The 57671-nt window shown below is 37.7% G+C and carries 60 protein-coding genes and 3 pseudogenes (1 of these 63 running past the window's edge); 22 read left to right on the top strand and 41 right to left on the bottom strand.

Features of this window, described 5'->3' with window-relative positions; all coding sequences use genetic code 11:
* Window positions 1–132 precede the first annotated feature (132 nt).
* Window positions 133–1431, top strand: a complete 1299-nt coding sequence (locus AAIB49_RS03925) for a glutamate-1-semialdehyde 2,1-aminomutase (protein ID WP_339216763.1) — start codon at window positions 133–135, stop codon at window positions 1429–1431.
* A gap of 111 nt (window positions 1432–1542) precedes the next feature.
* Window positions 1543–1926 (top strand): hypothetical protein, encoded by a 384-nt coding sequence (locus AAIB49_RS03930; RefSeq protein ID WP_343457282.1) that lies wholly within the window; start codon window positions 1543–1545, stop codon window positions 1924–1926.
* Window positions 1927–2340: 414 nt separating this feature from the next.
* Here the strand turns inward: AAIB49_RS03930 and yidC are convergent, their stop codons facing one another.
* The 6 genes from yidC to mutY form a co-directional block, all read right to left on the bottom strand.
* Window positions 2341–3135: a membrane protein insertase YidC gene (gene yidC, locus AAIB49_RS03935; RefSeq protein ID WP_339216767.1), complete on the bottom strand. Its 795-nt coding sequence runs from the start codon at window positions 3133–3135 to the stop codon at window positions 2341–2343.
* On the bottom strand, window positions 3069–3449 hold the full coding sequence (locus AAIB49_RS03940) for a hypothetical protein (RefSeq protein WP_339216769.1): 381 nt from the start codon (window positions 3447–3449) through the stop codon (window positions 3069–3071). Before AAIB49_RS03940 ends, yidC begins: the two co-directional genes overlap by 67 nt.
* A gap of 91 nt (window positions 3450–3540) precedes the next feature.
* Entirely contained in the window at window positions 3541–5286 is a 1746-nt protein-coding gene (locus AAIB49_RS03945; RefSeq protein WP_339216771.1) for an ABC transporter ATP-binding protein, read from the bottom strand.
* Between the two features lie 176 nt (window positions 5287–5462).
* Entirely contained in the window at window positions 5463–5993 is a 531-nt protein-coding gene (gene ntdP / locus AAIB49_RS03950; RefSeq protein ID WP_339216773.1) for a nucleoside tri-diphosphate phosphatase, read from the bottom strand.
* A 195-nt stretch (window positions 5994–6188) separates the two neighbouring features.
* On the bottom strand, window positions 6189–6359 hold the full coding sequence (locus AAIB49_RS03955; RefSeq protein ID WP_339216775.1) for a gamma-type small acid-soluble spore protein: 171 nt from the start codon (window positions 6357–6359) through the stop codon (window positions 6189–6191).
* Window positions 6360–6457: 98 nt separating this feature from the next.
* Complete coding sequence (gene mutY / locus AAIB49_RS03960; protein WP_343457284.1) at window positions 6458–7531, bottom strand: A/G-specific adenine glycosylase; 1074 nt, start codon at window positions 7529–7531, stop codon at window positions 6458–6460.
* A gap of 81 nt (window positions 7532–7612) precedes the next feature.
* Here mutY and AAIB49_RS03965 point away from each other — a divergent pair, with 81 nt between their 5' ends.
* Entirely contained in the window at window positions 7613–8599 is a 987-nt protein-coding gene (locus AAIB49_RS03965; protein ID WP_343457285.1) for a metal-dependent hydrolase, read from the top strand.
* An 88-nt stretch (window positions 8600–8687) separates the two neighbouring features.
* Here the strand turns inward: AAIB49_RS03965 and AAIB49_RS03970 are convergent, their stop codons facing one another.
* Window positions 8688–9023 carry a YfhH family protein gene (locus tag AAIB49_RS03970; RefSeq protein ID WP_186868850.1) on the bottom strand — a complete coding sequence of 112 codons (336 nt, stop codon included), beginning with the start codon at window positions 9021–9023 and terminating at the stop codon, window positions 8688–8690.
* Between the two features lie 97 nt (window positions 9024–9120).
* On the opposite strand from AAIB49_RS03970, the gene AAIB49_RS03975 reads away from it, so the two are divergent.
* Window positions 9121–9780 carry an SDR family NAD(P)-dependent oxidoreductase gene (locus tag AAIB49_RS03975; protein WP_343457286.1) on the top strand — a complete coding sequence of 220 codons (660 nt, stop codon included), beginning with the start codon at window positions 9121–9123 and terminating at the stop codon, window positions 9778–9780.
* A gap of 151 nt (window positions 9781–9931) precedes the next feature.
* On the opposite strand, the gene AAIB49_RS03980 is transcribed toward AAIB49_RS03975, so the two are convergent.
* Together AAIB49_RS03980 and recX are read right to left on the bottom strand one after the other, a co-directional pair.
* Entirely contained in the window at window positions 9932–10168 is a 237-nt protein-coding gene (locus AAIB49_RS03980) for a hypothetical protein (protein ID WP_339216783.1), read from the bottom strand.
* A gap of 342 nt (window positions 10169–10510) precedes the next feature.
* A complete protein-coding gene (recX, locus tag AAIB49_RS03985; RefSeq protein WP_339216785.1) occupies window positions 10511–11332 on the bottom strand; it encodes a recombination regulator RecX in 822 nt (273 codons plus the stop codon).
* 68 nt (window positions 11333–11400) lie between these two features.
* On the opposite strand from recX, the pseudogene AAIB49_RS03995 reads away from it, so the two are divergent.
* The 3 genes and pseudogenes from AAIB49_RS03995 to AAIB49_RS04005 all read left to right on the top strand — a co-directional run bounded on the left by AAIB49_RS03995 (window position 11401) and on the right by AAIB49_RS04005 (window position 13374).
* Window positions 11401–12302, top strand: a pseudogene (locus tag AAIB49_RS03995) (TIGR01777 family oxidoreductase).
* A gap of 342 nt (window positions 12303–12644) precedes the next feature.
* Complete coding sequence (locus AAIB49_RS04000; RefSeq protein WP_339216789.1) at window positions 12645–13199, top strand: GNAT family N-acetyltransferase; 555 nt, start codon at window positions 12645–12647, stop codon at window positions 13197–13199.
* A gap of 55 nt (window positions 13200–13254) precedes the next feature.
* Window positions 13255–13374, top strand: a complete 120-nt coding sequence (locus AAIB49_RS04005; RefSeq protein WP_339216791.1) for a YfhE family protein — start codon at window positions 13255–13257, stop codon at window positions 13372–13374.
* Between the two features lie 38 nt (window positions 13375–13412).
* On the opposite strand, the gene AAIB49_RS04010 is transcribed toward AAIB49_RS04005, so the two are convergent.
* Window positions 13413–13679, bottom strand: a complete 267-nt coding sequence (locus tag AAIB49_RS04010; RefSeq protein ID WP_339216792.1) for a hypothetical protein — start codon at window positions 13677–13679, stop codon at window positions 13413–13415.
* Between the two features lie 605 nt (window positions 13680–14284).
* Here AAIB49_RS04010 and AAIB49_RS04015 point away from each other — a divergent pair.
* The 5 genes from AAIB49_RS04015 to AAIB49_RS04035 are packed head-to-tail and all read left to right on the top strand — an operon-like array spanning window position 14285 to window position 17687.
* Complete coding sequence (locus AAIB49_RS04015) at window positions 14285–14674, top strand: GntR family transcriptional regulator (protein ID WP_186868857.1); 390 nt, start codon at window positions 14285–14287, stop codon at window positions 14672–14674.
* Window positions 14675–15775 (top strand): DUF1648 domain-containing protein, encoded by a 1101-nt coding sequence (locus AAIB49_RS04020; protein ID WP_343457288.1) that lies wholly within the window; start codon window positions 14675–14677, stop codon window positions 15773–15775.
* Between the two features lie 32 nt (window positions 15776–15807).
* Window positions 15808–15999, top strand: a complete 192-nt coding sequence (locus AAIB49_RS04025; protein ID WP_186868859.1) for a PLDc N-terminal domain-containing protein — start codon at window positions 15808–15810, stop codon at window positions 15997–15999.
* Window positions 16000–16911, top strand: a complete 912-nt coding sequence (locus AAIB49_RS04030) for an ABC transporter ATP-binding protein (protein WP_339216795.1) — start codon at window positions 16000–16002, stop codon at window positions 16909–16911.
* Window positions 16911–17687 (top strand): ABC transporter permease, encoded by a 777-nt coding sequence (locus tag AAIB49_RS04035; protein ID WP_343457289.1) that lies wholly within the window; start codon window positions 16911–16913, stop codon window positions 17685–17687. Before AAIB49_RS04030 ends, AAIB49_RS04035 begins: the two co-directional genes overlap by 1 nt.
* Before the next feature lie 47 nt (window positions 17688–17734).
* On the opposite strand, the gene AAIB49_RS04040 is transcribed toward AAIB49_RS04035, so the two are convergent.
* From AAIB49_RS04040 to AAIB49_RS04055, 4 genes are all read right to left on the bottom strand, one after another.
* Complete coding sequence (locus AAIB49_RS04040; RefSeq protein WP_339216799.1) at window positions 17735–18436, bottom strand: hypothetical protein; 702 nt, start codon at window positions 18434–18436, stop codon at window positions 17735–17737.
* A 2-nt stretch (window positions 18437–18438) separates the two neighbouring features.
* A complete protein-coding gene (locus AAIB49_RS04045) occupies window positions 18439–19293 on the bottom strand; it encodes an ABC transporter ATP-binding protein (RefSeq protein WP_343457290.1) in 855 nt (284 codons plus the stop codon).
* Window positions 19283–19657, bottom strand: a complete 375-nt coding sequence (locus AAIB49_RS04050; protein ID WP_211742057.1) for a GntR family transcriptional regulator — start codon at window positions 19655–19657, stop codon at window positions 19283–19285. Before AAIB49_RS04050 ends, AAIB49_RS04045 begins: the two co-directional genes overlap by 11 nt.
* A 156-nt stretch (window positions 19658–19813) precedes the next feature.
* A complete protein-coding gene (locus AAIB49_RS04055) occupies window positions 19814–20689 on the bottom strand; it encodes a ComEC/Rec2 family competence protein (protein WP_343457291.1) in 876 nt (291 codons plus the stop codon).
* Between the two features lie 249 nt (window positions 20690–20938).
* Between AAIB49_RS04055 and AAIB49_RS04060 the strand changes: the two genes are divergently transcribed.
* Window positions 20939–21271: a hypothetical protein gene (locus AAIB49_RS04060; RefSeq protein WP_186868865.1), complete on the top strand. Its 333-nt coding sequence runs from the start codon at window positions 20939–20941 to the stop codon at window positions 21269–21271.
* A gap of 85 nt (window positions 21272–21356) precedes the next feature.
* On the opposite strand, the gene AAIB49_RS04065 is transcribed toward AAIB49_RS04060, so the two are convergent.
* The 5 genes from AAIB49_RS04065 to AAIB49_RS04085 all read right to left on the bottom strand — a co-directional run bounded on the left by AAIB49_RS04065 (window position 21357) and on the right by AAIB49_RS04085 (window position 29102).
* Entirely contained in the window at window positions 21357–23498 is a 2142-nt protein-coding gene (locus tag AAIB49_RS04065) for an ATP-dependent Clp protease ATP-binding subunit (RefSeq protein WP_343457292.1), read from the bottom strand.
* A 319-nt stretch (window positions 23499–23817) separates the two neighbouring features.
* A complete protein-coding gene (mbcS, locus tag AAIB49_RS04070; RefSeq protein WP_343457293.1) occupies window positions 23818–25404 on the bottom strand; it encodes an acyl-CoA synthetase MbcS in 1587 nt (528 codons plus the stop codon).
* 558 nt (window positions 25405–25962) lie between these two features.
* Complete coding sequence (gene pdaA / locus AAIB49_RS04075) at window positions 25963–26757, bottom strand: delta-lactam-biosynthetic de-N-acetylase (protein WP_186868868.1); 795 nt, start codon at window positions 26755–26757, stop codon at window positions 25963–25965.
* Window positions 26758–26838: 81 nt separating this feature from the next.
* The gene (locus tag AAIB49_RS04080) at window positions 26839–28146 is read right to left on the bottom strand and encodes a Na+/H+ antiporter family protein (RefSeq protein ID WP_186868869.1); all 1308 of its coding nucleotides are present in this window, start codon (window positions 28144–28146) and stop codon (window positions 26839–26841) included.
* Window positions 28147–28304: 158 nt separating this feature from the next.
* On the bottom strand, window positions 28305–29102 hold the full coding sequence (locus tag AAIB49_RS04085; RefSeq protein WP_339217839.1) for a YfkD famly protein: 798 nt from the start codon (window positions 29100–29102) through the stop codon (window positions 28305–28307).
* Between the two features lie 85 nt (window positions 29103–29187).
* Between AAIB49_RS04085 and AAIB49_RS04090 the strand changes: the two genes are divergently transcribed.
* Entirely contained in the window at window positions 29188–30360 is a 1173-nt protein-coding gene (locus AAIB49_RS04090; RefSeq protein WP_339216814.1) for an MFS transporter, read from the top strand.
* A 102-nt stretch (window positions 30361–30462) separates the two neighbouring features.
* Here the strand turns inward: AAIB49_RS04090 and AAIB49_RS04095 are convergent, their stop codons facing one another.
* The 5 genes from AAIB49_RS04095 to AAIB49_RS04115 form a co-directional block, all read right to left on the bottom strand.
* Window positions 30463–31176 carry an amino acid ABC transporter permease gene (locus tag AAIB49_RS04095; RefSeq protein ID WP_339216815.1) on the bottom strand — a complete coding sequence of 238 codons (714 nt, stop codon included), beginning with the start codon at window positions 31174–31176 and terminating at the stop codon, window positions 30463–30465.
* A gap of 11 nt (window positions 31177–31187) precedes the next feature.
* Window positions 31188–32030 carry a transporter substrate-binding domain-containing protein gene (locus tag AAIB49_RS04100; RefSeq protein ID WP_343457294.1) on the bottom strand — a complete coding sequence of 281 codons (843 nt, stop codon included), beginning with the start codon at window positions 32028–32030 and terminating at the stop codon, window positions 31188–31190.
* A gap of 424 nt (window positions 32031–32454) precedes the next feature.
* Window positions 32455–33279 (bottom strand): YihY/virulence factor BrkB family protein, encoded by an 825-nt coding sequence (locus AAIB49_RS04105; protein ID WP_339216819.1) that lies wholly within the window; start codon window positions 33277–33279, stop codon window positions 32455–32457.
* Window positions 33280–33356: 77 nt separating this feature from the next.
* Window positions 33357–33650 carry a YtxH domain-containing protein gene (locus AAIB49_RS04110; RefSeq protein ID WP_339216821.1) on the bottom strand — a complete coding sequence of 98 codons (294 nt, stop codon included), beginning with the start codon at window positions 33648–33650 and terminating at the stop codon, window positions 33357–33359.
* 17 nt (window positions 33651–33667) lie between these two features.
* The gene (locus tag AAIB49_RS04115) at window positions 33668–34138 is read right to left on the bottom strand and encodes a low molecular weight protein-tyrosine-phosphatase (RefSeq protein WP_343457295.1); all 471 of its coding nucleotides are present in this window, start codon (window positions 34136–34138) and stop codon (window positions 33668–33670) included.
* Between the two features lie 136 nt (window positions 34139–34274).
* Between AAIB49_RS04115 and AAIB49_RS04120 the strand changes: the two genes are divergently transcribed.
* The gene (locus tag AAIB49_RS04120; protein ID WP_339216825.1) at window positions 34275–35618 is read left to right on the top strand and encodes an alanine/glycine:cation symporter family protein; all 1344 of its coding nucleotides are present in this window, start codon (window positions 34275–34277) and stop codon (window positions 35616–35618) included.
* A 65-nt stretch (window positions 35619–35683) separates the two neighbouring features.
* On the opposite strand, the gene AAIB49_RS04125 is transcribed toward AAIB49_RS04120, so the two are convergent.
* On the bottom strand, window positions 35684–36226 hold the full coding sequence (locus tag AAIB49_RS04125; protein ID WP_339217840.1) for a transcription repressor NadR: 543 nt from the start codon (window positions 36224–36226) through the stop codon (window positions 35684–35686).
* 207 nt (window positions 36227–36433) lie between these two features.
* Between AAIB49_RS04125 and AAIB49_RS04130 the strand changes: the two genes are divergently transcribed.
* Complete coding sequence (locus AAIB49_RS04130) at window positions 36434–36607, top strand: hypothetical protein (protein WP_339216827.1); 174 nt, start codon at window positions 36434–36436, stop codon at window positions 36605–36607.
* A 2-nt stretch (window positions 36608–36609) separates the two neighbouring features.
* Window positions 36610–38088 (top strand): sodium:solute symporter family protein, encoded by a 1479-nt coding sequence (locus AAIB49_RS04135; protein ID WP_343457296.1) that lies wholly within the window; start codon window positions 36610–36612, stop codon window positions 38086–38088.
* A 58-nt stretch (window positions 38089–38146) separates the two neighbouring features.
* Here the strand turns inward: AAIB49_RS04135 and AAIB49_RS04140 are convergent, their stop codons facing one another.
* The 3 genes from AAIB49_RS04140 to AAIB49_RS04150 form a co-directional block, all read right to left on the bottom strand.
* Window positions 38147–38815, bottom strand: coding sequence for an SOS response-associated peptidase (locus AAIB49_RS04140; RefSeq protein ID WP_343457297.1), 669 nt, complete (start codon window positions 38813–38815; stop codon window positions 38147–38149).
* Window positions 38816–38837: 22 nt separating this feature from the next.
* Window positions 38838–39833, bottom strand: coding sequence for a glutaminase (locus tag AAIB49_RS04145; protein WP_343457298.1), 996 nt, complete (start codon window positions 39831–39833; stop codon window positions 38838–38840).
* 172 nt (window positions 39834–40005) lie between these two features.
* A complete protein-coding gene (locus AAIB49_RS04150) occupies window positions 40006–40770 on the bottom strand; it encodes a lysophospholipid acyltransferase family protein (RefSeq protein WP_343457299.1) in 765 nt (254 codons plus the stop codon).
* Between the two features lie 146 nt (window positions 40771–40916).
* On the opposite strand from AAIB49_RS04150, the gene AAIB49_RS04155 reads away from it, so the two are divergent.
* Window positions 40917–41477 (top strand): maltose acetyltransferase domain-containing protein, encoded by a 561-nt coding sequence (locus AAIB49_RS04155; protein ID WP_339216836.1) that lies wholly within the window; start codon window positions 40917–40919, stop codon window positions 41475–41477.
* Between the two features lie 49 nt (window positions 41478–41526).
* On the opposite strand, the gene AAIB49_RS04160 is transcribed toward AAIB49_RS04155, so the two are convergent.
* The 3 genes and pseudogenes from AAIB49_RS04160 to AAIB49_RS04170 all read right to left on the bottom strand — a co-directional run.
* Window positions 41527–42027, bottom strand: coding sequence for a hypothetical protein (locus AAIB49_RS04160; RefSeq protein WP_339216837.1), 501 nt, complete (start codon window positions 42025–42027; stop codon window positions 41527–41529).
* A 96-nt stretch (window positions 42028–42123) separates the two neighbouring features.
* Window positions 42124–42501 (bottom strand): annotated as a pseudogene (locus AAIB49_RS04165) (CAP domain-containing protein); the annotation flags it as partial.
* Between the two features lie 21 nt (window positions 42502–42522).
* A pseudogene (locus AAIB49_RS04170) lies at window positions 42523–42885 on the bottom strand (CAP domain-containing protein); the annotation flags it as partial.
* 764 nt (window positions 42886–43649) lie between these two features.
* Between AAIB49_RS04170 and mreBH the strand changes: the two are divergent.
* The gene (gene mreBH / locus AAIB49_RS04175) at window positions 43650–44657 is read left to right on the top strand and encodes a rod-share determining protein MreBH (protein ID WP_339216838.1); all 1008 of its coding nucleotides are present in this window, start codon (window positions 43650–43652) and stop codon (window positions 44655–44657) included.
* Between the two features lie 106 nt (window positions 44658–44763).
* On the opposite strand, the gene AAIB49_RS04180 is transcribed toward mreBH, so the two are convergent.
* On the bottom strand, window positions 44764–45282 hold the full coding sequence (locus tag AAIB49_RS04180) for a hypothetical protein (protein ID WP_343457300.1): 519 nt from the start codon (window positions 45280–45282) through the stop codon (window positions 44764–44766).
* 520 nt (window positions 45283–45802) lie between these two features.
* On the opposite strand from AAIB49_RS04180, the gene AAIB49_RS04185 reads away from it, so the two are divergent.
* The 3 genes from AAIB49_RS04185 to AAIB49_RS04195 all read left to right on the top strand — a co-directional run bounded on the left by AAIB49_RS04185 (window position 45803) and on the right by AAIB49_RS04195 (window position 50089).
* Window positions 45803–46963 (top strand): CaiB/BaiF CoA transferase family protein, encoded by a 1161-nt coding sequence (locus AAIB49_RS04185; RefSeq protein ID WP_339216842.1) that lies wholly within the window; start codon window positions 45803–45805, stop codon window positions 46961–46963.
* Between the two features lie 6 nt (window positions 46964–46969).
* Complete coding sequence (locus AAIB49_RS04190; protein ID WP_339216843.1) at window positions 46970–48172, top strand: acyl-CoA dehydrogenase family protein; 1203 nt, start codon at window positions 46970–46972, stop codon at window positions 48170–48172.
* Window positions 48173–48643: 471 nt separating this feature from the next.
* A complete protein-coding gene (locus AAIB49_RS04195) occupies window positions 48644–50089 on the top strand; it encodes an NAD-dependent succinate-semialdehyde dehydrogenase (protein ID WP_339216844.1) in 1446 nt (481 codons plus the stop codon).
* Between the two features lie 130 nt (window positions 50090–50219).
* Here the strand turns inward: AAIB49_RS04195 and AAIB49_RS04200 are convergent, their stop codons facing one another.
* The 9 genes from AAIB49_RS04200 to AAIB49_RS04240 all read right to left on the bottom strand — a co-directional run.
* A complete protein-coding gene (locus tag AAIB49_RS04200; protein WP_339217842.1) occupies window positions 50220–51332 on the bottom strand; it encodes an RNA-guided endonuclease TnpB family protein in 1113 nt (370 codons plus the stop codon).
* 11 nt (window positions 51333–51343) lie between these two features.
* Complete coding sequence (tnpA, locus tag AAIB49_RS04205) at window positions 51344–51742, bottom strand: IS200/IS605 family transposase (protein WP_339216846.1); 399 nt, start codon at window positions 51740–51742, stop codon at window positions 51344–51346.
* A 229-nt stretch (window positions 51743–51971) separates the two neighbouring features.
* Window positions 51972–53084 (bottom strand): protein kinase family protein, encoded by a 1113-nt coding sequence (locus AAIB49_RS04210; protein WP_343457301.1) that lies wholly within the window; start codon window positions 53082–53084, stop codon window positions 51972–51974.
* A gap of 5 nt (window positions 53085–53089) precedes the next feature.
* Complete coding sequence (locus AAIB49_RS04215; RefSeq protein WP_343457302.1) at window positions 53090–53896, bottom strand: aminoglycoside adenylyltransferase domain-containing protein; 807 nt, start codon at window positions 53894–53896, stop codon at window positions 53090–53092.
* 18 nt (window positions 53897–53914) lie between these two features.
* The gene (locus AAIB49_RS04220; RefSeq protein WP_339216849.1) at window positions 53915–54757 is read right to left on the bottom strand and encodes a hypothetical protein; all 843 of its coding nucleotides are present in this window, start codon (window positions 54755–54757) and stop codon (window positions 53915–53917) included.
* A 149-nt stretch (window positions 54758–54906) separates the two neighbouring features.
* On the bottom strand, window positions 54907–55236 hold the full coding sequence (locus tag AAIB49_RS04225; protein WP_339216850.1) for a DUF3870 domain-containing protein: 330 nt from the start codon (window positions 55234–55236) through the stop codon (window positions 54907–54909).
* Window positions 55233–56000, bottom strand: a complete 768-nt coding sequence (locus AAIB49_RS04230) for an IclR family transcriptional regulator (RefSeq protein WP_339216851.1) — start codon at window positions 55998–56000, stop codon at window positions 55233–55235. Before AAIB49_RS04230 ends, AAIB49_RS04225 begins: the two co-directional genes overlap by 4 nt.
* A gap of 66 nt (window positions 56001–56066) precedes the next feature.
* On the bottom strand, window positions 56067–57239 hold the full coding sequence (locus AAIB49_RS04235) for a saccharopine dehydrogenase family protein (protein WP_339216852.1): 1173 nt from the start codon (window positions 57237–57239) through the stop codon (window positions 56067–56069).
* A 182-nt stretch (window positions 57240–57421) separates the two neighbouring features.
* Window positions 57422–57671, bottom strand: the end of a protein-coding gene (locus tag AAIB49_RS04240) for an aldehyde dehydrogenase family protein (protein WP_445254522.1). The gene runs 1241 nt beyond the window's last position; the window shows 250 of its 1491 coding nt (coding positions 1242–1491); its start codon lies beyond the right edge, outside the window — the gene reads right to left on this strand; the stop codon is at window positions 57422–57424.

The following is a 57671-nucleotide window of genomic DNA, read 5'->3' on the forward strand; positions in this document are numbered from 1 at the left end:
AACCTGTAAATAAATTGAATTACTTTCAATTTTTAACTATCTATAAGGTGTGTCAACTAACTAGTGTTTATAAAATATTGAGAATACGCGAGTATTTGGAAGAAAAATTAACTTTATTGAGGGAGGAAAATGATGAACTTTACTAAATCTGAAGCACTTCATGAAGAAGCGCAACAACATATTGTTGGTGGAGTAAATTCACCATCTCGAGCTTATAAAGCGGTTGGAGGTGGATCGCCTGTTTATATGGAACGTGCTAAGGGAGCATATTTCTGGGACGTTGATGGCAATAAGTATATTGACTATTTAGCAGCTTATGGCCCGATTATTACTGGTCATGCACATCCACATATTACAGAAGCTATTAAAAAGGCAGCGGAAAATGGGGTCCTATACGGCACACCTACTCCATTAGAAAATCAGTTTGCCAAAATGTTAAAAGAAGCCATTCCATCATTGGAAAAGGTTCGTTTCACTAATTCTGGTACAGAGGCTGTCATGACAACTATTCGGGTAGCTAGAGCATACACTGGTCGTACGAAAGTGATTAAATTTGCAGGGAGCTATCACGGCCACTTTGATGCTGTACTTGTACAAGCTGGTTCAGGACCATCAACATTAGGTACACCAGACTCTGCTGGTATTCCTGTATCGGTTGCACAAGATGTGATAACCGTTCCGTTTAATGATATTGATGCTTATAAGGATGCGTTGGATAAATGGGGCGATCAGCTGGCTTGTGTTCTAGTGGAACCAATTGTAGGGAACTTCGGTATCGTTGAGCCTAAAGAAGGTTTCTTACAAGCAGTAAATGAGCTAACCCATGAGGCTGGAGCACTTGTCATTTATGATGAGGTAATCACTGCTTTTCGCTTTACCTATGGAAGTGCACAACAAGTCTATGGAATTGAACCTGATATGACAGCAATGGGTAAAATTATCGGTGGTGGACTACCAATTGGAGCTTATGGTGGTCGTAAGGATATTATGGAACAGGTTGCACCACTTGGACCTGCCTATCAAGCTGGTACAATGGCAGGAAACCCAGCTTCCATGTCAGCAGGAATTGCTTGTTTAGAAGTGTTAAAACAAGATGGTGTTTATGAAAGACTGGACAAGCTTGGTGCCCACCTAGAAAAAGGAATACTAGAAAAAGCAAAACAATTTGGAATGACACTTTCCATTAATAGGCTACGTGGTGCTTTAACTGTGTACTTTGGAAGTACGGATACAATTACGGATTATGAGGGTGCGGAAGCGAGTGATGGCGAACAATTCGCTACGTTCTTTAAACTAATGCTGAACCAAGGAATCAATCTTGCTCCATCGAAATATGAAGCTTGGTTTATTACAACAGAGCATACAGAAGCTGATATCGATCAAACAATTGAAGCAGTAGGTAATGCCTTTAAAGAAATGACTTCTAACTAATCCATAAGACACTTGTGAAAAATTAACCACAAGTGTCTTTTTTCATACTCCAATATGGTATATTCTTCTTATCAATATTGTGTTAATTTTCTAAAAATAGAGGTGCTTTCCATGTATTTCCTTCAGAAATCTTTAGCAACCATATTTAGTGCATTAATTATTGGATTCGTTTTATTTGACTACTTCTTCTTTGCTTTTCTTATTTCCCTCCCGATTTTTCTAATAGCTGGATCTATATGCTCCTACATTGTCGATGTATATCTACTTGAGAAATTAAAAATAAGTAGCTTACTACAAGAATATTTACTATCGATTATTGTATATGCATTAGGCGGAATCGTTACCATGTTTATCTTCTCCATTAGCCAAGGTAGTATTTCAAGCAGTACCATTTTACCGACTTTACTAATAGGAATCGTTCCTGCCTTAATCTATTTGCATCTTAGCTTTCTATTTAAGTTAGTGTTATTTCGGAAAAACACACTCATAGGTTAGTACATGTAGTGGAAACAAATGAACTCAAGAAGGCAGTTAATAAGAAGCGGAATTATTCTCCTATTTCTTTTCGTACTCGTTTTTGGAAGTTAGAGACATGCCACTGTACAAAGTTTTCCAATTCCAATCATTGCACAGGTTGAAAAGAAGTACAGTGACCATGAAATTTCTTTTAATTTCATCGGAATCAATACACTTTATGTAGAGCATGTAAAACCGTTTGGCTGGAAGCAAGTAGATCAAATGGGCTCTAGGAGAATTTACGAAAAAGATGGACATACAGTTGCCTTAACCACTTTTAAAGATGGATTTTATATAGAAGCCGACGAGTAACATTGTAGTACTCTGTCACATTTTACAATAAAAACAAAAGCCACCAATAACATCATCCATGATTTATTGGTGGCTTTCTCATTAATCTTCCTGTTGTCGCTTATGAGCTAAATATATTCTTTTTGAAATTAAGGTCTGTATAATCACGATGAATCCTCCAACTGTCCAATACAATGGTAAAGCAGCTAGCGTATTTAGTGAGATAATTCCTATCATAATTGGGGATATCAATCCAATTAATGCCATCTGCTTTTTCATCTTTGGATCAAGTCCAATTTGTGACACCTTATACTGAATGAAATAAACCAATACAGCAATAGCAACCATGATGTAATCCGTTTCTCCTAAGTTAAACCAGAGGAATGAATGGGTTGCTATTTCTGGTGTTTGGCGAATAGCATAGTAGAATCCAATTAGAAATGGAAGCTGAATAAGCATCGGTAAGCAACCACTAAAAGATGAAAGTGGATTGAAATTATGCTTTTGATAGAGCTGCATCATTTCGAGTTGAAGCTTTCTTTGTGATTCAGGGTCTTTTTTATCTTTATATTTAGCCTGAATCTCTTCCATTTCAGGCTTGATAATTTTCATTTTATCTTGCATTTGCATACTATTCTTTGTTTGTTTAATCATAAACGGCATAATGACTATTCGAATTAATACGGTGATGATAATAATAGAAAGACCGTAATTATCATGAAAGAATACTGCAATAGATTTTATTAAGATAGAAAAGCTGTCTACAAAAATGTGATTAAACCATCCTGTTGACTCGGATGAACTATTCCCAGAACATCCAGCTAGAAATATTATGAGTAAAATGCCTCCGAAAAGGCTGATTTTCTTAAAGTTAGTGAATACAGATTGTTTTTCCATTGTGCTCCTCCTCGTTTTTTAACAAATTTATAAAATGAGGAAAGAGCTCCTTCTTCATCGTCATCCGGTACTTCGATTCGTTTCGTAATAATCGCTAACCAATTACGCCTCTCTACAAATTCATTCACTTGATGCAGTACAGGCTCAAAATTACCATATAATCGGTAGTGATTTCTTATATCCACCTGCTTATTGAAAAAGAATTCAAATTCAGGGAACCAACGAATAACATATATAGCGGAAAGTAATACACTTACATATAGATAAAATGGTGAAAAATCACCAAAGAATTCAAATAGAAAATCTAGCATCATCTGTATTCACCCCCTTTACCATTTAACGTACTTCTATTTCATACGTATGATACACATAAAAAGTTTCTCTTTCTAGGAACAATTATTTCCATTAATCATCAAAGTGTTGTACTTGATATAAATCATAATAACTTCCCTTTGATTCCATAAGTTCCGTATGCGATCCTACTTCCGTTATTTCCCCATTTTCGATTACGACAATTCTATCCGCATGAGTAATAGTTGCCAGTCGGTGGGCAACAATAAATGTTGTTCGATCGGAGGCTAATTTTTCCATTGCTTCCTGTATCGTATGCTCACTCTCTAAATCTAGCGCAGAAGTCGCTTCATCAAAGATAAGGATTGGTGGATTCTTCAAGAAAACGCGAGCAATTGCTATACGCTGCTTTTGTCCTCCAGATAGCTTCACACCACGCTCACCTACTAATGTATCATATCCTTGTGGTAGTTCCATAATGAAATCATGGGCATTGGCAGCTTTAGCCGCTTCCATAACCTCTTCATCTGTTGCATGCGGGTTCCCCATGCGAATATTCCTAGCTACCGTATCCCCAAATAATATATTATCCTGAAGTACCATACCGATATTGTTACGAAGTGATCTTGCTTCATAGTCACGGATATCGATTCCATCCACTTTTATCGATCCTCCGGTTACATCATAAAAACGTGGAATCAAACTGATTAATGTTGATTTACCCCCACCACTCATACCGACAAGGGCAATTGTTTCACCTTGGTGAACCTGCAAGTTAATATTCTTCAGCACAGTACCTTCATCGTCATATTGGAAGGATACTTGATCAAACTCAATATCGCCGTGAACACGACCTGCTTTGACTGCATTTGGTTTATCGACAATATCATATTTTTCATTCATAAATTCAAATACACGGTCGATAGAAGCAATCGATTGGATAAGTACAGTAGATGAGTTTATCAATCTACGTAATGGACTATAGACCCTTTCTAAATAAGCAAAGAATGCTACCATGGTACCTAATGTTAAATTACCAACGATTACCTGATAACCCGAATACGTTATTACTAATAATGGCGCTAAATCGGTGATTGTATTGGTTACGGCGAAGGTCTTAGCATTCCAAGTCGTATGCTCTAATGCTTTATTTAAAAACTTACTATTTTCTTTATCGAATTCCTTTTGCTCATATTCCTCTAATGCAAAGCTGCGGGTAACCGGAACACCCTGTACTCTCTCGTGTAAATGTCCTTGTACCTCTGCTAATGCTTGGGAACGTTCCCTTGTTAGGCGACGTAACTTCCCATAAAAATATTTGATGGAAATGCCAAATATCGGGAATAAAATAATCGAAACTATCGTTAAACCAACATCCATCGATAACATAATACCAATGGCAATAAATATTGTTATTAAATCGAGCCATATATTCATTAAACCCGTGATAACGAAATTCTTGGTTTGTTCGACATCATTTATTACCCGGGAAATTATTTCGCCGGTTTTTGTCGTAGAATAGTATCTTAAGCTCAATTTTTGCAAGTGGTCGAATAGCTTATCTCTTATATCATAAAGGATTTTATTCCCTACCCACTGGGCAAAGTATTGACGATAATATTCAATTGGTGGACGAAGAACTAGAAAAATGACGAATGCTCCACCCATAATCCAGAAGAGGTTGGTTAGTTTTTCATTAGTCCCCCATGTCTCATGACCAATAATGTCATCAATGACGTATTTCATGATTAATGGAATTAATAGTGGTATTACAAACTTCACAATCCCAATAACAATCGTAACGATAATTTTCCATTTATACGGTTTAACATACCCCATGAATTGCTTTATACTGCTCATAATACATCAACTTTCTGTTTGTTTTTTTCTAGAATTATTGTTCTCTAACTTCTTTTGTAAAAAACGGAATACAATAGTATTGTTTATGTTGCATGCCACGGTTATTATGCTTTCCCTATAAAAAAAAGCAAAACCCTTGCTACACATGTAACAAGGTTATCATGACCTATTTGCACTTAAAATCTATATGTAAGAAATCGTTCGTACCATTGATCAACAAAACCAGGTGAAAACGGTCCTTTTCGCTGCTGTATCCAATGCTGTAGTTCTGCCATATTATTGTATAAAATTCGGTCTAATACCCCAGGGTAATTCATTTCATCCCTATGAACTTGATATTCATCTTCATCTAATAAATCAAACGTCATATCTGGATAAACCTTTAAATCTAAATCATAATCAATGTACTTTATTGCATTTTCTTCATAAACAAATGGAGAGCTAATATTACAATAATAATGAATACCATCATCACGAAGCATACCGATTATATTAAACCAATGCTTGGAATGGAAGTAACATATAGCAGGCTCTCTTGTAATCCAGGTACGCCCATCACTTTCTAATACATTTGTCTTATCATTAGCCCCGATTACAACCTGTTCCGTTCCTTTCAACACAATCGTGCTTTCCCAAACACGATGCAAGTTGCCATTATGTTTATAGCTTTGAATTTTTAAATCTGTACCAGCCCTCGGAGCTACCATCTAATCCCTTCCCATTCTAATTACTTAACCGTTGGATATAATTTATTTACACATCCTATAAATCGACAATTTGTCTAACTTTTTCTATCTATTATAAGGGGTGTCAAATAAAATATAAAGCATTTAGCAATGTGATAAGCAAAAAGAAGAGCCTCCGGGAGATAGGAAGCTCTTCATTACTTCGAGGGTAAATCGTTATTTTTTATTAGCTTGAGATTGTTGATTTTGCTGTTTAACTTCTTGAGCATTTGTTTCAGAAGCAAATTCTGTACCAAATTGTCCTTGACCTGCTTTAGATTGCGCGTTTTGCTGTTTTACTTCTTGTACGTTAGTACCAGAAACAGTTTTGTTAGGATTTTTAGCCATTATTATCACCTCCAACAATAAATACTATTTCCAGATAGAGGTGTAATTATGAAGGTAATTCAATAGTATATTTTGGAAGTTTTTCTCCAGTATATTTCTTATAAGAACTGCATCATCTTTTGATGAGAAACTGGGAATGGATAATGTCCTAGCTCTTCTTCCTCCACAAATGTAAGACTGGTAACCTGTTCTGCCTGTTCCATTAAGACTGCTGGATATATACCTAGCTCCCATGTTAAATGTGAAAATACATGCTTTAATTCCCCTTGTTTTTTTCCTAATTTAACTCTTACCCCATAATGGGTGAAGAACCAATTTTCTACTAATTCCATTTCAAGCTCTTGCAATGGAACCATCGGGAATTGCCAAAGATTAGCCAACAAGCCTTCTTCCGGTCGTTGCTCGATAGCAACTTTACCTTCTTCATTTCGTAGTAATAACACTGCATATGGCATTTTTTTATTCTTTTTAGCTTTTGTTTTTATCGGTAATTGTTGCTCAACGCCTAGTTTAAATGCTTCACAGTACTCTTGTACGGGACATACTAAACATGCAGGGGATTTTGGGGTACAAATGGTTGCTCCAAGATCCATAATTGCTTGGTTAAAGGATGAGGGATCCTCGTGTGAGATAACTTCTCTTGTAACCGATTCAAATAACTTCTTTGTTTTAGGTAAAGCTATATCATCATCAATATTGAGTACTCGAGAGAACACACGCATCACATTTCCATCAACTGCAGGTTCTGGTTGATTATAGGCAATAGAAAGAATTGCGCCCTTTGTATAAGATCCTATTCCCTTTAATCCTTCTAATTGCTTCGGATCATTAGGAACTGTCCCGCCGTAATTTTCCACTACTTCGCGCACTGCATGTTGTAAATTACGGGCGCGGGAGTAATATCCTAACCCTTCCCAAGCCTTTAATACCGCCTGCTCCTCAGCAGCTGCTAAATCATATACTGTAGGAAATTTTTCAATAAAATTATTAAAATACGGAATCACTGTATCCACTTTTGTTTGTTGCAGCATAATTTCTGATACCCAAACTTTATAGGGGTCTTGATCCTGTCGCCATGGTAAGTCTCGCTTGTTTGTATAATACCAAGCTAAAAGATCATTTTGAAATGCAGAAATATTAAAATTCTGTAACGGATTATCCTGAACTGTCATATAACCACTTCCTTTATGGTACACTAAAAACACACTGAAAAATTTTAAACCTCAAACTAGATTCTATAGGAGGAATTCGATTTGGATACTGGAACCCACATTGTTATGGGGGTTGCCTTAGCAGGCCTAGCAACGCTCGACCCGGCCGTGAGTAATGATCCGGTCTTATTCAACGCAGTCCTAGTCGGTACAATTATTGGTTCACATGCACCAGATTTCGATACTGTATTAAAATTACGTAATAATGCAACCTATATTAGACATCATCGAGGAGTTACCCATTCTGTCCCTGCCGTCATTACTTGGGGTATTTTAATCGCGACGATTATCCACTTGTTTGTTCCTCAAGCTAATTTCTGGCATCTATGGGGTTGGACAGCATTAGCGGTTTTCCTACATGTGTTTGTAGATATTTTCAATGCTTATGGTACACAAGCATTTCGTCCTTTTACAAATAAATGGATTGCCCTTGGTTTCATCAATACCTTTGATCCTTATATTTTCACCCTACATGTGGCAGGGATAGTGGCATGGGTCTTAGGAGCAAATCCTGGCATTACTTTTTTAATCATTTACGCAGTAATTATATTATATTACATCAAGCGTTATATGGAGAAAAAAGAAATTGTTAAAACTATCCATGAATTCATTCCAGATACAACGGAAATAGCAACTTCCCCAACCATAAAGCAAAATTACTGGCGAGTTGCCATTACGACACCAACTAATTTCTACGTCGGAATAGTGGAAGATGGCCATATTGAAATTGTGGATGAGTTTGAAAAAGTTCCATTACCTAATTCCCCGATTATTGATATAGCCATGCAGGATAAAAATATATCTGCATTTTTATCCTTCTCTCCTATATACCGTTGGGAGATTAGTGCATATGATGACTATACTGAGTTACGTTTTATTGATTTAAGATATCGCTCTAAAACATTTTACCCATTTGTTGCAGTGGTGCAAATCAATAACGATCACGAGATAATTAGCTCTTATACAGGCTGGATTTTCTCAGAACATAAGCTTCAAAACAAATTATATGTTGGCGATAGTCCAGTTTAGTAAACAAGGAGAGAAGCGTAGTTCTACCGCTTCTCTCCATTTTTATTAAAATCAAAAGAGCTCCTTTACTAAACAGAGCTCTCGTCTATTAGTTATCTAATTTTTTCCCTAATAAAGAAATTGGAATTGCCTCTTCTTTTTCATATACTTCATCCAATAGATTGATGCGATGCCCCCATGCAAAAACCCCTTCTAAATAGTTAATTTTAAACCGGTGACCTGGGTCATGACGGAACTCGTATGTGCTCCCTGGTTTAAAGTCTTCTGGATTTAATGTATATGCTAAAGCTAATTGCATTTTTCTTTCATATATTTGAACTTCACTAATATTACCTAATTGTTCTGCCTTTTGGGCTTTTTCTTTAAATTCTCCTACTAAAGCAAGTAATTGCTCCACAGATAAATCACTATACCGATAGTTCATTTAGCTAGTCCCCCTTCAACTCACTTTACATTTTATCAACAATTTAAGACAATTAAAATGGTTATACATTAATATTAGACAAAAGGTGGCTAAATATATGCCGACAGTTGGAATTACAGGTGCTGGTACTGGGCTTGGGAAGGCCTTAGCATTCGAATATGCTAAGCACGGGTATACCGTGTATTTATTAGGACGGAGAAATAATCCGTTACAACTTGTTCAACATCAACTAATTCAAAATGGATTTGACGCAGAAGTTGTTCTCTGTGATGTAAGAGAAGATGCTTCTATTCAAATTGCCTTTCAGCGTATCGGTGAGCTAGATGTTTTCATTAATAATGCTGGCACTGGTGTATTTGGACCTATTGAAGACTATACAGTTGACGATATTGATACTACTTTAGATACAAATGTAAAAGGAACTATACTAGCCGTACAAGCTGCTCTTCCACTTATCCGAAAAAGTAAAGGGAGAATCCTAACGATTATTTCTACAGCAGGAATACGTGGAAAAGTTAATGAATCTCTTTATTGCGCCAGTAAATTCGCTATCCGAGGCTTCACAGAATCCCTACAAAAAGAATGGGAAGAGGAAAATTTCTCTATCACCGCCGTTTATATGGGCGGAATGAACACACCATTCTGGTCTAAATCTCAACATGTTGACGATCCCTCACGTCTAAAAAGTCCAGAGATTGTAGCAAAACAAATTTATGCGGAAGATGATGGCCGCTTAGAGATTGTGATTGATAAGTAGAGGAATTTCGTGGGGCTGATGCTGGAGTGGGGGTTGGAGGGGGATGGTTTTCTTGCTTGGGTGTGGTTTATTTGGGCTTATCTAATTCTCACTTGGGCGTATGTTTCAGGTTTTTGGGATTATCCTTTTCTCAATTGGGCGCATGCTTCCGCTATTTGGGCCCATCCTTCTCTCGTTTGGGTGCATCTAATTCTCGTTCGGGCTTATGCTTCCGCTTTTCGGGATTATCTTTCTTTCGCTTGGGCGCATCTACTTCTCTCTCGGGATCATGCTTCCGCTTTTCTGGACTATCCTTCTCTCGTTTGGGCTCATCTAATTCCAATCCGGGACCATCCTTCCGTTTTTCGGGATTATCTTTTTCTTTCGCTTGGGCACATCTACTTCTCACTTGGGATCATGCTTCCGCTTTTTGGGCTCATCCTTCTCTCGTTTGGGTGTATCTTCTTCTCTCTCGGGCTTATGCTTCCACTTTTTGGGCTTATCTTTCTTTCGCTTGGGTACATCTAATTCCCATTCGGGCTCATGCTTTAGCTTCTTGGGCTCATCTTTCTCTCGTTTGGGTGTATCTTCTCCTCTCTCGGGATCATGCTTCCGCTTTTCGGGATTATCTTTCTTTCGCTTGGGCGCATCTACTTCTCACTCAGGCTCATCCTCCTCCCGCATAAGCGCATCTTCCCCTAAACTATCTACAATACCTAAAAAAACAAGAGACTTGCTCCCTGGCAAGTCCCTAAAATTCTGCTTCAATCTCTTCATCGATAAATTTATTGATTAAATCTATTTGAAATCCTTTACGATATAACCCTTCTTTTACTTTCATTTTTAGTTCATATCCTGACTTTTTAGGGGAATGTTTTCGGACAAGCTTTTCGCCTTGGTATACTAGTGATTCCCATTCTGCAGTGTTATCTTTCTCATCTACTACTGATAATAAAACTTCGCCTATCACATCGGATGTAAATCCTTTTTGGACTAGGGTGGTTCGGAGCTGCTCAATTTTTTTGTTAAAGGATTCTTTCTTACTGGAGCCTATTTTTTTGTTTACCCATTTCATTGCTTTCTCAAATTGTGTATCATAGTTATAAAGTGTTACAGCTTCTTCCGCAATTGATGGGGCAACTCCTTTTTCTATTAATTCTCGTTTTACTAATAGAGGACCCTTTGATGTTGTATTTATTCTAGTTAAAGTAAAGGCTTCAGCAAATTGTTTATCATTAATCAATCCTTCCTTCGTGAGACGATCGATAATGATCATAATATGCTCGGGCTCTACTTCCTTTTTCACTAAATAATCATATATTTCCTGTCTGGTTCTCATACGGAAGCTTAAATAATTGATTGCTAACAGATAGGATTTTTGGATTGTATCTTTTCGGATGAGGAGATCAATCGTTGCTTCATCTAGCTCAAGTCCCTTTCGGAGTCCAAATTCCACCAAGATTGCTTCGTCTACACTAAAGGCATACTTATCACCGTCACCTTCAACAAAATAAATATTATAACGTTGTTTACTCTTTTGTTGTGTTGTTATTCGGCTTATTTTTGCTGGCAACTTCATCACCTCTTTTGTCCATCATAACATGATCATAATATAAGATTACCAAAAGTGAGGAGATTTGTATGAATTTTTTAATCACGGGCGGTACTGGTTTTGTTGGTAAAAAGCTTGTTGAAAGGCTAACCTTACTCCATCATAACAGCTATATCTTAACCCGCACCCCAGAGGAATTTACCAATACCGAACATACTACATATATCACATTTGAGGACGCAAAAAAACTTCCTCCTATTTATGGGGTGATTAATCTTGCAGGCGAGAGCTTATTCGGTTACTGGACGAAGAAAAAGAAAAAAAGATTAAATCTAGTAGAATCGAAATCACCCAAAAGATTATTCATCTCATGAAGAATATGGATGTCAAACCTGAAGTCTTTATAAGTGGGTCTGCTGTAGGTTACTATGGCGTGTCTAATGAAATCATGTTTACTGAAGAGACAGAAAAGCCTGGGGATGATTTTTTAGCTGATGTTGTAGTAGCATGGGAGAATACAGCGAAACAGGCGGAAGATATGGCTATTCGAACAGTGTTTGCACGGTTCGGTGTGATTTTAGGGAGAGATGGTGGTGCATTACCGCTGATGTCACTACCTACGAAATTATTTGTCGGCGGTAAGATTGGCAAAGGAGAGCAATGGACCTCTTGGATTCATATAGATGATGTCGTGGATATGTTGATTTTTACTATCGAAAATGAACACATATCTGCTGCTCTTAATGTGACAGCTCCAACTCCATCTCGGAATAAAGAATTTAATCAAATTCTTGCCAAGAGTCTGCGACGTCCTTATTGGTTCCCTACACCCGGGCTTTTAGTCCATACTGTTACCGGGGAGATGAGTCAGCTTGTGTTGAAAGGACAGTATGTGCTACCAAATAAAGCAATCGAAAACGGGTTCCAATTCACATATCCGACGCTGGAATTAGCGTTAAATCAACTATTTGCTGATGTAAAGAAAAATTAACAAATTTTGTCGATATTTTTGATGAAAAAGTTGTTCCATTTTAGTGATAATCATAGTATTATATGTATTGTTACAAATCGAAACGATTAAAAACACATATTCGTTCTTTCTTTTGCGATTATGATAGTTTTTCTAATGCAACTAGGAAAGAAAATTATACTTTCCAAATTGCAAAATATAACGGGGAAGGCAAATGGTGCGCCACCAGTTTTTTAACTGGTTCTAGTGGGTTCGATTCCCACCCCGAATTTTTGTTGATCTTAATAAAAATTCGCGGGTGGGCTACCAACTAGGTTTCCTTTTCTTTGGTTACCCTCCTGCATAAATAAGGAGGGTTTTTTGATGCTAAAAAAGCGTGAATTACATGAGGTGCCAGTATTGTTTGAACTGATGTCACACCCAGATGTATTCCCATATGTAAGACATAAAGCAACAACTACTGATGAGTTTTACTTCATCACCAAGAAGACAATTGAAGCAGAAGAACGCGGTGAGTTAATCTCAAGGACGATCTTAGACGAATATCAGCAGGCAATTGGTACGATTAATCTGTTTGATATCGAACAGAATCACGGTTTTTTGGCAACATGGATTGGCCAGCCTTATTTCGGGAAAGGGTATAATCGACTTGCTAAGGAGCAGTTTTTCGATGAGTTATTCTTTGATTATGAAATCGAGACTATCTTCATGAAGGTACGAAAAACAAATCTCCGCTCTACAAAAGCCGTTTTAAAACTTCCTTATGTAGCCTTAGGAAACACCATTTACCCAGAAATATATCAAAAAGTAAATAAGAACGAAGAAATATACGATATCTTTGCCATTTCTAAAGAGCATTACCTATCCTATCAGCAATTTGCCAGCCTTGAAGCTAGTGCTGATGATGAAGTTGTATAAAATTGCATAAATATTACAGATATGGTTATTCTAAGAATAAAAGTGAGGGATGACCATGTCGGCGAGAGAAAAGCGTGAAGTAAGAGATAAGTTTCTAAACAAGACGCAGGAAGTATTGTATCAAAAGGAGTTTAAGCGTGCAGACCGCGCTAGGCAAAAAGGGGATCGAAGCTAAGCTTCGGTCCTTTTTTTCCCTTTCCTATAAGGAATACTCTATCTATTAGTTCTAACAAATTTTCTATAGGAAATAAGTATTAAAGCACAGACCAGTGCTAATCCGAGGAATGTGAAAAGAAAGTATAGAGGTGAACCCACTATCCCAAAAGCTACTTCATTTTGAAGTGTTTCTACAATATCCCAATTCCCAGCAATGGTAGGTTGATAATTCTTCGTTTGAAAGTACCCTACTAACATGGTTCCGGCGATATAAAATAGATGAATGACAAAAGAAAAAATACATGATTGAACGATAATCTTCAACCCCTACACCCCCTCGTAGTCTTGGTTCCATTTTATACTATGAAATTTATTACATCAAATTGTTTTCTTAGATGCTTAAGCTGTTTATGTGTAGCCTTGCCTCACTATTCTAAACGTTACACACACCAAAGCCATTTTTGCGGATAAATAAAAAGAAAGCGCTGTTTCCCCTTGATTTATACACAGGATCATGTTGATTATCACTCACAAATTAACTGTGAATAATGTGCATAAGTTTAATTTTTCCTAATTAATAGCGTATTTTCATGTGGATAATCCTGTGGCTAACTTTTTTTCCTAAACGTTACTTTTACTGTTTATTTTAAAATGCTATTTCGGACAAATTCAGCAATTAGTCTCTTCTATACTATCCCAGATTAATTAATCAAATGCTCTCCCTATTGTTCATTCCAATTTAAAAATCCAAGTACTTTTATCCATTACCTTCTCTTATATTATCCCCTCCACCATAAACTAATTGTAATGATTTTTTCTATTGACATACATGTTCTAACTGTTATACTATGAATATAACAGTTAGAACTAATGCTATTACAAAATACCTGGGATTTGAACTCTCCCAGTCTAAAGGAGCGTGTTCCAATGTGCTAATAAATCTAGATTTTGAATCGAATGAACCAATTTATCAGCAGTTAGTCCATCAAATCATTGAAGGGATTGCTCGTAAGGAAATTGCACCTGGTGAAGGACTTCCATCTGTTCGGTCACTTGCTTCTGACATAGGAATAAATTTGCATACTGTTAATAAAGCGTATCAACAATTAAAGCAGGATGGATTTATTCTAATCCACCGACAAAAAGGAGTTGTTGTGAATCCGGATGGTGTTCCTAAGGCCGATGCCAATTATAAGAAGCAGCTGGAGAAAAATTTGCGTCCCCTCATTGCTGAATCAATATGTCGGGATGTTAGTGAAGAGGAATTTTTAAGGCTTTGTTCTACGATTTTTGAAACTTATCAAGGGGGTTCTGCGTAAATGAATATGATATATCTATTCCTTATTTTACTTCCGGTTTTCATCATAACCATGTTTATGCCATATTGGACACGAAAAACAGAAAGCTTTGGTGTATCGATTCCAGAAGAGATTTATCATTTAGATAACATCAAGAAGCTACGCAAACAATATGTCCAGTTTTCTGGAATAGCAAGTATTTTAGTAGTCGTACTTTTTTTAGTTCTAAGCTTTATTGATAACTTAGATGAAATTACTTTTGCTCTTTCCTTCTCTCTATTAATATTCCTATATCTAATTGGCACCTTTTTTATCTACTTACATTTTCATCGAGCCATGAAACGGTTGAAGCAGCTCGAAAACTGGGGCCAAGAAAAAGCGCAAGCAATATTCGTCTCAACTGATTTCAGAAGTCATAAATTAATCCATTCCAATGCTTGGTTTATTATTTCATTTCTCATAACGTTTGCGATGATTACTATAACCTTTATGTTCTATGACCGTATACCAGAGCAAATTCCAATTCAATATAACATGAGCGGTGAAGTTACGAACTGGGAGGATAAATCGACACGCATCCTTCTTGCTATGCCAATCATGAGTCTTTATTTAACACTGTTATTTATGTTTTTAAATACTATGATTGCTAAAGCAAAGCAACAGATTAGTGCCGAAAAACCAGAAGAATCCCTACAACAAAATATCATTTTCAGAAGAAGATGGTCAATGTACCTTATTGTTACTGGGATCGGATTAACACTATTATTTGCTTTCATTCAGTTTTCCTTTATTTTCTCAGTTAACCCAGCAATTCTTACCATTTCACCGCTAGTTTTCACAGCTATACTCACCCTTTGGGCAATCATCTTGGCAATCACGACAGGACAGGGTGGTAGCAGAATAAAAGTGTCAACTGGTACTAATGGAGAAGTGATTAATCGGGATGATGATTCCAATTGGAAGCTAGGAATATTTTACTTTAACACGAATGACCCAGCGCTATTTTTAGAGAAGCGATTTGGAATTGGTTGGACTATTAATTGGGCACGACCACTTGCATGGAGCATTATGTTAGGGATAATTTTATTAGCAGTAGTCATTCCACTGTTGTTAGGGATGTAATTATTATTATGTTCAGGGGGAGTTGAGATTTTATGGGAGATATTAATTGGGCGATACTTGCACCGTTCTTCATTATTCAGCTAATTTTATTAATTGTTGCCATTGTAGACTTAGTAAAAGTAAGAGAAACAAATGGCCCGAAATGGTTATGGGTACTGATTATTGTTTTTGTTAGCATGGTCGGACCTATTATCTACTTCATTTTTGGAAGGAGACAACGTTAAATGAGTTTACTTACAGTAAATAATCTAACTAAAAAATATGGTTCCAAAACCGTCGTGGACCATATTAGCTTTGAGTTTGGTCACAACAAATGCATTGCCCTAATTGGTCCTAACGGTGCAGGTAAAACGACAACATTACGGGCACTATCTGGACTGTTAAAACCATCCGACGGAACTATTCAATTTGAGAATCAAGAAAAGAACCATGACATTCGCGATAAAATTGGATACTTGCCGCAATATCCCGCTTTTCACACTTGGATGACAGGTAAGGAATTTTTAGTTTACAGTGGGAAATTAGCAAAGCTCACTAAAGAAGAGGCGAAAAAAAGGGCAGATGAGCTATTAAAGATAGTCGGGATTTCGGATGAAGCTAAGAACGAGCGAATTGGTCGCTACTCTGGAGGGATGAAGCAGCGACTAGGTATCGCACAAGCTATTATTCACCGCCCGAAACTATTAATCTTAGATGAACCGGTCGCATCGCTTGATCCGCTTGGCAGAAGAGAAGTATTAGTTCTAATGGAAAAATTAAAAGAAGAAATGACCATTTTATTTTCTACTCATATCTTAAATGATGCTGAGGAGGTAAGTGATGAACTAATCTTACTTCATCAAGGACAAATCATTGAATCTGGTTCGATAGCAGAATTACGTAAAAAATATCAAACTACGATAATCGAGTTGCAGGTGGAAGGAGATTTAAGCCTTTACCAAGAAAAGCTAAACAATCTAGAAACTATAATGAGTACAAAACAAGAACGGAACACGCTTTTCATTACTGCCTCCGAGGTAAAAAGTGCACGTGATGAAATTCTAGCCACAGCTACTAAAGAGAATTGGCCAATCACAACATTTTCAATCAATCAAGCCTCACTAGAGGATATGTTTATGAGGGTGGTGAAATCGTAATGCAATGGATGACATTATTTCAAAAAGAGCTGCTAGAGAATTGGCGAAATAAGAAGTGGATTTGGGTTCCATTAGTGATGATTTTAATATCCATAATGGATCCATTAACGACATACTACTTGCCGCAAATTATTGATTCTGTCGGTGGGGTTCCTGAGGGTACTACATTTGAACTACCTGAATTTGCACCGCCAGAGGTCATGATGATGAGTCTTTCACAGTTAAGTTTTTTAGGAGTACTAGTAGTAGTCTTAATTGCAATGGGAACAATAGCTGGAGAACGGAAAAGTGGTATTTCCGAGCTTATCTTAGTTAAGCCTGTACATTATATGAACTATATTACAGCTAAATGGGCTTCCTATTTACTATTAGTATGGGTATCGCTGTTGTTAGCCTTATTAGTTAGCTGGTACTATATTAATCTTTTATTTGGGACAATATCCTTCAGCGATTTTCTTATCACATATATTTTCTATGGCTTATGGTTAACCCTTGTGGTTTCACTGACCATTTTTTATAACACAGTAATTAAATCTTCAGGTTTAGTTCTGTTCTTTACCATTTTAACGATTATGGTGATGAGTATCGTAACCCAGATCTTCCAGCATATTTTGGATTGGAGCCCGAATAACTTATCTACTTACATTATCGAGTCAATCAGTACTGGCGAATTACATTCCGAATTAATTTTAACCGGGGTGATCACACTAGCGATTTCAATCGTATTAATTCTTGTTTCAGGACAGCTATTTAAACGGAAAGAAATGGCTGGATAAATAGGAAGGGGACATCCTGTCGTTATCGTCAGGATGTCCCCTGTTGTTTATCTTCTCTTCTCTATTGTAATTCTTCTGACAAACACAAAGGAAAGTAAAAAGAACAATAAACCGATCCCGAACATTTGATAGAAAAATACTATATTTACTTGATTTACGAACTCGACAATAATATCATAAACCCAGCCTTTAGCAATTCCAAATAGTAGCAATATGACCAGAACCCCAGCAACGAGTCCTCCACCAGCAAGACCATATTTATAGAATAGTAGGCCCATGACGAACATAAAGGATAGCAGGAAAAACATGACACTAATGTCAATCAATAACCGATTTAGCCAATTGTCTTCTATTATCATTGCTGGATGTAGAAACATAAAAGATGTGATATTTGCATTCTTTGTAAGAAGTAGCACGACTTCTTGAATCGTATTTGCAACGAGAGATTGTACCGTGGCAATGATTAAGAAATAAATACCCATACTAATTAAGATGTTCTTACGAGTTGCTCCCATTTTAATGGAAAAAGGAATGCTCTCCTTTACCCTTGTAAATCCTATGACCAAGCAATAAAAGTAAATTGCAAACGGAAAGCCAAATGCTAACATGCCATCTTCTACACCTAATAGGTACACTCCAAAAGCAAGAGAGACTAATAGCATAAATAATAAAATCGACCAAAATATGAGAATGTTATGGCGGATGTCACTAATATAGAAATATAGTAAACCTTTAATCTGTTTATTCATGATTACGCTCCTTTTCTTTCCGTAAGATAGATCATTAATTCTTGAATCGGTACACCTTCAACTGATAATCCAGCTGCTATTGCATCCTCTGAATGCCCTACTACATATGCTGTCATCATACCTGCAAGCTTTTTCGTCATGATCACTTCTTTATCTTGAATGAAATTATCTACTAATTCTTCCGTCCCAGAAACTGCACATGCACTGTTTCGTAGCACGTCTGCATCTTCCTGTAATGCAAGTTTTCCATCTTGAATAATGAGGACTTCTTCAAACATTAAACTAACCTCATCGATTAAATGGGTGGAAAAAATAATCGTTCTTGGCTCTTTTTCATATTCTTCTAGAAGAATTTCGTAGAACTTCTTTCGTGCCGCTGCATCAAGTCCAATATACGGTTCATCAAACACCGTTACCTGTGCTTTACTAGCTAAACCAACAATAATCCCAAGAGCAGACTCCATCCCTTTTGATAAGGCTTTTACCTTAGCTTTTAAATCCAAGTTATATTCCTTCACCAACTCTAATGCTAATGATTGATCCCAATTAGGGTAAAAGTATGAGCTAATCTTTAGGACATGCTTTATAGTCAAATCCTTTTTAAAATTGTGACCTTCTTTAATTAAGCAAATGGATTCTGTTAGTTTCTGATTATCAAACGGTTTTTCACCATCAATCAGAATCTCTCCACTTGTTGATAAAATTTGACCAGCTAATATTTCCATAAAGGTAGTTTTTCCAGCACCATTCCGACCAAGTAAGCCATATATCTTCGGCTCATTAAGCATAAAAGATATAGAATCTAATGCTCGTTTATTCCCGTATTGCTTCGTTAAATTCTTAACCTCAATTTTCATAATCGTGTTCCCCCTCCATCATTCTCATTAAATCCTTTTCACTTATTCGTAGCTTTTTTGCCTCTTCCCTTAATGGGAGAATAAAGTTCTCATAAAATGTCTGCTTTCGTTTTTCAATCAAAATCTCCTTCGCATTGTCTGTCACAAACATCCCTACACCCCTTCGTTTGAATAAAATCCCTTCCGCTACGAGTTCATTAATCCCCTTTGCTGCAGTAGCTGGATTTATCTTATAAAATGCTGCAAACTCATTCGTAGATGGCACCCGTTCCCCTGCCTTAATGGAGTCATTTATGATGGAATCTTCTAGTTGTTCTTTTATTTGAAGGAATATGGGTCTATTATCATCCAAATGATTCTTCATGTTTAAGCTCCTTCGTTAAATGGTTCATTACTTATGTAACTAACCATATAGCATTGAAGGTTTATTGTCAACATTATTTTGAAAAAATTAAACTTAATTAATAAAAGAGCCCATAAAAAAGAGACAGTCTCACACCTTTTCAGTGGGACTGTCTCTTTAGCTACGCTCTAATATGCCTTGTATGGGTGCTTTTTGCGGAAATATTATATAGTCTTCTCCTTCTGTATGGATAACCAAATCTCCATAAACTGCAGTGGAGTATATATTCGTTTCCATTTCCACTAGTTTCTTAATCACTCGGTTAACAGGATGACCATAGTCATTATATTTACTATAGGTTATCACCGCAATATCAGGTTCTACTAACTCTAGAAAATTTTCAGAGCTACTTGTTTTTGAACCATGATGCGCAATTTTAATTATTTCAGCACGTACATCATACTTAGCAGCTATTTTTTTCTCTTGGGCATCTTCTATATCTCCCAGCAATAAAAAGTCGATGTCATTATAGCTGAGCTTTAAAGCAATCGAGGATTGATTATTATTTTTATGCTTGCCGTGCGCATTAAGGATTCGAATATCCAAGAGTGTATCAATTGGCAATTCCTTGCCTGCTTTCGCAACCTTTAACGGAATTTCCTGCTTACGAACTTCATTTATATAATTCGCATATGCCCGGGTAATATGAAGCTTTCCAGAATCTAATATTTCTTTTACCTTAAATTCCTTCATTACTGCTGGAAGCCCACCAATATGATCACGATCTGGATGGGTAGCTATCATTAAATCAATTTTATCAATCCCTAGTCCTTTCAAATAACGGACTACTTTTTTGCCTGCCATTGGTGGACCACCATCAATTAATATATGCTTTTTATTTGGGGTCTTTATATAGATACTATCCCCTTGTCCAACATTTATAAAATGCACTTCCATTTTCGGTGCATGATGACTATGAACTGGTACACCGTCTGTCGCAAAAATAAGGAAGAATATTAAGAAGTAGGAGAGAATTCTAGTTGGTCGCAGCATGAATGATACATCCTTTGTAAAAGAGTTCATTACTATCCTTTCACGTTTCTAAGCGAAATATTTATGTATCCTTTGTCGCCTATGCTATAAATTCTCATTGACTGTGCTTCGTCGCAAAAATATTACTTAAAATGAAGGATTTTGAAAATTCTTGTCGAATACTAGTATATCGGATAAAAGGGGGAATTGATGATGAGTAACACACTACATTCTTTTGAGGTATATACAGATTAACAACTAAAGGTGGAGATGACTATAAATATTGCAATGGTTGATGTTACGGTGTCTAAACCGGACCATGACTTTAATGAACGTGAGCAAAAGATAATTGAAGTATTACTGCTCAACTTAGCAGCACATGGTAATAGTTATGCAACAAAGGAAAATATGGCATTTACTCCAAATGAAAAGAAGAAAGATACCCTGTTCTCTTTTCAATTTGCTTGGCAACAATCTATTCCTAAAGAACAATATGATGAACTTGTATCTTCTATTCAAAGGAAATACGAAACAGCATTTAATATGTGTGACATAGAAAATGTTGAAATACAGTTTCTTGAGAATGCATATTTGAAAAAATAAATTAAGTCATAAAACGAAGAACGAAAATTCATCCGATATATAAATAATAAGACGCATTGGACTTTGACCAATGCATCTTATCTGTTTACGCTTTATTCACTACTACCTCACCATTTTTCACAGAAACATGAACTTTATTCACGTTTTCCTCTTCCAAAAGTAAGTCTGTTAATGGATCTTCAATTTTATCCTGGATAACACGGCGTAATGGGCGTGCACCAAATTTAGGATCATAACCAATCTTAACTAGGGCTTTTTTCGCTTCATTAGTGATGGTAATTTCCATGTTATTTTCTTTAATTACTTCCGTTAACTCAGCTAACATTAAATCGATAATGCTCATTAGATTTTCTTCTGTTAACTCATTGAAGTTAATGATTGCATCAAATCGGTTTAAGAACTCTGGCTTAAAGTATGAGCTTAAGTTTTCCAATGTGGATACTGATTCGTGCTTATCTTTATTGAAACCAACTGTAATTGATTTCATACCTGTTCCAGCGTTACTTGTCATTATAATAACGGTATCTTTAAAGCTTACTTTCCTACCTTGTGAGTCTGTTAGATGACCATCCTCCATAATTTGTAGGAACATGTTTTGCACATCTGGGTGTGCTTTTTCAATTTCATCCAATAAGATGATGGAATATGGGCTACGACGAACTTGTTCTGTTAATTGTCCTGCTTCATCATGACCTACATATCCTGGAGGTGCACCGATAATTTTAGAAACAGAGTGTTTCTCCATATACTCACTCATATCTAAACGAATCATTGCATCTCTTGTACCAAATAATTCTTCTGCTAGTGCTTTTGTAAGTTCTGTTTTACCGACACCGGTTGGACCTACAAATAAGAATGATCCAATTGGACGGTATTTAGATTTAAGTCCGGCACGACTTCTGCGAATTGCTTTTGCCACATTATCCACTGCTTCATCTTGACCAATTACTTTCTTACGAAGGTTATCACCGATATTTTTCATTTTCGCTTGCTCATCTGCTTGTAGTTTTGTTACAGGAATACCTGTTTTCTCTTCTACAATTAGTTGGATATCGGAAATATCTACATCGATGACTTGCTCTTTACCTTTAGCCTTTTCAAGCTGCTTTTGTAACTGGATTTCTTGGTAGCGTAAGTTTGCTGCACGTTCATAATCTTCTTGTTCAGCTGCAGCTTCCTTCTCCTTCACGATTTCGTCGATTCGTCGTTGAATAGAGCTAGAATCTTTTTGTGAATTAGCTAGGTTTAAACGGGAACCAACTTCATCCATTAAGTCAATCGCTTTGTCTGGTAAGAAACGGTCTTGAATATAACGTGCAGACAATGTGACAAATGCATGAATAGCTTCTTCTGAGTAACGAACTTCATGGAATCTTTCATAACGATCTTTAATCCCATTTAGAATTTGAATTGATTCTTCAACAGATGGCTCCTTCACGATAATAGGTTGGAAGCGACGTTCCAGAGCGGCATCCTTCTCAATTTTTCGATATTCTTTCAACGTAGTTGCTCCGATGATTTGTAATTCCCCGCGAGCTAAAGCTGGTTTTAGAATATTACCTGCATCCATTTGAGATCCTTCTGCCGTTCCAGCACCTACTACTTGATGAATTTCGTCGATGAAAAGAATCGTTTCTTTGCGTTCTTGTAATTCCTTAATTAACTGTTTCATGCGTTCCTCAAACTGACCACGGACGCCTGTGTTTGCGACTAGCGATGCAACGTCTAAAATATAGACTTCTTTATGAATTAATTTCGCAGGTACTTGACCTTCTGCTATTTTTAGAGCTAGTCCCTCAGCGATAGCTGTTTTACCAACACCTGGTTCACCAATAAGAACCGGGTTATTTTTATTTCTTCTATTTAATGTTTCAATAACACGTTTAACTTCCTGATCACGACCAATTACTGGGTCAATTTCACCAGCGCGAGCAGCGTCGGTTAAGTTTCTTCCTAGTTGATCAAGCAAGCCATTTCGCTTCGTTCTTTTTTGCTTTGTTTTGGTTGATGTATTAGAATATGCTGAACCATTATTTTGGAAAAAGTTATCTGCAAATGCATCATTTTCTCCATCAAAAGGATTAGAGAAAAATCCATTTGCATTCATCATATTTTCTTGGATTTCACGGAAACATGAATTGCAAAGGTGCATCTGCATCTTTTCATGATTCATTTGCATTGCCATATTAATGTTCGCTTCATTTACACCACATTTTTGACATTTCATTTTCCATTCCTCCCGATAATTAAATATCAATAAGATCAAATTTGACTTTGACTATCTTTGACCTTGTGATTTTATTATACTCTGACCTTTTTTGACTTTCAAGTATTTTGTTCCATTTTTTTGAGAGGCAATAGTGAACCTATATCATACCGGTTTGTAGGTCCTCTCTAAAACCATCGTTCATACTGTGTCACTCACTTTCTATCGCTATATCCCCTTATTTAATAATAGAACCCTCCTCACTGCCAATGCGCTAATCTAATTCATCCATTCAGTAATTCTATCCCTTTTTCCATAAAAAATAGCAGCCAATCGGCTGCTATTGTGATACCTTCCGTTCTATTTCTTTCTTCCTTAATTCTACCCGTCTAATCTTCCCAGAGATAGTTTTGGGCAATTCTTTTATAAACTCTATTTCCCTAGGGTATTTATAAGGTGCGGTTAATGATTTAACATGCTCTTGTAATTCCTTCGTTAATTGACCTGGTTCTTCTTGAACATTTGGTTTTAGAACAACGAAGGCTTTTACAATACTTCCTCGTACCGCATCCGGACTTGCTACAACAGCACACTCCTGGACATGTGGGTGTTTCACTAGAGCATCTTCGACCTCGAATGGTCCGATCGTGTAACCTGAGCTAATGATGATATCGTCACTACGACCTTCAAACCAGAAATATCCGTCCTCGTCTTTTCGAGCTTGATCTCCTGTTATATAAAAATCCCCTCGCCGTGAAGCATTAGTACGTTCTGCATCTTTATAGTACGCTTTAAACAAAGCAGGACTGTTTAAACGAACAGCGATATCACCAACTACATTGACTCCTACTGGTTCACCAAATTCATCTATAATTTCTACATCATTCCCAGGTGTTGGTTTACCCATGGAACCTGGTTTAACCTCCATGTTTTTCATGACACCTAGTAATAATGTGTTTTCTGTTTGTCCGTAGCCATCCCTAACGGTCACATTGAAGTAGGTACGGAATGTATTAATCACTTCCACATTTAATGGTTCACCAGCAGAAACAGCACTATGAAGATGTGTTAGCTGATATCTACTTAAATCATCAACCTTAGCCATTAGGCGATACTCTGTTGGTGTGCAACAGAGGACATTAATCTTATTTTCTTCTAATAAACTTAAATATTTTTCTGCGTTAAATCTTCCATTATAAATAAAGCCTGTAGCCCCCATACCTAGAACCGATAAGAATGGACTCCATATCCACTTTTGCCAGCCAGGTCCTGCTGTAGCCCAGACCTTATCTCCAGCTTTTACACATAGCCAATTTTCTGGAGCTGTTTTAAGGTGAGCAAATCCCCAGCCATGGGTATGCACAACGCCTTTAGGGTTGCCAGTAGTACCAGATGTATAAGAGATAAAAGCCGTGTCATCTCTTGTTGTAGCTGCCTCTTCTAACCAAGGCGATGAATCCTCCATCAGCCCATCGAGAAAATACCAATTATCGACTGGTCTGCCGACTGCAAACTTTATAAGAGAGTCATATTCATGAAGATCTTTATATTGCTCGGTAAAAGTATGATAACTTACCACACCATTTACTTCTCCGTGGCTTATCCGGTATTGTAAATCATTCGTTGTTAGCATTTCGGAACTAGGAACAACTATAATGCCAGCCTTTAAGGCCGCTAAATAAACCTCATAAGCTTCAATTCTACGTGGAATCATGACGAGAAGCTTATCACCTTTTTTTAATTCACTTTCCAGGAAAACGTTTCCAATTTTATTCACGTTTTTCATGAGTTGACCATATGTAATTTCCCGTTTTCTAACTTCTTCGTCTTCCCAAATTAACGCTTTTCTGTTTTCGTGCTGCACATGCTTCTCCATTTCCATCACTATGTTATAGTCCATAGGAGCAATTAGATCCTCTCGCTTCACCTCATCAACTCCCTTAGCTTATTTCCAATTATTATAACAAAAATTTTGAAATGTTAAAATATAATTTAAGTGAAAAAAAGCTGGGACAATACTATTACACATAGGATATACCGAACATTAAAGTTAGCGCATCAAACCCGCCCCGGAAATATACTTGCGGTTGCTTCCAGTACAGGGGCGACACCTGCTCGAGAAAACCTCGCAGTGTCTTCTTTACACTTCATCACAGCATAAGTGCGACATCTGCTCGAAAAGACCTCGCAGTGTCTTCTTTACACTTCATCACAGCATAAGTGCGACATCTGCTCGAAAAGACCTCGCAGTGTCTTCTTTACCGTCGGGCGGCTGGTGAGCCTCCTAAGAGCTAACGCTCCCCTGGGGTCTCACCGATGCCTTTCCTCCCACAGGAGTCTCCGTATATTTCCGGGGCTAATGTGGTGATGGTTCGTTTGTTATTACCTTTGTTTTAGTTTTGTCCCAGCCTTACTATACCTCTAAAAAGAAAAATAGTGGGAAAAGTCACCCGTCGATGACCTTACCCACTAATCTTAGTATGTTTCAATAACCGTAAATCGGCTCTGATACTTTATCTTTCATTACCAATTCGTCTAGACTTTTAAACGTGTATCCATCTTTCTTTAAGTCTTGGATAATTTTCTCTAACGCTTGTGCATTATCCTCTGATACGGCATGAAGGAGAATAATAGCTCCTGGATGAACTTGCTCCATCACTTGATCATAAGCATATTGCCAACCTTTTTGGGCTTTTGTATCCCAATCGATTATTGCTAGCGACCAGAATACATGAATATAACCCAAGTCGTTTGCCCATTCCAATGTCTGTTGATTAAACATCCCTTTAGGTGGACGGACATATTTTATGTCATCTTGTTTAGATATTTTTGCAACCGCCTCTTCCAAGGTTTCCAGTTCCCGCTTCATAACTTCCTTCGTTAATATCGTAAAATCTGGATGATGATAGGAGTGATTTCCTACTATATGTCCTTCATCTACCATTCGCTTAATTAAATCAGGGGCACTACTAACATAATGTCCCGTCACAAAAAACGTAGCAGGTACCTTTTCTTTTTTTAATACATCTAATATTTCATCGGTAAATCCCTGCTCATAGCCGTTATCAAAGGTTAAGTAAAGTGTTTTATCACCAGAATCATCAACATAATAACTACCATAGTCTTTTAATATTTGATGATACTTTCCTATATCTGGCCTCTCATGATTCTTGTTTTTCTTATAACCCCAACCATAAGCTTCTGCCTCATCTACATTCATATAAAAAAAGGCAAGAAAAAATATGATGGTAGATGCTAATACGAAATGCCCTTTATGCATGATACCCCACCTATTTTTTTCTTACCTTTTGCTAAATCAGTTCTTTTTATTCACTTATAATCTATTTACCTACATCTTCGTTTATAAGAACAATGATGCTGCCCACCCAAAGATGAATAGTGGAATATTAAAGTGAATAAATGTAGGAACACATGTATCCCAAATGTGATTGTGCTTTCCGTCTGCATTTAATCCTGATGTTGGCCCAAGTGTACTATCAGATGCAGGAGAGCCAGCATCACCAAGTGCACCAGCTGTTCCTATTAGTGCTGCTGTTGCCAGTGGCGAAAAACCAGCCGCTAAACATATTGGAACAAATAATGCAGCTACAATTGGAATCGTTCCGAACGATGATCCAATACCCATCGTAATCACTAATCCGACTACTAATAAGACAAACGAAATGATTGCCTTATTATCTCCTAGAAATCCAGAGGATGCTTCAACTAGGGCATCCACTGCACCCGTCTCTTTTATAACATTGGCAAACCCGGATGCTACAAGCATTACGAATGCGATGGAGCTCATCATACTGACACCATCTGCCACGATTTTATCACTTTTAGAAAATGGAACAACAAAGAATAATACCATTAATAGTAGACCTGTTAATGCACCTAGAATTAGATTTCCAGTAATGATTTGGACTACTAGAGCACCAAGGATTGCTATAATCGTTAGTACATGCTTTATATTAAAGCTAACTTCTTCTAAATCTTGGTTGACAAAAGCAGCTGTCCCTGCGACATCCGATTTAGGCTCTTTATCTTTACGATATGTGATGAAAATAGCAATGAATAAACCAACTACCATTCCTAAAGCGGGGATAATCATTGATTTTGCAACTTCTCCCATTGTAATAGTTGCACCACTTTGTACCATGCCATCATAGATTGTACGGTGGAAAATAAGGCCAAATCCTGCGGGAATCAGAATATAAGGAGCCTTTAAACCAAATGTTAATGCTACTGCCACCCCACGACGATCAACCCGCATCTTATCAAATAGTTTCAATAGTGGTGGGATTAAAATTGGGATAAACGCGATATGCACCGGTACAGCATTTTGTGATAAAGAAGCAACACCTGCTATAGCTAGTAGGAGCATCGTTTTCTTGCCGGTTAATATCTTGATTAAATAGTTAACTAATATAGTTGTAATACCTGTGTAGCTAATAGCTACTGCAAAAGCTCCTAGTAATATATAACTTAACGCTGTATTTGCTTGCTCACCCATTCCATTTACAAGCATCTCAATTGCTTCTATAACATTCAATCCTGCCATTAATCCTGCAGCAACAGCTGCAATGATAACAGAGATTATTACGTTAACCCTTAATAAGCTTAATAATGTCATTACTAATACGGATACAATGACTACCCATTCCATATTGTCTTCCCCCTTAACTCTCTCGCTTCATTACTTTAACATGATAAAGCATTGAAGCGTTTTAGTCAACTTATTATTTTCACCAAAATCTGGAATTCTATACAAATTAACTAAAAAAGCTCTGAAACCATTATAGAATCAGAACTTTTAGAAGGGGATTATTTTAATTCAAATGAAAAAGATACATGATCTTGGATTGGTATCCACGCACCGATACCTTGCTTTGTCACATTTTTAATAACGAGTGATTTCTTCGTTCCTTTTAGTTCAATATAAACTTCTCCAAATGTTACTTTCCCTTTTTCATTTACCGCAGGTGCAAAAGCATGTAAGTAGCCGTATTTATCTGGAGGAACACCATAGGAATTCGTTTTTTTCGTTCCTGCGCCAATGGTAGTAGTATAAGAAAGTGGTAATTTAGTCTTTTGTTTAGATGTCATAATCATCATTTGTTTCACATCATTAGGGTTGTTAATCTTATTTGTTAAAGCACCCTTTACTTCTTTTTGGGCTTGTTGATTAAAACTTAGCTTTTGATTATCTGTTCCACCCATATTATTAAGCTCGTTAACGTTAATCTTTTGATACTCCCAATTTATATTGGTATCATCCGATTCGTAGTGTAGAGGCCATCGTCCAAGAAACACCATTCCTCGATAGCCAATACCAATTGGAGATGGGTTAATGGTGGATTCATTCAACATTTTGATTAAGTTTGGGTTACTAATTTTCACATCGGTACTATCCATTAATTCTTGTGTGAGTTTACTTGGCTCAATAACTTCCTCATCTTCATTGGAATTAGGATAGGTATTTTCTTTTGCAATATCTAAGACATGACTAGGAATTTCATAGTCATTCTTCTCTTTCTCTCCTTTCTCTTTAGCTAGGACGATAATTGGAGAGTATATTGCAAGTAAAAATATGATTAATGCTATAATATAATTGTTTTTCATCATGCCCATTCCTCTCTTTTTGCCTTAGTTTTTTCGTGTGCTTGCAATTTTATACATACATGTCATCTATAGGGGGGAACAAAAAATGATATTAGATCGTTTTCGCTTTTGGATTTTAATTTTGCTTGTGATGATTTCTGGTTTATCACAAGGAATGCTTATGCCACTACTGGCGATAATTTTAGAACAGGGCGCTGTAAGTTCTTCTGTCAATGGCTTACATGCTACAGGATTATACATTGGGGTTTTACTAGCTTCTCCTTTCATGGAAAAACCAATGAAGAAATTTGGATTTAAACCGATTATCTTAATTGGTGGTTTATTGGTTATTGTTTCTTTATTATTATTCCCTTTGTGGGAAGCGCTATGGTTCTGGTTTATCTTGAGAGTAGCAATTGGTATTGGTGATAATATGCTCCACTTTGGGACACAAACATGGATTACCACAACAGCAGACAAACATACCAGGGGAAGAAGCATTTCACTTTATGGAATGTCCTTTGGATTAGGATTTGCGATTGGCCCATTATTTACCAGGCTATTAGAGGTGAATGAAGCACTACCGTTTATTGCATCTGCACTATTAAGTACTATCGTATGGTCCCTAATGTTATTTGTTCGTAATGGACTGCCAAGTAGCGAAGCACCTAGTGTAGAAACAACGAAAGACAGCTCACTTAAGCGATTCATTCAGACAACGAAAATCGCATGGATTGCTTTATTACCGCCGCTTGCTTATGGGTTCTTGGAGGCAACCCTTCACGCTACCTTTCCTATTTACGGCCTTCGGATTGGTCATGATGTGGACATGCTTTCGTTGATTATTCCTTGCTTTGCTGGTGGAAGTCTAATTTCTCAACTACCTCTCGGAATACTAAGTGATCGAATTGGAAGAAGAAAAATCCTGTTAATCATCCTAACACTTGGTCTATTCTGTTTTATCGGTGCGGCTTTATTCGAGGCATCTGTTATGGCATTATTTATTCTATTTACATTGGCGGGAATCTTTGTTGGTTCACTATACTCATTAGGAATATCTTATATGACGGATTTACTCCCACAGTCATTATTACCAGCGGGAAACCTGTTATGTAGTATCGCATTTAGTATTGGAAGCTTAGGTGGACCCTATTTAGGTGGTATATTTATTGATATATTCCCTCATGTATCGTTCTTCTATGTTATTGCAGCTGTTTTAGCACTCATTGTAGGTGCAATGTTAATGAAGCGAAATAGTGCCATTATGGTTAGTAATTAATTTTCATTACGGGTGAATGAATGAACAAAAATACACTCCCCTCAGGCAAAACAGTTTATCTGTCTGCCCGAGGGGAGTGTTTTATTTACATCTAATGTGCTCTTAATTTATCGCTCGATTTGCTTTAATATCCACATACTTGCCATACCTTGCTTCTAATCTATCTTGTAAATAAGATATAGCAATTCCAATCGGCCAATAGACGAAAGCAACCATAATATACATGGTCATCGCATCAAAGGTACGTCCAGCGACTATTTGTGATTTTTGGAATAGCTCTGGCACCGTAATAATAGCGGCCAGTGAAGTTCCTAACATCACACTTAAAAATACATTAGCTAAAGGTGGAATGGCGATACGAATGGCTTGCGGCAAGATAATTAATCGCATTGCCTTCCAATACGGTATGTTTAATGCCTTAGCCGCTTCCCATTGTCCTTTATCCACACTAGATAGTGCTGCTCGATAGATTTCTGCAATATATCCGGCACTATTTAACCCAAACGCAATCGATGCAGCAACAAAGGCGGTTAATTTGATTCCCATGATCGGTAACCCATAATAGATCAAGAATAGAAACACGATAATTGGTGTGCTTCGCATAAACGATATATATATCCTTGATGGCCAACGAAGGATAAAATTTGTTGAACTTCTTGCTAGTGAAATAAAAAATCCTAATATCAGACCAATACCCATTCCGATTAAAGCAAGTGAAATGGTCATTGGTACCCCTTCTAACAAAAACGGCAAGCTATCCCATGCAAGCTTTGGATCAAATAATTTATCTAATTGAACTCTATCAATTTCAAACATTTCATCACCTATTATTCGATTCCTTCGATTTCAATAACTTCCTCTTCCGTCTCTTTCGATACATCTAGCCCACCAAAGAATTCTTCTGAAATCTTCGTTAATGTACCATCCTCTTTCATCTCAGCAATAACTTCATTTACCTTATCTAATAATACCGTTGCTTCCTTTTCCATTACGACATTATTTGTTGTTGGATGGAAACGAAGGTCAGGATGTAAGGTAATATTAAATTCTGGAAATGCTTGAATGGCTAAAGCTTGAAGATAGTAATCGTTAATTACTACGTCTGTACGCCCGTTATGAACGTCACGTAAATACGCATCATTCGTTACGTTTCCATAAGTGATTACTTCTGCACCATATTTTCTAGCGATATCACTATATACTGTAGTTGCTGCTCCGCCAGCTTTTTTACCTTCTAAGTCTTCCAATGTATGAATGCCAGATAGATCATCGGCACGAACAATCATTGTCGAAAATGAATATTTAATCGGTTCTGAGAAAGCGAATTTTTCACGACTTGCTTCTCTTGGTCCTGCTTGAATAATATCTACACGACCACTTTGCAATGCAGATAACATTGCATCAAAAGCCATCGTTTCAAATTTAATATCCACACCTAGACGCTTGGCGATCTCTCGAGAAACCTCTACATCATACCCCGTTAGTTCATCAGATCCTTCAGGATAATACGAAGCCGGATACAATGTTCCCGCAGTTCCAACTACAATCTCGCCAGATTCTTGGATATGCTCCCAGATGGCATCCTCTACTTGATCATTTTCTTTTCCTCCACACGCTGCGAGAAGAAATACTATGCTTAATACAATTAACACAAGGTAAATTTTCTTCACCTTAAAGCCCCCTTTGGTCTGTTATATTTTAATAATCTTTTTGATTATAACAGATATTATTGTAAGCGTTCAAATTATTTAAATTAGGAAATAAACTGTTATGGTCTTTTCAACACATTTAGCAGTAACACATGTTCTGAGGATCTTTATAATAGGAGGGATATGACGGAATGGAGATCCGATATAATGCAACGAACCAACCCACAAATTGGTTAAAAAAGCAGTACCTCATCTTGAGTTTATTGCGGCTTTGTTCAGTGGCTTTATTATCCTTTTCATTTGGTTATTAGAGAGCCAATTATTCTATAATTGGTTCGTCCTATTTATCTCAATGCTTTTGCTATTGGTCGGTATGCAAAGGCAAAAGAGGGAATTACAGAAACCATCCAAAATAAAGAGCTTAATAATGAAGCATGAGGACTAACTAGTAGTCCCCATGCTTCATTTTGCTTATGGTTGCATTCAGTATTCCACCAATAATGACAATAAAGGCAGATAAATAAAACCATATCATTAATGTTATAACTGCTCCCAAACTACCATAAGTCGTGGAGTAATTTCCAAGATTGGAAACATAATAGGAAAATGCGTAGGATGACAGCTGCCAGGCTATCGTAGCAAATAGTGCTCCCCAAAAAGCATCTCGAAAATATACCTTTATATTCGGCGCAAACTTATATAAAAAGAGAAACACAATAAAGAATACGACTGACGTTACAACCCAACGCAGCATTTCCCAAACCGTAAGAAAGTCCTCTGATAATCCAAAGAAAGAAAATAAATAGACTCCAATCATTCGACCAAGAACTGGTAACAGAATAGCAATTACAATAACACCGATCATTGCGATTGTAAGAACAATCGCAATTAATCTTGAGATAAGGAAAAACCGATCTTCTTCCACCTCGTAGGAACGGTTAAATACACGCATAATGGCATTGATTCCGTTCGAAGCAACCCATAATGTACCAATAATCCCAATCGATAATAAGTGTCCATTTTGTTGTGAAACAAGCTGTTCCACATTTGTCTCGATTAATTGCATGGAATCTGGTGGTGCTACAGAGGATAATATCCTAATCAAAACGCTAGTATCGATTGGAAGGTAACCTACTAATGTTATAAGAACAACGAGTAAAGGAAATAAGGATAAAAGAAAAAAATAAGCTAATTGTGCGGCTAGACCAAATGCTTCTACTTCTAGAATTCGTCCAATTAGCTTTTTTATAAAGGTTATCGTTTGATCCAAGCTTTAACCTCCCACATTAGAAAAGAACAGGGGTCAGCTATGTCCCCGATTCATACTTATCTGTATTCAAATAGTATTTAACCTTCTATTTGTTTAGGTTTGGAGGTTACTTTGACTAATGTATTTTCTACTTGTTCTAATGCATTAACTGCGTTTTCAGCCTGATATGCGAAGCTCTCACTAAATTCTTCCATTGCTACTTTCGCATTATGAACCGATAGAGCTGGATTTCTCATGATATCGACAGATTTATCTTTTACATTGGCTAATTTATGCTTTGCATAATTCCTTGTATCCCAATCGAAAAGTGCTACAATGCCACCTATAGCCGCACCAATAGCAATACTTGAAATCAGTCTTTTTTTACCCAATTGATATCTCTCCTTTTTTATATGTTGTGTTTCTTCTGTATATACGAAAGTAAATGGGTACACCCCTCTGAAACCAATTCATATGTGTAATCAAAATTTCCCGTATAATATGGATCTGGAACCTCTCGTTCTTTTGACTCCGTCACGAAATCCATTAACTTAGCAACGACAACATGTTCAGTTTTAGAATTAATTTTTTGCAAATCATTTATATTTTGGTCATCCATCGCAATAATATAATTAAAATCATGCCAATCTTTTTCAGATACTTGTCTCGCTTTCATCCCAGCATAAGAAATATTCTGCTCATCTAGTATTTTTCTAGTCCCAGCATGGGGAGCTTTACCAATATGCCAACTGCCTATACCACCTGAATCAACACTAATCTGTTCTGATAATCCTTTCTTCTCTACTAAATGACGAAACACTGCCTCAGCCATTGGAGAGCGACATATATTACCAAGACATACAAATAAAACTTTAATCATATTGACGTATCCACCTTTCGTATCTATTATAATCAATATCGCCATAAGTTTTAAGTGATATGATAGAGGAAACTCGTAATAATAATTGAATGTTCTAAATATTATATCTATAATAAATAAGAAAAGGAGGGGTCATATGGAAGAAATAATTAGTAGCATTAATGACTTTGTCTGGGGACCACCAACATTAATTCTTATTGTGGGAACTGGTATTTACCTAACATTGCGTCTTGGATTTCTACAGTTTCGCACACTTCCCTATGCCTTACGTCTAGCGTTTAGCCCAAGTAAACAGGATAAAAAATCAAAAGGTGATATTAGCCATTTTCAAGCCTTAACAACAGCTATGGCAGCAACCATTGGTACTGGAAATATCGTTGGCGTAGCAACGGCTGTTGTTTTAGGAGGTCCTGGTGCTGTGTTTTGGATGTGGCTTACAGCATTTTTTGGTATGGCAACAAAATATGCTGAAGCTATACTGGCGGTTAAATATCGAGTCGAAAACAGTAAAGGTGAAATGTCTGGGGGACCGATGTACTACTTAGAAAGAGGTTTAAATGCGAAGTGGCTTGGCGTTCTTTTTGCCATTTTCGGTGCTTGTGCAGCATTTGGTATCGGAAATATGGTTCAGTCTAACTCAGTTTCTGATGCATTAAGCAGTTCTTTTAATGTACCGACTTGGGTTACTGGGCTAACCCTAACCGTATTAGCTGGCCTCGTCATCATTGGTGGAATTAAGAGTATCGGAAAGGTAACGGCTTTCTTTGTTCCTATTATGGCTTTATTCTATGTACTTGGTGGACTTGCTATAATTGTGTTTAACTTTGATTTGGTACCAGCGGCAATTAGCCTAATTTTCACGGATGCATTTACAGCGAGTGCTGTAGGCGGTGGCTTGCTTGGTTCGGTTATTCGCTATGGTGTAGCTCGTGGAGTATTCTCCAATGAAGCCGGTCTAGGTTCTGCACCAATTGCGGCTGCGGCTGCTAGAACAGACTACCCAGGTAGGCAAGCTCTAGTATCCATGACACAAGTATTTATTGACACGATTATCGTATGTTCCATTACTGGAATTACCATTGTAATGGCAGATCTTGCCGGTAGTGGCTTATCTGGAGGCCCTCTAACCCAAGCATCCTTCACAGCGTTCTTAGGTGACTGGGGTGGCTATATTGTCACCATTGGCATTGTATTATTTGCCTTTTCCACAATGGTTGGATGGTCATACTATGGTGAGAAATGTATTGCCTATTTATTCAATGATCGTGCTGTTCCGATTTACCGTATCATATTTGTATTAGCTATTTTCTGGGGTGCAGTTCAATCGTTGGATCTAGTTTGGAATATTTCGGACACGATGAATGCCCTAATGGCAATTCCAAACTTAATTGGGTTATTAGGACTATCTGGTGTGGTCGTTTATGAAACGAAGAGGTTCCTAGAGGTTGCTAGAAAAGAGAAGGAACAAGAACGAGCTTAATGTTTAAAAGGACAATTCCCTTATTAAAGGGTTCATTGTCCTTTTTATTTTCTAAAATATATTTGTTAATCCTCTAATAAATACCCTAACATCCGTAATGCCTCACAGGCTTGATCTAACTGTTCTTCTCTCTCCGCTTCAATCTCGTGTAGATGTACACCTTCTGTAAGCCTAGAAAGTAACGATGCCCCTGTATGCTTTAATTCCTCTAAAAAAGCATCCGCTTCCTTACGATTTTTAATCATTAAGGAGCCTGTTATATCACCGTATATTGGGTGTTCCACCATTACATTTCTTACGGTAACTCCATGATCTACTAATGTGTAAAGCTCCTCAGCTGTTTGTTCTGCTGTATGCTTCACAACGATGACACGAGTTGCTCGTTCGTTCTCATGATTATCACGTAAATAAACATAACCTCTAGCGGTAGCCATAATCGGCTCACCTGTTGCTTTTAAAAGAGATATATCTTGTACAATGACTTGACGGCTTACATTGGAACGCTCTGATAGCTCTTTCCCTGTAATAGGCTCACGCTCGTCCTTTAACCAAGTTAAAATTAAATTTCTTCTTTTTTCCCCTAGAATTTTTTTCGCTTCTCCCGTCATTGGTACAACCTCCGCATACTTTTTCACTTATTATACACACTAACGTTACACGATTTTCTCTTATTATACCTTACCTATTCGTAACAGACTAATATGTCATTTTTAAATTATGATTGATTTTTTACATTACATGTGTAAATATATGTGTAAAGACACATGTAAAGTTTTGATTGAATCTATTAAATTATGAAATGAAGGAGCATACAAATGAAACGTATTTGGGGAATCATCATCATTATAACCATTCTCTCAGCTTATATTATTCCGTACACCGTGCTATCGGATGTTCAATCTTGGACCGGTAGCTTTTTGTTCTGGGGTATAACAGGCGTTGTTATTATTATTGCAAACATCATGCTGACAAGGGATTGGAGTGAATAGAATTGAATACTAGTTTTGTCATTTGGGGAATTATTATCTATATTATCATCGCATCCACGATTGCATTATTATCTAGAAAGGGAAATATCCCTGGAATGTCAGGTTACTTTATTGGGAATCGTAAAATGAATGGTATACTATCCGCACTTAGTTATAGTGCTACGACTTACAGTGCCTTTATGATGGTTGGACTAGCTGGGCTTACTTATCAGGGTGGGGTCGGTGCACTTGGTTTTGAAATAATTTACTTTATAGGTGTTTCGCTAATTTTAATCTTTGGACCGAGATTCTGGTTAGCTGGAAAGAAAAATGGGTATGTGACGCCATCGGAAATGATTGGGGATCGGTATCAAAGTAAGTCTGCTGCAATAGTTATTGCACTCATGAGTTGTCTATTCCTAATTCCATATAGCGCCGTACAATTGGCCGGTGTTGGATATTTATTACAAGGAATGACAGGTGGCTCGATTTCTTTTTCTACCGGGGTTATCATCGCTATCGCGCTCGCTCTGTTCTTCTCTTATGCTGCCGGAATTCGTTCAGTGGTTTGGACCGACTCCCTTCAAGCAATATTTATGATTATTACATCTACTATCGTGGTAATCTTAATCGTCCATTCGCTTGGCGGATTTGGACAGTTTTTCGATAATTTACAAACAACACAACCAGAAATGTTAGCTGTACCAGGAAATGGTTATTTTAGCATTTTAACTTTCTTGGGATTAACCATACCATGGTTTTTCTTTAGTATTTCGAATCCACAGGTAAGCCAACGACTATTCATGCCGAATTCCTTTAAAGGCTTAAGACAAATGTTAATCGGATTTCTTGTATTCGGATTAATCTATACATTTGTATCGGTTATGTGGGGATTTTCAGCTTTACAGCTTTTCCCAGACTTAGAAAAAGCAGACCTAGCAACTCCTAGTCTGTTATCATCTGATGCTGTTCCACCACTATTAGGCGTAATCGTAATGGTTGGAATCTTAGCTGCAGCGGTATCCACCATTGATTCTATCATGCTTACCTTATCCTCTATGTTTGCTCGAGATGTCTATGGGAACATGAAAAGTCGGCCAGACGATCGAAAGCAATTAAAAGTCGGAAAAATTATTATTCCAGTAATCGCTATATTAGCCTATGCTTTTGCAGAACTGGAGTTAGATTTAATCGCTGTCTTGTCTGTTGCTGCTTCATCTGGGTTAATCGTTGGTGTTCCAGCTATTGTCGGGACATTTTTCTGGAAGCGTGGAACTTCCTTAGGAGTTATCGTTAGTGTAATTGTAACAGCGCTTTTAGTACTTTATCTAGAAGCTACTGGTACGAAACCGCTTGGCCTAGGTTCCGGAATATGGGGGCTAATAGTTTCATCTGTACTATTTATTGGTGTCAGCTTAATATCACGACCACCGGAAGCAAAAGCACATGAGTTTGTTAATTTGATGAAGGAATATCGAAAAACAAAGAAAGCCATAGAATAAAAAGTCATTAACAAAAAGAGACTGTGTTATTACGGTCTCTTTTTGTTAATGGCACTAATTAATCCGCAACTGGAGCAATGCAGCTTTCATTATTATTTTTTGCGGTATTAACATAGTTCGACACATTATAAGCTTTAAGTTCTTCGGGTTCTAACTGAAAGATGAACTCTCTAGCTTCTAATGGGACCATCTCTTCTGGTGCAATCCACTCATTTTCTTTGCTCTTTGGTAGAATAATCGGCATACGATCATGTATATCCTTCATAAATGGATTCGCTTCACGGGTTAGGATTGTACAGGTAAATAAACGTTTATCATGTTGGGACCATTTATCCCATAGCCCTGCGAATGCAAATAGCTTACGATTTGCTAACTGAATGCGTTTTGCTTGTTTTCCATTCTCTGTCTTCTTCCACTCATAGAAGCTATCCGCTATAATTATGCACCGTTTGCGGGACAGTAGTTTCTTAAAGCTAGGCTTTTCATGGGCCGACTCACTTCTAGCATTAATCATGTTATACCCTATTTTCTCATCCTTTGCCCAGGACGGCACTAGTCCCCAACGTAGATAACCTGCACGTTTTTGCTTACCATCATGAATAATAGCAAGCACATTTTGCCCTGGTGCAATATTATAACTTGGATGGTAATTTACAATCTCATGCTCTAGCTCGAACTCCTCCAATATCTCCAGTTCATCTGCTAAAAGTGTGTACCTTCCACACATATAAAGCCCCCCTTTGAACAAGTTAAAAAATACTTAAATCCCATTGAGATGCAATATGTTTTAAAAGCTTCATCCCCGCAATACTATTTCCTCTGCTTTCTAGGGCAGGTCCGTAAACACCGATTCCGCATCCTTCAATAAAAGGTAATTCAGAACTTCTTACGCGGGGTGGTGCTAAGGCAACAATCCCTCCTGATACACCACTTTTCGCGGGAATACCAACATAGGTAGCAAATTTTCCAGAGGCATCGTACATCCCACAAGTAAGCATTAATGCTTTCGTAATTCTAGCTATTTGACGTGGGATAACTTCTTCGTCATTGTTAGGATCTTCTCCATCATTTGCTAAAATTAACCCAATTCGCGCTAAATCTTCAACCGTTGCTTCAATGGAACATTGTTGAAAATATGTCTCTAATGTTACTTCTAGGTCCGATTCCAAAAATCCTGTTTCCAACAAATAATATCCTATTGCTCGGTTTCGTGCCGATGTCTCATGTTCCGATTGATAAACCTCCTGATTAACCATAGGACGATAACCAATCATTCGTTCAAGTAATGCAAGTATTGGCTCGAGCTTTTCCTTAGGTGTATCCCCTTTAAGCATCGATGTTACGGTTATTGCACCGGCATTGACGAAAGGATTAAACGGCTTATTCGGACTTTTCATTTCCAAATGCATAATCGAGTTGAACGCCTGTCCTGTCGGTTCGACATCTACCCTGTCTAATACATAGCTAACGCCCTTTTCCATACAAGCCGCTATAAAACTAATGACTTTAGAAATACTTTGTATCGTAAAGGATATATCAACATCACCTGAGCAAATCTTCAGGCCGTTTTTTCCATGGATTGCTATGCCAAGATGGCAAGGATTTGCTTTGGCTAAGACAGGAATATAAGATGCAACTTCCCCTTCTTTCGTAGCTTTACGGTAAAACGTTACCCAATCATCTACATAATTCTGCAACCACTTTTCATCTAACTGTGTATTCCAATTAACAGTACCTTGAACCATTGGTTTCACCTCAAATTAACGAAATAAGTTACTACCTCTAGTATGTAACGTTATCGATTAGATATTGAAGATTTTCTTATCGTATAGAGTCACATTTATCGCAAAAACCCATTTCTAATGGTAAAAAAACAGTGCGGCATTCACAACCACACTGTCAGAATAATTTTCGATACTATTGAGTAGTAATGGCAACTTCTACTTCCTTTTCTCTTTCCGCACTATATGGCAAGGCACTTTCAACGATGTTTTGTAACTGTTTTGCCAGATCCGCATTTTTTAGGGATGCATATTCTTCTGGAAAGATTGAGTCATGAATGGTCATCGTAATCGAAGAGCTTTGAACAAGACCATTTCCTTCCTCAAGCATCTTATAGGTGCCATTAATTGTTACAGGGACAATTGGAACTTTTGCCTTTGTCGCAAGTCGTAAACTCCCTGGTTTAAACTCATTTAGTTTATTCCCTCTACTTCTAGTTCCCTCTGGAAAAATAACGAGTGAGTGACCATTTTTCAAGTTTTCGATTCCTTGATTAATTGCCTTCATGGATTGTCGTCGATCTTCCCGATCAATAAATACACAGTTTAACAATCCCATCCACGTTCTAATAATTGGTAGCTTGTTAATTTCCTTCTTCGCAATAAAGCCAACCGGTTTATCTAAATACCCTAAAAAAGCTAAAATATCAAACAACCCTTGATGATTTGCTACATACAAAACAGGGCCATCAGGGATTTTTTCACTACCAGTTAACAAAACATTCGTGCCTGTAGCCTTAATGACTTTTTGTGAAACTGTTTTAGGCGTATGAAATATTTCTTCTCGAATCTCTTCCGTACTTGTTTTTCGGTATAATTTTTTTGCCTTTTGTAAATTAAAAAGACTGCCTATAACTAAGATAATTGCATAGGTATAGATTCGTATAGAAAATAACATCATATGATTCCTCCTATTTATACATGTTTTATTATACGTTGAAACCGTCTATGTTCAAGTAATATAAATGTAACAGTTACCCTTAGAAGTTATCCAATAAAAGGTGTATGCTATAACTAAGCAATTATTAATAAAAAGGAGTGAATCAAATGAAAACCGAAAAAGAAAAAATGTTACTCGGGGAATTGTATCTTGCTGGAGATCCAGAACTAGTAAAGGAAAGGATACATGCAAGAAGTTTAACAAGATTGTATAACGAAACATTAGAAACAGATAATGAAAAACGTAAAACATTATTAAAGGAATTATTCGGTTCAACAGGTAACAATATTTACATAGAACCAACCTTCAAATGTGACTATGGATATAATATTCATGTTGGTGAGAATTTCTATGCTAATTTTGATTGTGTGTTTTTAGATGTATGTGAGATTCGAATCGGAGATAATTGTTTCGTTGCGCCGGGGGTTCATATTTATACCGCAACCCACCCTTTAAATGCCCAGGAGCGCATCTCAGGAGCAGAATTTGGTAAGCCCGTTAGGATTGGTCATAACGTTTGGATTGGTGGAAGATCTGTAATTAATCCAGGGGTTACAATCGGTAATAATGTCGTCGTTGCATCGGGGTCTGTGGTAACGAAGGATGTACCTGACAATGTTGTCGTAGGTGGCAACCCGGCAAGGATAATTAAAGAGATTGTGCAATAGGTAAAAAGCTAGGTGCGTAGACGATGCGTACCTTCCTTTTTATTTCGTCCTATTCTTCGGTCAGACGCTGTTCTATTTTTTCGTTGAGTTCATGGTTACTCTCTGTAAACAGCTCATAAGAAGGAAAATCCGGGTGATTTTGAAGATCAATTATGATTAAAGTAACCATTTCCAACTGTTTTTCAAATTCTTCTACTTCTTTAGCTGATACAGAATCTTCCGCCGCTTCATGTAATAATTGTCCGATGTCATAGAGCATTTCGCCAATTATATATAATTCATTTTGCAGGTTCATAAATCGAAATGAACTATTTAATATTTGCTCACGGTAATTATTTAGTAGCTTTTTTCCGTCTTCTGTTTTAGTAGCTTCTTCCATATTAGTGTTATTAATTCGGCTAACTAGCCTGCGAGTATCTGTTACCAATCTTTCGTAATAAGAAGCGATTTCACTTTTATACACTCTCGTATCTTGATACAATTGTCCAGTAAACTGAAGCAATATTAAACTAAATATGGCTAAAACAACAATAGCAATGTTCTTTTTCATTGTTTGACCTCTCTTTCTTATCCTTCCCTCCTTCATTTTAACATAAAATTCAGAATTTAATAACAAGAAAACGAACAGTTCGTTTTCACTGTCCGCTTATTTTTTCTTGATAAACTGTTGCGTCCAAAGGATAGCTTCTTTTACAAACCCAACGCCGATATGGGTGAAATCGGGATTTAAAATATTCTCTCGATGCCCTTCACTATTCATCCACGCTTCTACGACTTCTTCTGGGGTAAATTGCCCTCTAGCAATGTTCTCACCAGCTATTTGATACGATACGCCATATTGATTCATCATATCAAATGGGGAACCATAGGTAGGACTTGTATGATCAAAGTAATCCTTTTCCGCCATATCCTTCGACTTAGCTCTAGCAACCTCCCCCAGCTTGGTATCTACTGATAACGGTGCTAGACCGTGCTTTTCCCTTTCTTGATTGGTTAGGTCCACGACTTGTTGTTCATAGGTAGACTCGTTAACTGATTGATCTAATTTTTTTATAAATTGCTGTGTCCAATGATAGCCCTCTTGCGTAAAGCCCACTCCAATGTGAGTAAAATCAGGGTGAAGAATATTTTGCCGATGCCCTTCACTATCCATCCAGGCCTGGACTACTTCTTGTGGTGAGGTTTGCCCCTTCGCGATATTTTCTCCTGCTGAATAATACGTGATTCCAAAACTTTCGATCATGTCGAATGGGGAACCATAGGTTGGACTTTCATGAGAAAAATAATTTTCTGTTGCCATATCCACCGATTTTCTTCGTGCTACCTCCGACAACTGATTATCTAGCTGAAGAGGAGCAAGCCCGGCTCTTTCTCGCTCTATATTGGTCAGTCGAATAACCTCTTGTTCAAACTCCCTTTGACTTATCTTAGTAGTTTGGTCCGTTTTTTCTTCTGTCTGTTTCTCTGTCGGTTTTTCTTTCGGTTTTTCCACCTTATCCTTCGTCGCGGGTTTTTGGGTAGGAGGTGCTGCTTGTTGTTCTTTTTGCTGGGAACCTTGCTTTATTTTCGTATGCTTTGCCTCTTGTTTTACCTCTTCCTTTTCCGCTCTCCATGCAAGTGTTAGGTTATTCAATTCTTTCCAGTCTATATTTGCTATTCTTTTTCCTTGTTCGCCTCTATTTAGTTGGAAATATTCATGTAATGAGGAAGCCGTATGCTTATAGAAGGTGCCCTCCTTGAAGTAATAGCGATAGATTTCTGTATCTTCAGCATCGACTAATTTTGGCATAATAAATAATATACATGTCAGGACGAGTAACCCTATATGTACTGTTTTCCCTTTCATAATTAGCTCCCCTTTTCATTATCATTTCCCGTTTCGACACGTTCTGAGTTTATTATCTCACATCCTGTCGTTCTTGAAATTTCCAGTTTTATTACATTCGACAAAAAATGTAAAGGAAATGAAACTTGTATTTACTCCTATTTTGTCTTATTTTTATATAGTGACACTAATATATTGTGGTAATGGATATCGAACTAATTATTCTTGATAATGTAAGAGAGTTTGTAGATACTAAAAACATGTCTATTAACACCCATAATTTATTTGTCGAAATAGAAGATTATATTATATAGTAAGACTAATCGTCATCAATGGAGGAACTAATTATGTTTTCTAATGCAGAAATCGGAATTGATTTAGGTACTGCTAATATACTTATCTATGCTAAAAATAAAGGCATTATCTTAAACGAGCCATCAGTTGTGGCAATTGATATAAATACAAAGCAAGTCGTAGCTGTTGGTACGGAAGCAAAAGAAATGATCGGTAAAACACCAAGAAATATCGTACCAATTCGCCCACTAAAAGACGGCGTTATTGCTGACTACGATGTTACGGCTCAAATGTTAAAGGCTTTCTTAAAGAAAGTAAGCAAGAAGCTAGGCATGTCTATGCGTAAACCAAACGTAGTGGTATGTACACCATCTGGTAGTACAACTGTGGAAAGAAGAGCTATTCATAATGCAGTAACTAGCTATGGTGCGAAGCAAGTTCATTTAATAGAAGAGCCTGTAGCTGCTGCTATTGGATCAGATTTACCAGTTGATGAACCAATTGCAAACGTAATCGTAGATATCGGTGGTGGTACTGCTGAAATCGGAATCATCTCTCTTGGTGGAGTTGTATCCTCTAGCTCTGTGCGTGTTGGTGGAGATAAAATGGATGAAGAGATTATCCAATACATCCGCAAGAAATACAATATTCTAATCGGTGAACGTACCGCTGAAAATGTAAAAATGGAAATCGGTTACGCTCACGAAAATCATAAAGAAGAATTTATAGATGTTCGTGGTCGTGATATGGTAACCGGGTTACCAAAAACAATTTCTATTTCATCTAAAGAAGTTTATGAAGCAATTAGCGAATCACTAGAGCAAATTTTACAAGCTATCCGTGTAACTTTAGAAAACTGTCCACCAGAATTAAGTGGTGACATCGTAGATCACGGTATTGTCATTACTGGTGGAGGATCATTGCTAAAAGGCATGCAAGAATGGCTAGCACATGAGCTATCTGTACCTGTTCATCTTGCACCAAACCCACTAGAATCCGTGGCCATCGGTACCGGAAAAGCAATCAAAATGATCTCTAAGCTTGAAAAAGCTGCGAAGTAATAAAGCGGGGGCACATGCTCCCGTGTTTTATTTTGGAGTTTGGTAGGGATGAGTTAATCTTGGTTTGGTTTGGGAGCATGTTTTCGGGTATTGGGACTATATTAACTTAAGTTGGGCGCATTTTCCGGTTGGATGGGTCTATTTTGGCTTGGGTTGGGCGCATTTTTTCGGGGATTGGGGCTATCTTAGCTTGAGTTGGGCGCATTTTCTCGGGGATTGGGGCTATCTTGGCTTGAGTTGGGCGCATCTTCTCGGGGATTGGGTCTATCTTTACTTGAGTTGGGCGCATCTCTCGGTTGATTGGGACCATCTTAACTTGAGTTGGGCTCATCTTCCGGTTAGTTGGGTCTATCTTAACTTGAATTGGGCTCATCTTCCGGTTAATTGGGTCTATCTTAACTTGAATTGGGCGCATCTTCCGGGTGAATGGGACTATCTTGGCTTGGTTTGGGCTCATCTTCCGGTTAGTTGGGTCTATCTTGGCTTGAATTGGGCTCATCTTCCGGTTAATTGGGACCATCTTAGCTTGGTTTGGGCGCATCTTCCGGTTAATTGGGTCTATCTTAGCTTGAGTTGGGCGCATCTTCCGGTTAATTGGGACCATCTTAACTTGAATTGGGCGCATCTACCCGGTGATCGGGTCTATCTTAACTTGAATTGGGCGCATCTCCACATCAAACGGGTCTATCTTAACTTGAATTGGGCGCATCTCCACATCAAACGGGCCCATCTTAACTTAAGTTGGGCGCATCTCCCTGTCAAACGGGACTATCACTTCACATATTGGATCTGCTGCCCTATCATTCCTTCTCCCCCTAAAAGCTAAAGCCTTCAAATTAACGTACAAAATTAACGATTACCTGTTTACAAATATTTCAGAATAAATTAAACTAAAGAAAAGAGTTATGTTAAAGCGCTTACACCGTTATCCCGCATGACCTTTTTTAACAGATTAATACACTTTACCTTACTGCCTAGCTTGTTCACAGTTCACGACCTGACCTGTTCCAACAAGCGATAAGCCAGTTCAACTTGAGTTACAGCACCAGCTGTGTTCATTTTGAATTGGCTTTTTTTATTATATTTTTCGCAAGTTAATTTCACCTATGGAAAAACAAAATGAGTACGAAGAAAGGAGTGTAGCTGTGTCAGGAGCTTTAGAGCATATACGAGTTCTTGATTTAACACGAGTTCTTGCTGGGCCATATTGTACGATGATACTAGGTGATTTAGGTGCTGAGGTTGTTAAAGTAGAGGCACCTGGTGGAAGTGATGAAACACGGAAATGGGGACCTCCTTTTCAAAAGGATGTGAGTGCCTATTACCTTTGTGCCAATCGGAACAAGAAAAGCATCACGGTAAACCTCAAAACTGATGAAGGCATTCAAACTATTAAAGAGTTAGTTAAAGAGTCTGATGTTGTCATTCATAATTTCAAGACTGGTACGATGGAGCGATTCGGGATTGATTATGATACCCTAGCCCACATTAATCCAAGGTTAATCTACTGTTCTATTACTGGATTCGGTGAAACTGGTCCCTATAAAGACTTACCAGGCTATGACTTTATTATTCAGGGCATGAGTGGATTAATGAGTATAACAGGAGATGAAGCATCTGGCCCACAAAAGGTGGGAGTGGCCATAACCGATATTTTAACAGGCCTGTATGCAGCGATCGGGATCCAGGCAGCGATTATTGAACGAAATCAATCTGGAAAAGGTCAAAAGCTAGACCTCTCTCTTTATGATTCGGCAGTAAGTGCCTTAATTAATATCGGCAGTAACTACTTAATGTCTGGAAAAATTCCTTCTAGACTCGGTAATCATCACGCCAACATCGTCCCTTACCAAACCTTCAATACAATGGATGGTGAAATGGTCATAGCGATTGGAAATGATAATCAGTTTAAAACATTTTGTACTATTTTAGGAAAAAAACAATATAGTGAAGATGACCGCTTTCGTACCAATCCTGCACGGGTTGCAAATCGAGACATATTAATCCCATTAATCCAGGAAATTCTAGTTACAAAACCGACTAGCTATTGGTTGGATCTATGTCATGAAAACAATATTCCATGTGGACCTATTCAAAACTTGAAGGAAGTTACCGAGGATCCACAGCTATCTGCTCGTGATATGTTCTTAGAAACCGAGCATCCAACTGCTGGCATCATTAAAATGATTGGCAGTCCATTAAAGCTTTCAAGGACACCCGTTACATTGAGATATCATCCTCCAAATGCTGGTGAGCATAACGAGGAAATTTTACAATCTATCAAAACTAATCTGAATCAGGAGTGATCAAGGATGAATTTTAATTTTACTGAAGAGCAAAATATGTTGCGTGAAACGGTTAGAAGCTTCGTAGATAAGGAGATTATGCCCTATATTGCGGATTGGGATCGAGAGGGACAGTTTGACCAAAATATATACAATCGTTTAGCTGAGCTTGGTCTAATGGGGGTTTGTATACCGGAAGAATATGGTGGAAGTGGAATGGACTATAATGCCCTTGCTATTGTATGTGAGGAATTAGAACGTGGAGACACTGCATTCCGTACGGCAGTATCTGTTCATACCGGATTAAACTCTATGACGCTATTACAATGGGGTACAGAAGAACAAAAGCAAAAGTATCTTACACCACAGGCTAAGGGGGAAAAAATCGGTGCTTTCGGTTTAACTGAGCCAGGTGCAGGATCTGACGTTGCTTCCCTGCAGTCCACTGCCATTAAAGATGGCGATTACTATATTTTAAATGGGCAAAAAACTTGGATTTCCTTATGTGACGTTGCTGACCATTTCCTAGTATTTGCCTATACCGATAAATCGAAGAAACACCACGGAATTTCTGCCTTTATCGTGGAAAGAACATGGGAGGGCTTTTCTTCAAAAGCAATCAAAGGAAAACATGGTATCCGCTCTGGTAATACGGGAGAACTTTTCTTCGATAATGTAAAGGTTCCTGCTGAAAATTTACTTGGTGAAGAAGGTGAAGGATTCAAAATTGCCATGTCTGCATTAGATAATGGGCGCTTCACGGTTGCCGCTGGTGCTGTTGGACAAATAATGGCGTGTCTTGAAGCAAGTGTGAAATATTGCCATGAGCGGGAAACATTTGGCAAGCCGATTGGCCGTCATCAATTAGTACAACAAATGATTGCCAAAATGGAAGCCGGACTTCAAATGAGCCGATTACTTGTATATCGTGCTGGAGAGCTTAAAAATGAAGGGAAACGTAATACAAGAGAAACATCTCTAGCAAAATGGCAAGCTTGTGATTTCGCCAATCGAGCTGCCGATGATGCCATGCAGATTCACGGTGCATATGGATATTCTGATGAATATCCAGTTGAACGCTACCTACGAAACTCTAAAGCTCCAGTTATTTATGAAGGAACTCGCGAAATTCATACTATTATGCAAGCAGAATATGTACTTGGATATCGAAAAGATAAACCATTAAATAAAATGCTCCCTGCCTGGAACCCAGATAAAGAACTAGTATAAAGCGTCCAAGTGCGCACCTACTAATTACTGCATAATTGTAGGTGCGCTCTGCTTATGGTTAGTTAAATGCTTCTTAAGGCAATGAGCATATGGGCCCGTGTTGGTGGGAGATGCGCCTTATTTTGCGGTTTATGTGACCTTGTGGGGCGTGCTTGTGACCTTATTTAGCGCGCATGTGACCTTAAATGGTTTACATGTGACCTGTTCCCGTTTGCTTGTGACCTTAATCGGTTTACTTGTGACCTGTTCCCGTTCACTTGCGACCTTAATCAGTTTACATGTGACCATTTTCAATACGCTTGCGACCTTGAGCAATTTACATGTGTCCATTACCAGTATACTTGTGACCTTGATCAACCAACAGGTGCCCGAATTGGGTGTTCTTACACCCTGCCATGTTATAATAGATTTGAACTGGGCTATATTTGCCCTATTGGTGTCGCGAATTTTTAATAATGGGGGAGGAATAACATGATTTCTACATTAACCAAAAGTATTTACATTAATGGTGAGTGGCGTGAAGTTGATTCATCCAAGACACATACCGTTTACAATCCAGCAACATTAGAACCGATTACAGAGGTAGCTTATGGCGGTATGGAAGAAACAAAAGAGGCAATTGAGGCTGCTTCGAATGCATTTCCAGTTTGGAGTGAAATGACGGGTAGACAGCGTTCTCGTGTATTGTACAAAGCTGCTGAGTTGATGCGAAAAGATGCTAAGCGCCTTGGTGAAATTTTAACAAAAGAGCAAGGTAAACCATTAGCTGAAGCGATTGGAGAAGTAAAAGGTGCTGCAGGATTTTTACTTTGGTATGCTGAAGAGGCGTCACGTGGTTACGGGGAATGGATTCCTTCATCGGTTAAAACGAAGCGTATGCTAGTAGTACCTAAGCCAATTGGTGTTGTTGGAGCGATTACACCGTGGAACTTCCCATCTTCCATGATTACTCGGAAATTAGGTCCAGCACTAGCTGCAGGATGTACAGTTGTGTTAAAGCCCTCACCTGAAACACCACTGTCTGCTATTGAAATTGTAAAGATTTTTGAAGAAGCAGGAATGCCAGCTGGAGTCGTCAATCTAGTTACTGGTGATGCTCAAGCAATTGGAAAAGAAATGCTTACTAATAAAGAGGTTAAACTCATAACGTTTACTGGTTCTACTGCGGTCGGAAAATACTTAATGCGTGAAGCTGCAGATCAAGTGAAAAAAGTGTCGCTAGAGCTTGGAGGACACGCACCAATTATTGCGTTTGAGGATGCGGATTTGGATAAAGCTACTACACTATCCTTAGCAAGTAAATTCCGTAATAATGGGCAAACTTGTATTTGTGCGAATCGTTTATATGTTCATGAGTCTATTGCGGACGAATTTACTGCTTTATTAAAAGAAAAGCTTGAAAAAATGAAGGTTGGAAATGGTTTAGATGAGGGTGTGGACCTAGGTCCATTAATTAGTGAACAAGCACGAGAAAAGGTCGAAAGTCATCTACATGATGCGCTAGAGAAAGGTGCTGAAATTGTTGCAGGAGGCAATAAATGGGATGGAGAGCTAAAAGGTTATTTCTGCCCACCAACCATTGTTAAAAACGCAACCGACGACATGAAGGTCATGCGTGAAGAAACCTTTGGTCCTCTCTTCCCTATTCAAACCTTTACGGATGAAGCAGAAGTTATCCAAAAGGCGAATAATACAGACTATGGTTTAGCTGCTTATATTTTCACTGAGAATACTAGTCGAACATTGCGCGTTGCTGAAAAACTTGAATATGGCATGGTCGGTGTGAACGATGTCTTCCCTTCTGTTCCTGAAGCACCATTTGGTGGAATCAAGCAATCTGGTAACGGTAAAGAAGGCGGCCATCATGGTATGAGTGAATTTTTAGAAGAAAAATTAATCTCGATTGCGATTGATTAACGTGAACTACTCCCACCACTTACCCCCCTTACGGGTTGCTTGAAGTGGGGGCTTCTTGGGTAATCGCCACTTTTGATAGCTGACGAAATGGACCAAGCTAACCCTCTTGTTCCAAGAGTTTATATTTTCATTAGGCACTTGCTAATAAGCGAATGCCTTCTTTTTTGATATTGAGTGCTGAATTATAATCTCTATCAAGGTTTAGTCCACAATCACATCGATAAGTGCGCTCTGATAATTTGATTTCTTTTACAGAACCACAGTTAGAGCAAGTTTTTGTAGAGGGAAACCATTTATCTATTTTGATAAGTTGTTTCCCTTGTTCATTTAGTTTGTACTGCAAGAAAGAAGTGAACATTCCCCAACCATTATCAGCTACGCTTTTCCCAAATTTAAGCGCTTGTGACATGCCTTTCATATCCAAATCTTCAATCACAACCGCATCATAATTCGTTACTAATTCTTTTGATTGATGATGAAGGAAATTCTTGCGCTGATTGGCGACTTTCTCTTGAATTTTAGCTACTCGAATACGTTGTTTATGCCAATTGGAAGAACCTTTCTTCTTACGAGACAATTTACGCTGTTCTTTTGCTAATTTCTCAAGCATTTGTCGATAAAACTTAGGGTAATTGGCTTTCTTACCCTCACTATCGACAAATAAACCATTCATCGCAAAATCTAACCCAACTATTTTTTCAATTTCTTTACGTTCCATTTTCTTTTCGTACTCTGTCAAAATGGAAATATAGTATTTTCCTGATGCGGTCATAGATAGGGTGCAAGATTTGATTTTTTGGTCAGAAGGAATTTCTCGATGTTGCTTGATTTTGACCTTTTTCAGTTTAGGTAATTTAATATGACCATCAAGCAATTGAATATTACCGTTTACGACATTCGTTGTGTAGCTTTGTTTGTGTCGTTTACTTTTGAACTTTGGGAACTTGGCATTACCTTTGAAGAAGGCTTTATATGCCTTATCTAAGTTTAGTTGAGCGTTTGCCAACGCTAAAGAATCTACTTCCTTTAGCCATTCAAATTCCTTTTTATATTTAGCAGGAGTAGGATGTTTTATCTTTTTCAAGGCTTCCTTATCATCTTTTAGGCTTTCATACGTTTCTTTACGTTCGGCTAACATTTTATTATAGATAAACCGAACACAACCAAATGTTTTGCGCATCATCAAAGCCTGTTCATCTGTTGGATATATTCTGAACTTGTACGCTTTATTTTGTTTAGTTATATCAAATCACCTCACTTTATCCCTTGATTTTCAATATATTTTTTCACCACTTCTATAGGTGAACCACCTGTGGTCAACAAACAAAAACTTCTTGACCAAAACATTTCTTTCCATAACTTTTTACGAACATGGGGAAAATCCTTCTTGATAAGTCTTGAACTGGCACTTTTATAGGCATTGATGAATTTCGACAATTCACTGTTAGGGTGTGCTTTGAACAGAATATGAACATGGTCCATATCGTGGTTCCATTCAACTAATGTGATATTATATTTTTCACTCAATGACACAAATTTATCTTTGGCATAATCCGAAATCGTATCATCTATTACTTTTCTTCGATACTTCACGACTAACACAAGATGGTAATACATCAAGAATACTGAATGATTGTTTCCGTCTAATTTCATTGTTATATCAATCCTTACACTTAATAAGACTGATTATACCATATGGAGAAAAAAGATAAAATAAAAAAACCTTTGGGCTGTCGCCCAACCGAAATTCATCTCCCCCTTACCGTTGGGCTACGCCCTTCACACGCTTGAAGAGGGAGACTTCTTTCGGAAGTGCGTTAAAAAATCGGCTATAGTCAACTACTATAGCCAGTTTTTTGTATGTATCCCATTGTTGACACCTCTATAATTCCGCTATTATTCTATCCGCTTCTTCCGCTAATCTCATCTGTACTTCTACTATCGTCATATATTTTTCTATAACCTCATCCAAATCATTTGTAGTGCTATTCGCAAGTAGTTTCATTAATTTAGGCATTTCCCAAGCACTTCGGAAGGCGACAGAGAGATAGAATCCAAGTTTCGGTAATAAAGGATTCCCCTTCCATCCCGTCAGCCTTAGTCCTTCTAAATATTCATCAAATAACCGCTCTTGATAATACCAAGCCTCATGGATTGGTATATCATCATTGCTTATAGCAACTCCAAACATTTTTCCTAGATCCTCACCTAGCCCAGAAACACTAAAATACTGCCAATCAATTACGGTTAATTCTCTATTCAAATACATATTTTGTTTACTTAAATCATGATGAGAAACTACTCTTGGCAGCGTCTTTAATATGTGAAAATAATGATTCTGATGTTGTCTTAACGATAGGTAAGAATTCCATTTTTTATCAACCGATTTATAGCGTCCTTTTACTATTGGGTAATAACTACTTGCGTCTGGTGCATATCGGTCACAGCCAGCAACCCACGACGCTAACCATTCCTGGCAAATCCAGTCCTCTTTTGGTAAGGGGATTTCCCCAGTGGCGTACCCTCCATGGAATAATCCGATCTTATGGGCAATGAGGGAAAATTGCTCCATAGACCAGGAAGCAAGATTACTCTCTTTCACTTCTTCCATCCAAAGCCAAATCTCTGAATCTGATTTTTCTTCTACTACATAACATTGAGGAACTTGGATAAGAGGTGGAATATGGTTTAAGACCCCTGATTGATATACCAATGCTTCTCTCTTCCAATAATTAAAGTGCGCTTGATCATTCTTTTCCTCTGATTCTGGCTGAATAATTTTTAAAAACAATGACCATGGATAATCAACCTCTCCACTTTTAGCATTTCCCCGAACTTGATATAGTCCAGCCGTCGTAAAATTTTTCTTTTTAATAGAAAATGGACTAATCTTCCAATCTGTAATAACTAATTCCGCTTTATTTAATTCCTTTTCGACACATTGATGTAGTACCCCTATGGCTACTTGCAACCTCATCGTCTGTGTGGAGTGCATATATTTTACCCCTTACCTTCTCTCATATTTTCTACTTCACCTTTGATAAAATCGCATAGAAGAAAAAGTTCTTCATAAGTGAGCCTATCTAACTTCTTTTCACCCGTATAACACGCTACTACTTTATGTATGGTATCCTGTAAATTCTTTGGCAAATGGGATAGGGCCCATTGACCTGCTTCTAGCTTTGACGAGATGATTCCATCTTTCCAATACCAGTACACTCTTAGCAAGTTCAAAGTACAATAAATCGGATCGTCTTCTATATTCGCTAAACAATCTTCAAAGTCTCCCATGATCGAGGCAATATAGTCAGACTTTGGTACAGGTGGGAATACATTATCAATTGGCTCCCCTCTTAAACAAATTCCACGGTGATGGAGTATGGTAATATGTGCAGCTAAGTCTGGATCTACTTTCTTTTCTTCATTCAAATAATGAAACGTATGCTTATGCAAATCATCCTTATAGCGACCTCGCCAGAATTCACTATAGTGAAATTCAAATGGACAAGGATGGTTCCAGCTTCTTAATGACTCAGCATGTAGAATACTTAGTTCCACTGGATAAGGAAAATTAGATAGATCTAATAATATTCGTGCTAAATCTCGCTTTTCTTCTATAGCTAGAGAGTCCTTCGTAACAAAAAGTAGATCAATATCACTCTGACTCGGATTAAATCCCCCCATTGCTAAAGACCCATGAAGATAGCTACCTACAACATTTTCTCCAATCCGCTCATTGATTCTTAATTGCAAGTTATCGACAAAGTCCTTGACCTTAGCTGGACATGTTTTCCATGAATAAGACATACCCGCTTCCCCCGATCTTTATTTATAATTAGACAACCAGGCCTCCACTATCTCAATAAAAAGTTTCTCTTTCCAAAGTAACAATGTATGTAATTCACCTTTTTCCAGAATATAGTCTTGAAACATACAATCTGCGATATAATAACCGAGTCGATTAAAACCAAAATGATTACCACCATTAATCGAAAACCATTCCTTAAAAATCTCATTACTAGCTGTTCCACTATGCATGTCTCTTATAAATGTTTGAATTATCTCTTGTTTATTCCCTTTAGCAAATTCAAGCCAATCATCTTCACCATATTTATAGGAAAAATATATTGACTCATCGAGGCCCGGAACAATCTGCTTAGAAAAATGTGTTGCTGCTCCTTCTTGTAATAACCAAGTATACGGATGATTCCAATTGACAGATTTCCAATCTATTTCATGGTTATTCGAGAAAATATTATGAGCAGCATGTCCAAACTCGTGTGCAATAATGACTTGAAGAGGCTCTTTCTCATACGTGAGTCTCTCCATAGCAAACGTTATATCAGGTATAATCTGTCGATGGGTGTATGCATTAGAACCATATGCACCTATGATTAGATTTACACTAATTGGAAATTCAAGCTGATATACTTTCTTATATTTTTCTACCGTAGTTTCAATAAGACTAGCAATACGTTCATGGACTAAAGTAATAGAATCCCAGTCCGTGCGATACTTCAGTATAGCTTGATGTAATCGCTCATCCGTGTTTTTGCAATGAATTGGAAAGTATGCGTTAAAAATTTTATGATACGTATCGTAGTATGCTCGTAGATTCTCTATTGAAGGATTAGCAGGAAATGTGTCAAACGTATCCACGATTCTCATCGTTAAATCCCTCCTCCCATTGTCTTTCAACATAGTTATATTAAGATTACCTCCATTCTAACAAACGCCCTACACATTTAATAGACTAATGGAAATTTTTAAACAAAGAAAAACGCATAGACAAATATGCGTTCAATAGAATAACAGCTTTATAACGAGGCACTTTTTTTCTTTTCTAAATATAACTCATACTGCTTATGCAAATCTTTCAAAGCCGAAACAATGGCATTTCCCGCTTTCCCCATATAATGTCGTTTTACTGTTTGAATTGGTTCATCGATACCATCTTGCAGACTGTAGCCCCGCAATAAATATTGCACAAAGTCACGACCATGCTCAGTTGCCAGGGTACAACTTGCTGCAACAATTACACCATATTTCCGGTCAATTTCCGCGGTGATGGTTAAGGTTTCAAACATATTTTGTGCAGCCATACCGGATGGTAATCTAGCATGCCCTGCAATAAAAACGGTATTCATGTTGAATCAACAACTCCTTGGACAAAGCCTCGAAATCCTAGTTTTCTAGATATTCGTGCGGCTGTTTCTTCTGTTTTGGTTTTTATTTGTTGTAAATTATCTCCTTCAAAATAAGTGGATAGACCACTCACTGTAAGTGCAGCAATTACATTATTCCGATAGTCATAAATCGGATAAGATATTCCAGTCGTATTCTCATCCTGCTCCCCAATACTATAGGAATATCCTTCCGTTCGAATACGTCTTAGTTCTTTTTCCATTTTTTCTCGATTAATGGTAGTACCGGCAAGATTTAAGATTTCTTCTTGCTTCTGTTCTGGAATATGTGCTAATAATAGCTTCGGGCCAGATCCAATATAAAGTGGTGAGCTCTTACCAATCCGTGTATAGAGCCGAATCGCTTTATTACTTTCTACCTTTTCTATATACGTTGCCTCTTGATGATTTAGCACGACAAGATGAACTGCCTCTTGAATATCATAAGCAAGCTTCTCCATATAAGGATAAGCAATTCTTCTGACCTCCAATTGGTCAGAAACTAATTGTCCGAGCTCTAGCAACTTTAACCCTAATCGATAACGGCTATCGTGTTCATTCTCTTTTATTTTATAAACATAATTCATTGCTTCTAATGCTGACAATAACCGGTAAGCAGTAGGCTTAGGGAGATTGGCTCGGTTAGCAATATCTTTTAAGGACAATTCATAGTTTTTCTCATCAAATAAATTTAATAGCTTTAGTGCTTTTATGACACTTTGATTCATCTCAATTCTCCTTGCAAGCTACAATTAGAAAAATTCCCCTCTGCCTAAACAGAGGGTTAATATTCATTAGCTTTTCACCTTGGAGTCTTCTTTTATTACGGTTTCTTTAATATGAACATCACGCTTTGCCATTTCCTTAATATAAATGTCTCCTGGTACACTTCTCTCTGGAGGGTAGACGCCTTTTCTGGTGATTATTCCGCTTCCAATCATTTGCGCGACAACGGAAATCGTATTGGCAGTTGCTCTTGCCATTGCAGTTACGTTATGCTCTCTATCTTTAAATGTTGCCATTTCATATTCGTACGTAGTCTCTTCTCCGTCCTTTATACCAGACACGACAACACGAAGTAATACCGCATCATCCCTATCCCCAAGCTCTACAATAGGATCTAACACTTTTAGTAATACTTCTCTTGGCTTGACTTTTTGACCATGTAATTCAACCTCATAATCATTACGAGTAAGGTTTAAATCAACTAGTAACTTAAACTTCTCCGCATGGCCTGGATAACGTATCGTCTTATATTCTAAAGTATCCACATTAGGATAAGATATTGGTAATGTGGATGTTCCACCAGAAGTATGGAAAGCTTCTAATGGACCAAATTTTTCAAAATGAAGTCGTTCCACTTCAGATAAGGAAGGGATTTCTTGTTTCAAACCGTTACGGATAATTAGAGATGGATCGGTATAATGATCCAATAACCCTTCCATGGAAAACACATGAAAATATTCTAGTGGTGGTTCCGGCTTTACTGGAATTCCACCGACAAATAATCGAATCGATTTTACCTCATCTAATTTACTTGCCCCATATCCGGAAAGGATATTAATCATTCCTGGAGCAACACCTAAATCAGGAATCAGCGTTACACCTGCAACCTCCGCATCATCATGCATCTCTAACACTTTATCCGTTATGTGACCTATATGCCCTCCAAGGTCTACAGAGTTCACACCAACTTGGATTGCTGTTTTGGCTACAATCTCGTTAAAGGAATAAAATAAGGCATTGATGATAACGTCGTATTGACGCATAAATTGTGCTAGTTCTGTTTCATTGGATGCATCTACTTGGAAGGCAGTTAGTTTTGGTGAATTAAGTTGATTTACTACATGTTGTGCACGTGCTAAGTCAATATCTGCAAGTCCAATAGCTGTGACTTGCTCACTTGCTGCTAGATCTCGTGCTGCTTCTTTTCCCATTAATCCTGATCCTAATACTCCTACTTTCATGTGATCACTCCTTATGTTCTTTTAAAAGTTGTATTTTATATCATTTCGCGAGTGGCTGGTGAACTCGTATAGTCCATCAGTGAGTCCACCAATACTGTTCTTTAACTCCACTCGCTTAGAGAAAACGCTTCGCATCAGTTCCTTCATAAAAAGAGGACCTTTCTCCTAGCTAAACGTATCGGTTACTCCACATCAATTTGTGCCCTTTGTAATTTACCGCTATAGTCCACGTATACGGATTTCCACTCTGTAAAGACGTCTAGCGCTTGGACGCCGGAGTCACGATGGCCGTTTCCTGTTCCCTTCGTTCCTCCAAATGGTAGGTGAATTTCTGCTCCGGTTGTTCCTGCATTGACATAGACTATGCCAGTGTCTAAATCGCGTTGTGCTTTGAATACGCGGTTTACGTCTCTAGTAAAGATGGAGCTGGAC

It is taken from the genome of Ornithinibacillus proteolyticus (assembly GCF_039581225.1).
GTDB classification, from domain to species: Bacteria; Bacillota; Bacilli; order Bacillales; family Amphibacillaceae; genus Ornithinibacillus; species Ornithinibacillus massiliensis.

What these genes read in the sequence shown, in the direction of transcription:
- AAIB49_RS03925 (WP_339216763.1), top strand. Translation starts at nt 133, where the DNA reads ATGAACTTTACTAAATCTGAAGCACTTCATGAAGAAGCGCAACAACAT.
- AAIB49_RS03930 (WP_343457282.1), top strand. Translation starts at nt 1,543, where the DNA reads ATGTATTTCCTTCAGAAATCTTTAGCAACCATATTTAGTGCATTAATT.
- yidC (WP_339216767.1), bottom strand. Translation starts at nt 3,135, where the DNA reads ATGGAAAAACAATCTGTATTCACTAACTTTAAGAAAATCAGCCTTTTC.
- AAIB49_RS03940 (WP_339216769.1), bottom strand. Translation starts at nt 3,449, where the DNA reads ATGATGCTAGATTTTCTATTTGAATTCTTTGGTGATTTTTCACCATTT.
- AAIB49_RS03945 (WP_339216771.1), bottom strand. Translation starts at nt 5,286, where the DNA reads ATGAGCAGTATAAAGCAATTCATGGGGTATGTTAAACCGTATAAATGG.
- ntdP (WP_339216773.1), bottom strand. Translation starts at nt 5,993, where the DNA reads ATGGTAGCTCCGAGGGCTGGTACAGATTTAAAAATTCAAAGCTATAAA.
- AAIB49_RS03955 (WP_339216775.1), bottom strand. Translation starts at nt 6,359, where the DNA reads ATGGCTAAAAATCCTAACAAAACTGTTTCTGGTACTAACGTACAAGAA.
- mutY (WP_343457284.1), bottom strand. Translation starts at nt 7,531, where the DNA reads ATGACAGTTCAGGATAATCCGTTACAGAATTTTAATATTTCTGCATTT.
- AAIB49_RS03970 (WP_186868850.1), bottom strand. Translation starts at nt 9,023, where the DNA reads ATGAACTATCGGTATAGTGATTTATCTGTGGAGCAATTACTTGCTTTA.
- AAIB49_RS03975 (WP_343457286.1), top strand. Translation starts at nt 9,121, where the DNA reads ATGCCGACAGTTGGAATTACAGGTGCTGGTACTGGGCTTGGGAAGGCC.
- AAIB49_RS04000 (WP_339216789.1), top strand. Translation starts at nt 12,645, where the DNA reads ATGCTAAAAAAGCGTGAATTACATGAGGTGCCAGTATTGTTTGAACTG.
- AAIB49_RS04005 (WP_339216791.1), top strand. Translation starts at nt 13,255, where the DNA reads ATGTCGGCGAGAGAAAAGCGTGAAGTAAGAGATAAGTTTCTAAACAAG.
- AAIB49_RS04020 (WP_343457288.1), top strand. Translation starts at nt 14,675, where the DNA reads ATGAATATGATATATCTATTCCTTATTTTACTTCCGGTTTTCATCATA.
- AAIB49_RS04025 (WP_186868859.1), top strand. Translation starts at nt 15,808, where the DNA reads ATGGGAGATATTAATTGGGCGATACTTGCACCGTTCTTCATTATTCAG.
- AAIB49_RS04030 (WP_339216795.1), top strand. Translation starts at nt 16,000, where the DNA reads ATGAGTTTACTTACAGTAAATAATCTAACTAAAAAATATGGTTCCAAA.
- AAIB49_RS04035 (WP_343457289.1), top strand. Translation starts at nt 16,911, where the DNA reads ATGCAATGGATGACATTATTTCAAAAAGAGCTGCTAGAGAATTGGCGA.
- AAIB49_RS04040 (WP_339216799.1), bottom strand. Translation starts at nt 18,436, where the DNA reads ATGAATAAACAGATTAAAGGTTTACTATATTTCTATATTAGTGACATC.
- AAIB49_RS04045 (WP_343457290.1), bottom strand. Translation starts at nt 19,293, where the DNA reads ATGAAAATTGAGGTTAAGAATTTAACGAAGCAATACGGGAATAAACGA.
- AAIB49_RS04050 (WP_211742057.1), bottom strand. Translation starts at nt 19,657, where the DNA reads ATGAAGAATCATTTGGATGATAATAGACCCATATTCCTTCAAATAAAA.
- AAIB49_RS04055 (WP_343457291.1), bottom strand. Translation starts at nt 20,689, where the DNA reads ATGCTGCGACCAACTAGAATTCTCTCCTACTTCTTAATATTCTTCCTT.
- AAIB49_RS04060 (WP_186868865.1), top strand. Translation starts at nt 20,939, where the DNA reads ATGACTATAAATATTGCAATGGTTGATGTTACGGTGTCTAAACCGGAC.
- AAIB49_RS04065 (WP_343457292.1), bottom strand. Translation starts at nt 23,498, where the DNA reads ATGAAATGTCAAAAATGTGGTGTAAATGAAGCGAACATTAATATGGCA.
- pdaA (WP_186868868.1), bottom strand. Translation starts at nt 26,757, where the DNA reads ATGCATAAAGGGCATTTCGTATTAGCATCTACCATCATATTTTTTCTT.
- AAIB49_RS04080 (WP_186868869.1), bottom strand. Translation starts at nt 28,146, where the DNA reads ATGGAATGGGTAGTCATTGTATCCGTATTAGTAATGACATTATTAAGC.
- AAIB49_RS04085 (WP_339217839.1), bottom strand. Translation starts at nt 29,102, where the DNA reads ATGAAAAACAATTATATTATAGCATTAATCATATTTTTACTTGCAATA.
- AAIB49_RS04090 (WP_339216814.1), top strand. Translation starts at nt 29,188, where the DNA reads ATGATATTAGATCGTTTTCGCTTTTGGATTTTAATTTTGCTTGTGATG.
- AAIB49_RS04095 (WP_339216815.1), bottom strand. Translation starts at nt 31,176, where the DNA reads ATGTTTGAAATTGATAGAGTTCAATTAGATAAATTATTTGATCCAAAG.
- AAIB49_RS04115 (WP_343457295.1), bottom strand. Translation starts at nt 34,138, where the DNA reads ATGATTAAAGTTTTATTTGTATGTCTTGGTAATATATGTCGCTCTCCA.
- AAIB49_RS04120 (WP_339216825.1), top strand. Translation starts at nt 34,275, where the DNA reads ATGGAAGAAATAATTAGTAGCATTAATGACTTTGTCTGGGGACCACCA.
- AAIB49_RS04125 (WP_339217840.1), bottom strand. Translation starts at nt 36,226, where the DNA reads ATGACGGGAGAAGCGAAAAAAATTCTAGGGGAAAAAAGAAGAAATTTA.
- AAIB49_RS04130 (WP_339216827.1), top strand. Translation starts at nt 36,434, where the DNA reads ATGAAACGTATTTGGGGAATCATCATCATTATAACCATTCTCTCAGCT.
- AAIB49_RS04140 (WP_343457297.1), bottom strand. Translation starts at nt 38,815, where the DNA reads ATGTGTGGAAGGTACACACTTTTAGCAGATGAACTGGAGATATTGGAG.
- AAIB49_RS04145 (WP_343457298.1), bottom strand. Translation starts at nt 39,833, where the DNA reads ATGGTTCAAGGTACTGTTAATTGGAATACACAGTTAGATGAAAAGTGG.
- AAIB49_RS04150 (WP_343457299.1), bottom strand. Translation starts at nt 40,770, where the DNA reads ATGATGTTATTTTCTATACGAATCTATACCTATGCAATTATCTTAGTT.
- AAIB49_RS04155 (WP_339216836.1), top strand. Translation starts at nt 40,917, where the DNA reads ATGAAAACCGAAAAAGAAAAAATGTTACTCGGGGAATTGTATCTTGCT.
- AAIB49_RS04160 (WP_339216837.1), bottom strand. Translation starts at nt 42,027, where the DNA reads ATGAAAAAGAACATTGCTATTGTTGTTTTAGCCATATTTAGTTTAATA.
- mreBH (WP_339216838.1), top strand. Translation starts at nt 43,650, where the DNA reads ATGTTTTCTAATGCAGAAATCGGAATTGATTTAGGTACTGCTAATATA.
- AAIB49_RS04180 (WP_343457300.1), bottom strand. Translation starts at nt 45,282, where the DNA reads ATGCGCCCAATTCAAGTTAAGATGGTCCCAATTAACCGGAAGATGCGC.
- AAIB49_RS04190 (WP_339216843.1), top strand. Translation starts at nt 46,970, where the DNA reads ATGAATTTTAATTTTACTGAAGAGCAAAATATGTTGCGTGAAACGGTT.
- AAIB49_RS04195 (WP_339216844.1), top strand. Translation starts at nt 48,644, where the DNA reads ATGATTTCTACATTAACCAAAAGTATTTACATTAATGGTGAGTGGCGT.
- tnpA (WP_339216846.1), bottom strand. Translation starts at nt 51,742, where the DNA reads ATGAAATTAGACGGAAACAATCATTCAGTATTCTTGATGTATTACCAT.
- AAIB49_RS04210 (WP_343457301.1), bottom strand. Translation starts at nt 53,084, where the DNA reads ATGCACTCCACACAGACGATGAGGTTGCAAGTAGCCATAGGGGTACTA.
- AAIB49_RS04215 (WP_343457302.1), bottom strand. Translation starts at nt 53,896, where the DNA reads ATGTCTTATTCATGGAAAACATGTCCAGCTAAGGTCAAGGACTTTGTC.
- AAIB49_RS04220 (WP_339216849.1), bottom strand. Translation starts at nt 54,757, where the DNA reads ATGAGAATCGTGGATACGTTTGACACATTTCCTGCTAATCCTTCAATA.
- AAIB49_RS04225 (WP_339216850.1), bottom strand. Translation starts at nt 55,236, where the DNA reads ATGAATACCGTTTTTATTGCAGGGCATGCTAGATTACCATCCGGTATG.
- AAIB49_RS04230 (WP_339216851.1), bottom strand. Translation starts at nt 56,000, where the DNA reads ATGAATCAAAGTGTCATAAAAGCACTAAAGCTATTAAATTTATTTGAT.
- AAIB49_RS04235 (WP_339216852.1), bottom strand. Translation starts at nt 57,239, where the DNA reads ATGAAAGTAGGAGTATTAGGATCAGGATTAATGGGAAAAGAAGCAGCA.